The sequence below is a fragment of the Streptosporangiales bacterium genome (assembly GCA_009379825.1).
GTDB lineage: Bacteria > Actinomycetota > Actinomycetes > Streptosporangiales > WHST01 > WHST01.
On the sequence record WHTA01000036.1, the window covers coordinates 1 to 54,270 of the forward strand.

General features: G+C 70.0%; 45 protein-coding genes and 9 pseudogenes. 22 read left to right on the forward strand and 32 right to left on the reverse strand.

Annotation, left to right across the window (positions count from 1 at the left end):
- Positions 1-242 precede the first annotated feature (242 nt).
- A pseudogene (locus GEV07_17475) lies at positions 243-473 on the reverse strand (transposase).
- A 592-nt stretch (positions 474-1,065) separates the two neighbouring features.
- Positions 1,066-1,512 (reverse strand): DUF4440 domain-containing protein, encoded by a 447-nt coding sequence (locus tag GEV07_17480; protein MQA04432.1) that lies wholly within the window; start codon positions 1,510-1,512, stop codon positions 1,066-1,068.
- 111 nt (positions 1,513-1,623) lie between these two features.
- Here GEV07_17480 and GEV07_17485 point away from each other — a divergent pair, with 111 nt between their 5' ends.
- The 8 genes from GEV07_17485 (at position 1,624) to GEV07_17520 (ending at position 8,828) form a co-directional block, all read left to right on the forward strand.
- On the forward strand, positions 1,624-2,634 hold the full coding sequence (locus GEV07_17485; protein ID MQA04433.1) for an aldo/keto reductase: 1,011 nt from the start codon (positions 1,624-1,626) through the stop codon (positions 2,632-2,634).
- Positions 2,635-2,657: 23 nt separating this feature from the next.
- Complete coding sequence (locus GEV07_17490) at positions 2,658-3,113, forward strand: MerR family transcriptional regulator (protein ID MQA04434.1); 456 nt, start codon at positions 2,658-2,660, stop codon at positions 3,111-3,113.
- Between the two features lie 108 nt (positions 3,114-3,221).
- A complete protein-coding gene (locus GEV07_17495; GenBank protein ID MQA04435.1) occupies positions 3,222-3,842 on the forward strand; it encodes a LysE family translocator in 621 nt (206 codons plus the stop codon).
- A gap of 55 nt (positions 3,843-3,897) precedes the next feature.
- Positions 3,898-4,386 carry a DUF1203 domain-containing protein gene (locus GEV07_17500; protein ID MQA04436.1) on the forward strand — a complete coding sequence of 163 codons (489 nt, stop codon included), beginning with the start codon at positions 3,898-3,900 and terminating at the stop codon, positions 4,384-4,386.
- 96 nt (positions 4,387-4,482) lie between these two features.
- Entirely contained in the window at positions 4,483-5,334 is an 852-nt protein-coding gene (locus GEV07_17505; GenBank protein MQA04437.1) for a hypothetical protein, read from the forward strand.
- Positions 5,335-5,368: 34 nt separating this feature from the next.
- On the forward strand, positions 5,369-6,601 hold the full coding sequence (locus GEV07_17510) for a two-component sensor histidine kinase (protein MQA04438.1): 1,233 nt from the start codon (positions 5,369-5,371) through the stop codon (positions 6,599-6,601).
- Positions 6,598-7,251 (forward strand): response regulator, encoded by a 654-nt coding sequence (locus GEV07_17515; protein ID MQA04439.1) that lies wholly within the window; start codon positions 6,598-6,600, stop codon positions 7,249-7,251. Before GEV07_17510 ends, GEV07_17515 begins: the two co-directional genes overlap by 4 nt.
- A gap of 269 nt (positions 7,252-7,520) precedes the next feature.
- On the forward strand, positions 7,521-8,828 hold the full coding sequence (locus GEV07_17520; GenBank protein MQA04440.1) for a hypothetical protein: 1,308 nt from the start codon (positions 7,521-7,523) through the stop codon (positions 8,826-8,828).
- Here GEV07_17520 and GEV07_17525 read toward each other — a convergent pair.
- Entirely contained in the window at positions 8,825-9,223 is a 399-nt protein-coding gene (locus tag GEV07_17525; protein MQA04441.1) for a MerR family transcriptional regulator, read from the reverse strand. The genes GEV07_17520 and GEV07_17525 overlap by 4 nt on opposite strands.
- A gap of 111 nt (positions 9,224-9,334) precedes the next feature.
- Between GEV07_17525 and GEV07_17530 the strand changes: the two are divergent.
- Positions 9,335-11,641: pseudogene (locus tag GEV07_17530) on the forward strand (heavy metal translocating P-type ATPase).
- Here GEV07_17530 and GEV07_17535 read toward each other — a convergent pair.
- Positions 11,610-12,836: an MFS transporter gene (locus GEV07_17535; protein MQA04442.1), complete on the reverse strand. Its 1,227-nt coding sequence runs from the start codon at positions 12,834-12,836 to the stop codon at positions 11,610-11,612. The pseudogene GEV07_17530 and the gene GEV07_17535 sit on opposite strands and share 32 nt — an antisense overlap.
- 74 nt (positions 12,837-12,910) lie before the next feature.
- Between GEV07_17535 and GEV07_17540 the strand changes: the two genes are divergently transcribed.
- Together GEV07_17540 and GEV07_17545 are read left to right on the forward strand one after the other, a co-directional pair.
- Positions 12,911-13,924, forward strand: a complete 1,014-nt coding sequence (locus GEV07_17540) for a DUF3179 domain-containing protein (GenBank protein ID MQA04443.1) — start codon at positions 12,911-12,913, stop codon at positions 13,922-13,924.
- Complete coding sequence (locus tag GEV07_17545) at positions 13,921-14,592, forward strand: hypothetical protein (GenBank protein ID MQA04444.1); 672 nt, start codon at positions 13,921-13,923, stop codon at positions 14,590-14,592. The genes GEV07_17540 and GEV07_17545 overlap by 4 nt, the downstream gene beginning before the upstream one ends.
- Here the strand turns inward: GEV07_17545 and GEV07_17550 are convergent.
- A pseudogene (locus tag GEV07_17550) lies at positions 14,519-15,407 on the reverse strand (TIGR03619 family F420-dependent LLM class oxidoreductase). The gene GEV07_17545 and the pseudogene GEV07_17550 overlap by 74 nt on opposite strands.
- Positions 15,408-15,524: 117 nt before the next feature.
- Here GEV07_17550 and GEV07_17555 point away from each other — a divergent pair.
- The 3 genes and pseudogenes from GEV07_17555 (at position 15,525) to GEV07_17565 (ending at position 16,665) form a co-directional block, all read left to right on the forward strand.
- Positions 15,525-15,890 (forward strand): hypothetical protein, encoded by a 366-nt coding sequence (locus GEV07_17555; GenBank protein MQA04445.1) that lies wholly within the window; start codon positions 15,525-15,527, stop codon positions 15,888-15,890.
- Positions 15,887-16,276 (forward strand): annotated as a pseudogene (locus GEV07_17560) (RNA polymerase sigma factor). The gene GEV07_17555 and the pseudogene GEV07_17560 overlap by 4 nt, the downstream one beginning before the upstream one ends.
- Complete coding sequence (locus GEV07_17565) at positions 16,231-16,665, forward strand: ATPase (GenBank protein MQA04446.1); 435 nt, start codon at positions 16,231-16,233, stop codon at positions 16,663-16,665. The pseudogene GEV07_17560 and the gene GEV07_17565 overlap by 46 nt, the downstream one beginning before the upstream one ends.
- Positions 16,666-16,667: 2 nt before the next feature.
- Here the strand turns inward: GEV07_17565 and GEV07_17570 are convergent, their stop codons facing one another.
- A complete protein-coding gene (locus tag GEV07_17570; protein ID MQA04447.1) occupies positions 16,668-17,414 on the reverse strand; it encodes an SDR family oxidoreductase in 747 nt (248 codons plus the stop codon).
- Positions 17,407-18,642: an aminotransferase DegT gene (locus GEV07_17575; protein ID MQA04448.1), complete on the reverse strand. Its 1,236-nt coding sequence runs from the start codon at positions 18,640-18,642 to the stop codon at positions 17,407-17,409. The genes GEV07_17570 and GEV07_17575 overlap by 8 nt, the downstream gene beginning before the upstream one ends.
- Positions 18,643-18,695: 53 nt before the next feature.
- Here GEV07_17575 and GEV07_17580 point away from each other — a divergent pair, with 53 nt between their 5' ends.
- The gene (locus GEV07_17580; GenBank protein ID MQA04449.1) at positions 18,696-19,802 is read left to right on the forward strand and encodes a substrate-binding domain-containing protein; all 1,107 of its coding nucleotides are present in this window, start codon (positions 18,696-18,698) and stop codon (positions 19,800-19,802) included.
- Positions 19,803-19,845: 43 nt separating this feature from the next.
- Here the strand turns inward: GEV07_17580 and GEV07_17585 are convergent, their stop codons facing one another.
- The 7 genes from GEV07_17585 to GEV07_17615 all read right to left on the reverse strand — a co-directional run bounded on the left by GEV07_17585 (position 19,846) and on the right by GEV07_17615 (position 29,492).
- The gene (locus GEV07_17585) at positions 19,846-20,862 is read right to left on the reverse strand and encodes an LLM class flavin-dependent oxidoreductase (protein MQA04450.1); all 1,017 of its coding nucleotides are present in this window, start codon (positions 20,860-20,862) and stop codon (positions 19,846-19,848) included.
- A 125-nt stretch (positions 20,863-20,987) separates the two neighbouring features.
- Positions 20,988-22,367 carry an MmgE/PrpD family protein gene (locus GEV07_17590; GenBank protein MQA04451.1) on the reverse strand — a complete coding sequence of 460 codons (1,380 nt, stop codon included), beginning with the start codon at positions 22,365-22,367 and terminating at the stop codon, positions 20,988-20,990.
- A gap of 37 nt (positions 22,368-22,404) precedes the next feature.
- Positions 22,405-23,613, reverse strand: a complete 1,209-nt coding sequence (locus GEV07_17595) for a CoA transferase (protein MQA04452.1) — start codon at positions 23,611-23,613, stop codon at positions 22,405-22,407.
- A complete protein-coding gene (locus tag GEV07_17600; protein MQA04453.1) occupies positions 23,606-24,268 on the reverse strand; it encodes an FCD domain-containing protein in 663 nt (220 codons plus the stop codon). The genes GEV07_17595 and GEV07_17600 overlap by 8 nt, the downstream gene beginning before the upstream one ends.
- A complete protein-coding gene (locus GEV07_17605) occupies positions 24,265-25,800 on the reverse strand; it encodes a sodium:solute symporter family protein (protein ID MQA04454.1) in 1,536 nt (511 codons plus the stop codon). Before GEV07_17605 ends, GEV07_17600 begins: the two co-directional genes overlap by 4 nt.
- Entirely contained in the window at positions 25,797-26,096 is a 300-nt protein-coding gene (locus GEV07_17610; GenBank protein ID MQA04455.1) for a hypothetical protein, read from the reverse strand. The genes GEV07_17605 and GEV07_17610 overlap by 4 nt, the downstream gene beginning before the upstream one ends.
- 327 nt (positions 26,097-26,423) lie before the next feature.
- The gene (locus GEV07_17615) at positions 26,424-29,492 is read right to left on the reverse strand and encodes an AAA family ATPase (GenBank protein MQA04456.1); all 3,069 of its coding nucleotides are present in this window, start codon (positions 29,490-29,492) and stop codon (positions 26,424-26,426) included.
- Positions 29,493-29,782: 290 nt separating this feature from the next.
- On the opposite strand from GEV07_17615, the gene GEV07_17620 reads away from it, so the two are divergent.
- Positions 29,783-31,162, forward strand: a complete 1,380-nt coding sequence (locus GEV07_17620; protein ID MQA04457.1) for a beta-glucosidase — start codon at positions 29,783-29,785, stop codon at positions 31,160-31,162.
- Positions 31,163-31,183: 21 nt separating this feature from the next.
- Here the strand turns inward: GEV07_17620 and GEV07_17625 are convergent, their stop codons facing one another.
- Entirely contained in the window at positions 31,184-31,771 is a 588-nt protein-coding gene (locus GEV07_17625; GenBank protein ID MQA04458.1) for an amino acid synthesis family protein, read from the reverse strand.
- A gap of 131 nt (positions 31,772-31,902) precedes the next feature.
- Between GEV07_17625 and GEV07_17630 the strand changes: the two are divergent.
- The 4 genes and pseudogenes from GEV07_17630 (at position 31,903) to GEV07_17645 (ending at position 34,950) form a co-directional block, all read left to right on the forward strand.
- Positions 31,903-33,511, forward strand: a pseudogene (locus GEV07_17630) (AMP-binding protein).
- Positions 33,378-34,091 (forward strand): SDR family NAD(P)-dependent oxidoreductase, encoded by a 714-nt coding sequence (locus GEV07_17635; protein ID MQA04459.1) that lies wholly within the window; start codon positions 33,378-33,380, stop codon positions 34,089-34,091. Before GEV07_17630 ends, GEV07_17635 begins: the two are co-directional and overlap by 134 nt.
- Positions 34,057-34,212, forward strand: a complete 156-nt coding sequence (locus GEV07_17640) for a hypothetical protein (protein MQA04460.1) — start codon at positions 34,057-34,059, stop codon at positions 34,210-34,212. Before GEV07_17635 ends, GEV07_17640 begins: the two co-directional genes overlap by 35 nt.
- A 261-nt stretch (positions 34,213-34,473) precedes the next feature.
- Positions 34,474-34,950 (forward strand): hypothetical protein, encoded by a 477-nt coding sequence (locus tag GEV07_17645; GenBank protein MQA04461.1) that lies wholly within the window; start codon positions 34,474-34,476, stop codon positions 34,948-34,950.
- 18 nt (positions 34,951-34,968) lie between these two features.
- On the opposite strand, the gene GEV07_17650 is transcribed toward GEV07_17645, so the two are convergent.
- The 15 genes and pseudogenes from GEV07_17650 to GEV07_17720 form a co-directional block, all read right to left on the reverse strand.
- On the reverse strand, positions 34,969-35,958 hold the full coding sequence (locus GEV07_17650) for an alcohol dehydrogenase catalytic domain-containing protein (protein MQA04462.1): 990 nt from the start codon (positions 35,956-35,958) through the stop codon (positions 34,969-34,971).
- Entirely contained in the window at positions 35,955-36,656 is a 702-nt protein-coding gene (locus tag GEV07_17655) for a zinc-binding dehydrogenase (protein ID MQA04463.1), read from the reverse strand. Before GEV07_17655 ends, GEV07_17650 begins: the two co-directional genes overlap by 4 nt.
- Positions 36,425-36,997, reverse strand: a complete 573-nt coding sequence (locus tag GEV07_17660) for an alcohol dehydrogenase catalytic domain-containing protein (GenBank protein ID MQA04464.1) — start codon at positions 36,995-36,997, stop codon at positions 36,425-36,427. The genes GEV07_17655 and GEV07_17660 overlap by 232 nt, the downstream gene beginning before the upstream one ends.
- On the reverse strand, positions 36,975-37,712 hold the full coding sequence (locus tag GEV07_17665; protein ID MQA04465.1) for an SDR family oxidoreductase: 738 nt from the start codon (positions 37,710-37,712) through the stop codon (positions 36,975-36,977). Before GEV07_17665 ends, GEV07_17660 begins: the two co-directional genes overlap by 23 nt.
- A gap of 1 nt (position 37,713) precedes the next feature.
- Positions 37,714-38,643: an alcohol dehydrogenase catalytic domain-containing protein gene (locus GEV07_17670; protein MQA04466.1), complete on the reverse strand. Its 930-nt coding sequence runs from the start codon at positions 38,641-38,643 to the stop codon at positions 37,714-37,716.
- 91 nt (positions 38,644-38,734) lie between these two features.
- Positions 38,735-39,439, reverse strand: a complete 705-nt coding sequence (locus GEV07_17675) for an ATP-binding cassette domain-containing protein (GenBank protein ID MQA04467.1) — start codon at positions 39,437-39,439, stop codon at positions 38,735-38,737.
- Positions 39,432-40,165 (reverse strand): annotated as a pseudogene (locus GEV07_17680) (ATP-binding cassette domain-containing protein). The gene GEV07_17675 and the pseudogene GEV07_17680 overlap by 8 nt, the downstream one beginning before the upstream one ends.
- Positions 40,162-41,186: pseudogene (locus GEV07_17685) on the reverse strand (branched-chain amino acid ABC transporter permease). Before GEV07_17685 ends, GEV07_17680 begins: the two co-directional pseudogenes overlap by 4 nt.
- Positions 41,183-42,070 (reverse strand): branched-chain amino acid ABC transporter permease, encoded by an 888-nt coding sequence (locus GEV07_17690; GenBank protein ID MQA04468.1) that lies wholly within the window; start codon positions 42,068-42,070, stop codon positions 41,183-41,185. Before GEV07_17690 ends, GEV07_17685 begins: the two are co-directional and overlap by 4 nt.
- A 28-nt stretch (positions 42,071-42,098) precedes the next feature.
- Positions 42,099-43,397, reverse strand: a complete 1,299-nt coding sequence (locus tag GEV07_17695) for an ABC transporter substrate-binding protein (GenBank protein MQA04469.1) — start codon at positions 43,395-43,397, stop codon at positions 42,099-42,101.
- Positions 43,390-44,142 (reverse strand): SDR family oxidoreductase, encoded by a 753-nt coding sequence (locus tag GEV07_17700; GenBank protein ID MQA04470.1) that lies wholly within the window; start codon positions 44,140-44,142, stop codon positions 43,390-43,392. Before GEV07_17700 ends, GEV07_17695 begins: the two co-directional genes overlap by 8 nt.
- A gap of 16 nt (positions 44,143-44,158) precedes the next feature.
- Positions 44,159-45,625 (reverse strand): aldehyde dehydrogenase family protein, encoded by a 1,467-nt coding sequence (locus GEV07_17705; protein MQA04471.1) that lies wholly within the window; start codon positions 45,623-45,625, stop codon positions 44,159-44,161.
- On the reverse strand, positions 45,625-46,800 hold the full coding sequence (locus GEV07_17710) for an iron-containing alcohol dehydrogenase (GenBank protein ID MQA04472.1): 1,176 nt from the start codon (positions 46,798-46,800) through the stop codon (positions 45,625-45,627). Before GEV07_17710 ends, GEV07_17705 begins: the two co-directional genes overlap by 1 nt.
- Positions 46,801-47,044: 244 nt before the next feature.
- On the reverse strand, positions 47,045-47,746 hold the full coding sequence (locus GEV07_17715) for an FCD domain-containing protein (protein MQA04473.1): 702 nt from the start codon (positions 47,744-47,746) through the stop codon (positions 47,045-47,047).
- Positions 47,747-47,827: 81 nt separating this feature from the next.
- Positions 47,828-48,352 (reverse strand): VOC family protein, encoded by a 525-nt coding sequence (locus GEV07_17720; GenBank protein MQA04474.1) that lies wholly within the window; start codon positions 48,350-48,352, stop codon positions 47,828-47,830.
- A gap of 137 nt (positions 48,353-48,489) precedes the next feature.
- On the opposite strand from GEV07_17720, the pseudogene GEV07_17725 reads away from it, so the two are divergent.
- A pseudogene (locus GEV07_17725) lies at positions 48,490-50,677 on the forward strand (MFS transporter).
- A pseudogene (locus tag GEV07_17730) lies at positions 50,677-51,856 on the forward strand (pyruvate dehydrogenase complex dihydrolipoamide acetyltransferase). The pseudogenes GEV07_17725 and GEV07_17730 overlap by 1 nt, the downstream one beginning before the upstream one ends.
- 21 nt (positions 51,857-51,877) lie before the next feature.
- Here GEV07_17730 and GEV07_17735 read toward each other — a convergent pair.
- Together GEV07_17735 and ureB are read right to left on the reverse strand one after the other, a co-directional pair.
- The gene (locus tag GEV07_17735) at positions 51,878-53,542 is read right to left on the reverse strand and encodes an urease subunit alpha (protein ID MQA04475.1); all 1,665 of its coding nucleotides are present in this window, start codon (positions 53,540-53,542) and stop codon (positions 51,878-51,880) included.
- Positions 53,539-54,141: an urease subunit beta gene (gene ureB, locus GEV07_17740; protein ID MQA04476.1), complete on the reverse strand. Its 603-nt coding sequence runs from the start codon at positions 54,139-54,141 to the stop codon at positions 53,539-53,541. The genes GEV07_17735 and ureB overlap by 4 nt, the downstream gene beginning before the upstream one ends.
- Between the last annotated feature and the right edge of the window lie 129 nt (positions 54,142-54,270).

The following is a 54,270-nucleotide window of genomic DNA, read 5'->3' on the forward strand; positions in this document are numbered from 1 at the left end:
CGGCGGCTCAACCGGGTGCTCAACACCATCGTGCTCACCAGGATGCGCACCGACCCCGCCACCCGGGCCTACATCGACCGGCGCCTGGCCGAAGGCAAGACGACCAGAGAGATCCGCCGCTGCCTCAAGCGCTACACCAGCAGCCAGATCTTCCGCACCCTGGCAGCCGCACACCGTGCACCCGAACTCGCCGCGTCAGCGGCTTGACACGACATAGAAGCATCCCAGGTTCTCTGCCGCTCTCATACGGGTTGCGGCTCGGGGTTGAGGGCAGCGTAGTGGGCGTCCTCGAACTCCACGGGAGTCATCATGCCAAGCGACCCGTGGAGCCTGCGTTCGTTGTACCAATCGACCCAGCCGGCGGTGGCGTACTCGACGTCGGCGAGGGTCTTGTAGGGCCCGTCGTGGAAGACCGTGGAGCGGACGCACTCGGCCTTGTAGAGCCCGTTGATTGTCTCCATGAGGGTGTCATCTCCAGAACGGCCAGCCACTCAGCGATCGTCAGGTGGCTCAGGCCATAAAACTCATCCGGGAGGCACGAAGTCTCGGGTTCCGTACGACTGCACAGATCTAGTCTCCTGACTCCGAGGTTGCAGACCGCTGCCTGTGTCTAGGCGGGTAGTATCGCAAAGGCGGAGGCACAACTTCTTGCTGGATGTACTCGGGGCTCCGTCGACAGCACTGTACGCAACACTGGGCAACGTGTTCAGGTCTCACCGCGATCTCCTCGTGAACGCCGAATCAGCTCACCATCGCCACAGCGCCGAGGAGCGCGGCGAGTGTCGTGACCACGAACACCCGCCGCTGTCCGCCAGCGCGAATGCGACGTCCACGCCAGTAGGCGTCGTACCGACGCGGACCATGGCTTCTCACTATCCAACCTGAAGGCGAGCTGCGCCCCGGCACGAACGCACTGTGCAAGATCTGTTCAACCTGCCGCACGGTTGCCACGTCGGCGCCGCACTACCTCAACCGTCGCGGACACGACCAGCTCGATGGAACGGTCGGCGATGTGCAGATGCTGGACGAGCCGCGTTGGGGGCACACAGCACCTGCGCGCGTCTGCTACGCAGAAGGGTGGCGGGCGGCGCCTGCCAGCGGTGTGGTGTCGACGTACCGGGGCTCGTAGACGCGCTCCGCGAACTTCCAGCCGTCCGGGGTGCGTTGGTAGCGGTCGTGGTAGATGCCGTAGTTCAGGTGTGAGCTGCCGTTGCGCATAAGGCCGAACTCGGTCAGGTATGCGCGACCGGACGCGGTGTCGCCGGCGAGCTGGATCGTGCCTGGGTGCACGGTTTGCACGAAGTACTCCCACAGACCCTGCAGCCGCTCGACGCCGGCGCGGATCCCCTCGCGGCCGACGGTCTCGGCGTCGACTTCGGGGATCCGCACAACGCCGTCCTCGGTGAACAGCGAGGCGACGCGGTCGTAGTCGCGCACCATCACTGCGTCGGTGAACTCGCCACGCAGCGCCTCGATCTCGACACGGTCGGCGATGGCCTGGAGTTCGCTCATCGGTCTCCTCCTCGCTCTGCCGACGCAGCCCGTCGGGATGTGAGGTCGGGTTGACTTCGAGTGCACTCGAAGCTGTTCCATCTCCGTGACGGGAACGGCAAAGGAGCAGACATGGAACAGCGACGGCTCGGGGCCACCGGTCCGATGGTGTCGAGGTTCGCGCTCGGCGCGATGATGTTCGGCGGCGCCGCGGACGAGAAGGCCAGCCGGGAGATGCTCGACACCTACATGGGCGCCGGTGGCACGTTCATCGACACCGCGGACAACTACAACCAGGGCACCTCGGAGCGCTGGATCGGGCAGTGGGTGAAGGACCGCCCCGGCGTACGCGACCGCGTCGTGCTGGCCACCAAGGGCCGGTTCATGGTCGACGGCCAGCCAGGCGCCAGCCTCAGCCCGGCGTACCTGCGTACCGCGCTCGAAGCGAGCCTGCGCCGGCTCGACGTCGACCACGTCGACCTGTACCAGCTGCACGGACCGGACGCCGACCACCCGCTCGAGGACGTGGTGGAGTTCCTCGCCGCCGCCGCGGGTGCCGGGCAGATCGGCTACGTCGGGGTGAGCAACTTCCCCGGCTGGCAGGTCGCCAAGCTGGCCCGGCTGCTCGCCGAGCACGGCGGGCCGCCGCTGGTGTCGCACCAGATCCAGTACAGCCTGCTGGTCCGCGAGGTCGAGTGGGAGATCCTGCCCGCGGCCATCGACGCGGGCGTCGGCACCACCTGCTGGGGCGCGCTCGGCCAGGGTTACCTCACCGGCAAGTACCACCGCGACCGTCGTCCCGCTGCCGGCACCCGCGTCGGCGAGAGCCCGGACGACGTCCTCGAGGCGTGGACCCGCCGCAACACCGACGAGGTCTGGGCCATCGTGGACGGCCTGCGCGAGGTCGCCGAAGGGCACGGCGTGACGCCGGCGCAGGCGGCGCTGGCCTGGGTGTCGGACCGGCCGGGCATCGGCGCACCGATCGTCGGCGCCAGGCACGCCGGCCAGCTGCGCGAGACGCTCCCGGCCGCCGACCTGCACCTCGACGACAGCGCGCGGGCACGCCTGGACGAGCTCACCGCGCCACGGGCGGCGGACTACCCGTACCCGTTCCTCGCCCAGATCAGCCATTGGCACAACTGAGGAACTCGGCAATGATGGACAGAATGAGCAGCGCAACACCGGACGACGACCTCGACGGCGTCGGCACCTGTGCGATCGGCGAGGACCTCGCCGCCACGCCGATCACCCACCCGCTGACGGTGAGCGAGGTCGCGAACCGGATCGGGCTGTCCGCCCACACGCTGCGCTGGTACGAACGCATCGGACTGCTCGACCACGTCGAACGGGACAGCTCAGGCCACCGCCGCTACACGGCGACCGACGTGGAGTGGCTGCTGTTGCTGATCCGGCTACGGGCCACCGGGATGCCGGTGAAGGACATGCAACGGTACGCCGAGATGGTCCGTGCAGGCGAGCACACCGAGACAGAACGCCGGGTGCTGCTCGAAGCACACCGCGAACGGGTGGCGGCGCACATCGCCGAGCTCCAGCGCCACCTCGCCGTCATCGACCACAAGGTGAGCATCTACCGCCGCAACGACCACCTCGCCGCCAGCTGACGGCCCACCCGGCCAGCGTCGCCGGGTCGGGTACGGTGCTCGGTTGGAAGGCGTGGGTGAGACGTGTTGGGCGTGGTGGATCCGCGGTTGTTGGTCGCGTTCGTCGCGATGTCGGCGTTGCTGTCCGTGGTGCCGGGGCCGAGTGTGCTGTTCGTGGTCGGGCGGGCGCTCGCGCACGGGCGGGCGACCGCGGTGTACTCGGTGCTCGGCAACGCGCTCGGCGGGTACCTGCTGGTGATCGCGGTGGCTTGCGGGCTCGGCGCGATCGTGACGCAGTCGGTGGCGGTCTTCACGGCGATCAAGCTGGCCGGTGCGGCCTACCTCGTATACCTCGGCGTCTCTGCGATGCTCGCCGCCCGCAGGCGCGGGCCTACGGCGCCGATGGATGCGGGTGAGCCCGCTGGCGTGCTGCACGGCGGCCGGGTGCGCCGACTGTGGGAGGGCCTGACCGTCGGCGTCACGAACCCGAAGAGCATCGTGTTCCTGGTGGCGATGCTGCCGCAGTTCATCGACCGCGAGGCCGGCCACGTGGTGCTGCAGATGCTGATCATCGGGTTGGTCGGCGCGCTCATCCAGGCGGGTACGGACGGCGTCTGGGCGATGACGGCCGCGGCGGCGCGGAGCTGGTTCGCACGCAGTCCCCGCCGCATGCAGGCGATGCAGGTCTCCGGTGGCGCGGCCATGGTCGGGCTCGGCGTCAAGGTCGCCGTGTCGGGACGCCCCGACTGAGCTCGGCGTCGCCTACCTGCCAGCAGCACCCGTACGCGCGGGCAAGAATCGGCCCATGACCACGACAACGCAGACTAGGTTCCGCCTCCACGCCATCGCCCCGGAGAGTCTCCAACAGGTACGCACCACAGGTCTCGACGTGTCCGGACAACCGGTGGAGCACGTCGACGGGGAGGGCCTACCGCTGCGCCGCTGCCTCCGCAACTCCACGGCGGGCGAGAAGCTCATGCTCTTCGGGTACGAGCCTGCCCTGCCGCCCAGTCCGTACCGCGAGATCGGCGCGGTCTACGCACACGCAGAACCGTGCCAGGGGCCGGACCACACCGACCGCTACCCGAGCGACTGGCACGGCCGACCACAGGTGTTCCGCGCGTACGACGACCGCGGCTGGATCCACCACCAGGCGACACGGGTCCATGACGGTACGAACCCTGAGCAGCAGATCGTGGAGATCTTCGCCCATCCCGAGGTGACCCAGATCCACACCCGCAACGTCGCCGCGGGCTGCTACATGCTCCGCATCACACGTCCCGACCGCGGGTGAGGGAGCTCCCTCGCGGGAGGGAAGGCGCGCCGACGGGTTCGCCAGAACACTGGTGGCATGGGGCCACACAGGGGTCTGGTACGCGATCTGGTCGCCTTGTCACGACCGCGGTTCTGGCTGCTCTCCGCGGTGGCGCTGCAGCTGGGCTTCGTGTTGGCGACGCACCGGCTGCTGCCCCGCGGACCCGAGATCGTCGCCATGGCGCACGCAGCCGTGGTCGCCGGCCCGCTGCTTTGGCTGGCCGTGCTCTCCGTCAACGACGCCCGCGACCTGGCCGGTGACCGGCTCAACCCGCGCAAGGCCGACACGCCACTCGTCCGGGGACGCATCACGCCGCGTGCGGCCGTCCGTATCGGCGCCGTGGCAAGCGTCGCCGCCGTACTCGCAGCTGTGCCGCTCGGCGCTCCGTTCGCGCTCGGCACGGCCGTCGCCGTGCTCCTCGGGTGGGCGTACAGCATGCCGCCGCTACGGCTGAAGGCCAGGGTCGGCGCGGACGTGTTGGTGAACTCCTGCGCCGTCGGCCTCCTCGGGCCGCTGGGCGGCTGGGTCGCCGTGACGGGGACGGTTGCGGGGTTCCCGTGGCCGATGGGGGTCGTCGGGGTGCTTGCGGTGGCCGGGCTCTACCTGCCGACGACGCTCGTGGACCACGGCGCGGACCGCCGGGTAGGAGTGCGGACGACCGCTGTGGTCCTCGGCCGGCGCGCGACGTTCGAGCTCGGCTTCGCGCTCTGGACGGCCAGCGCCGTCGTGACCTTCGTGCTGGCCGCGGGCGACGTGGTCATCGACCGTTCGCTACTCCCCGCCCACCTGGTGCTGACGCCGATGCTGCTCGTGCTGTACCGGATGGTGTTGCGCGGGCGGCCGTCGTTCCCCGCGGTCATGGCCGTCGCCGGCGCGTACCTGCTGCCCTGCGCGATGTTCGTCGCGACCTACGTCGAGTCGATCTGACGTGTCGAGCCATCAGTTGGCAGAATCCGTTGGCATGGCCGTCCGTGCGCTGTTCGCCCCGCTGGTGAGCGGGTCGACGTACCGGCGGGCGGTGCACCTGTTGCTCGGCGGGGTGGTGCTTCTGCCGTATCTACTGCTCGGCTACATGTTCGCGACGTTGCTGTCCACCGACCCGCAACCGTTGATCACGGCCCTGCTGCTCGCGGTGGCGGCAGTGATCGCAGCAGCGCCGGCGTTCCTCCGCGGAACCCGGACGCTGTCGACGGTGGCCGCCCGCTCGTTGCTCGACGTCGACCTGCCGCACCTGCCGAATGGCCGCCTGGCGTTGGAGGCACGGCTGCGCAGTGCGCTGTGGTTCGCCACGCACCTGCTCGTCGGCGGGGTCGTGGCGGCCGCACTCATCATCATCGTGCCGATGGCCCTCATGTTCCTCACCGCCCAGCTCGGTCCCGCCGGCGAGTCGTTCAGGTTCGGCCCGTTCGATGCCGACGACCAGGCGGTTCTCTCGCTGCTCGGCTTCCTCGCCCTCGTCGGGCTCACCTACGCCGTCGCGGGTCTCGGCCGGCTCGCCGCCGTCATGGCCCCGGTGCTGCTCGGCCCCACGCCCGAGGAGCGGATCGCCGCGCTCGAGGCCGAAGCCGGTGAACTGGCGGAGCGGAACCGATTGGCGCGGGAGCTGCACGACTCGGTCGGGCATGCGCTGACGGTGGCCACGCTGCAGGCGGCGGCGGCGCGCGAGGTACTGAGCGCCGACCCGGAGTTCGCCAGGCGGGCGCTGGCGGCCATCGAGGACACCGGTCGTGCGGCGATGGCCGACCTCGACCACGTGCTCGGGCTGCTGCGCGACGGCCAGCCGTCCGACCAGGTGCCTGCCCGAACACTGGCCAACCTCACCGAGCTGCTGGCCGCGGCACGTAGCGCCGGCACCGAGATCACCGTGGACATCGCCGGCGAGCCGACCGAGGTGCCTGGGATCGTCTCCCGCGAGGCGTACCGCGTCGTGCAGGAGTGCCTCACCAACGCGACCAGGCACGCCCACGGCGAACCGGTGACCCTGCAGATCACGGTGACCGAAAGCACCGTCGGCATCACGGCGACCAACCCGGTACGCGGGGAGCAGGCCAGCCGCGCCGGTGGTCGCGGCATCACCGGCATGCGGGAACGCGTGCGGCTGCTTGGTGGCAAGATGACTGCCGGGCGCGAGGAGGGCAGGTGGCGGGTCAACGTACGGCTGCCGCTCGGCGGCAAGAGATGGGGGCCGACATGACCATCGACGTCCTGCTCGTCGATGACGAGGAGCTGGTCCGTACGGGTCTGCGCGCCATCATCGACGCGCAACCCGACCTCAACGTCATCGGTGAGGCGACCGACGGCGCGGACGTGCTGCCGCTCGCCCGGCGCCTGCACCCGGACGTCGTGCTCATGGACATCAGGATGCCCGCCATCGACGGCATCCAGGCGACCCGGCATCTCCGGGCGAACATGTCCGAGCCACCGCAGGTCTTGGTGGTGACCACGTTCGAGAACGACGACTACGTGTACCAGGCGCTCCTCGCCGGCGCTGCCGGGTTCCTGCTCAAGCGCGCCCGCCCCACCGAGGTCGTCGAGGCGGTCCGGGTGGTCGCCAATGGCGAGTCGGTGCTCTTCCCGGCCGCACTCCAGCGCCTGGTCGCGACGTACGGCAGCTACCCCGACAGAAGCGCGCTCGGCACCGCACGGCTGACCGACCGCGAGCAGGAGATCCTCCGGCTGATGGCCGCCGGCCTGTCCAACACGGAGATCGCCGACCAGCTCGTGGTCGGGCTGGAGACGGTCAAGACGCACGTCGGCAACGTGCTGGCGAAGCTCGACGCGAGGGACCGGACGCAGGCAGTCATCGCCGCCTACGAGTCCGGCTTCGTCACGCCGTCGAGGTAACGGTTACCAGGCGCGGCCAACCCGTCACGGTCCGGCAACGACGTCACTGGCCGACGGTGCCCATTGCCGCGCGGCGGCGCCCTGCCTACTATCAGCGGGTTTCCTGTTTCGTCCCGAAAGGGAAGACCGTGCGTCCCTGTGTCTTCCCACCGGCCGGGGGGCCATTCCGGCTGCCCTCTCATCCCCGTGCAGCCGCCACCGGGCGGCTCGGGACGTCCTCCACGCCGTGAGATCGCATCAAGTCAGCTCTCGGCCCGAGGAGGGACCACATGCGACGTACAACCACCGTGGCCCTGGTCGCGGGTGCGATCATGGGCCTGGCCGCGGTCGCGCCGGCGGCATCGGCTGCGCCCGCCCCACCGTTCAACTCGTTCACCTACACGGACAACATGCATCCGCAGGGCTTCTCCGAGCGCGGGAACACCGCGAGCCCGTTCACCGCGAACTCCGATCTCGCGTTCTGGGGGAAGACCGCGTACCACGGCAACTACGACGGGTTCCGGATCCTCGACGTGACCGAGCCCGACAACCCGGTAGAAGTCAACGACTACCAGGAGTGCGCGGGCAACCAGGGCGACGTGATCATCTGGGGCTCGGTACTCGTCCGGTCCTGGAACTCGCCCGCCCCCGAAGGTGCCACCTGTGACGGCGAGCCGGTACCCGAGGGCTGGGAGGGCGTACACGTCTTCGACGTCAGCGACCCCGCCGATCCGGACCTGCTGGCCTCGGTCGAGACCGAGTGCGGCTCGCATACCGCGACGGGCGTGCCAGACCAGGCGAACGACCGGCTGTTGGGGTACAACAGCGCGTCGAACAGCGACTGCCCGGGCCTGGACGTCATCGAGGTGCCGCTTGACGACCCGGATGGCGCGAACCTGATCCACGACTACCTCGACGTCGTGGCTCTCCGGCCGTGCCACGACACCGGCGTCATCTTGGGTGACGCGCTGAAGGCCGCGTGTGCGGGCGGCAACGGCTTCACCGTCTTCAGCATGGACCCGGCGGACGGCGGCTCGCTGGCACGTCCAGCGTTCCAGTACACGGTCGCAGTGCCGGGCGTCACGATCGGCCACTCGGCGGCGTTCAGCTGGGACGGCGGGACGATCATCTTCGGGCACGAGCCCGGTGGTGGCGGTCAGGCCCGGTGCCAGGAGTCGAGCGACACCGTGGACAAGACGCTGTTCTTCTTCGACACGGCAACCGGGGCCGAGGTCGGGTCGTTCGTCAACCCGAGACCCCAGACCGCCACGGAGAACTGCACCTGGCACAACTACAACGTGGTGCCCACCAGCAAGGGCGACGTGCTGGTCTCCGCGCAGTACCAGGCCGGCATCAGCGTCGTCGACTTCTCCGACCCCGCACAGGCGAAGGAGATCGCGTACGCCGACCCCGCCCCGCTGTCGGAGACGGAGCTGATCCTCGGCGGCGACTGGTCCGACTACTGGTACAACGGCCGGATCTACGAGTCCGACATCACCCGCGGCCTGTTGACCTGGCGGCTCAGCGACCGGGCCGTGGCCGGCGCGATGCGACTCCCCCACCTCAACCCGCAGACCCAGGAGTTCACGATCGGCTAACCGAGCTCGATGATCCTGCACGTCCCTACGGTGTCGTCGCTCGGGTTTCGCTCGGCCGCCGCACGGGTGCCGACGAGCGCGTGCCGTAGCTGACGCAGCTCGGCGATGGAGCGGTCGACCTCGTCGATGCGTTCGTCGAGCAGCTGGACGACGTGGCGGCACGGCACCGTGCCGCCACGTCTGAGCTCGAGGATGTGCCGGATCTCGGCGAGCGAGAGCCCGCGGGCCTCCGCCTGCCGGACGAACCGCAACACCGTGATGTGGTCCTCGGTGTAGGTGCGGTAGCCGGCACTGTTGCGTGCCACCGGCGGGACGAGGCCCTTGGTCTCGTAGAGGCGGACGGCCTTGGCCGACAGGCCCGCGGCCTGCGCCGCCATGCCCACGGTCATCGTCATGCTGGTCACCTCCTGCCCGTTCACGCTACCTGTGTTGACCCTTTCCCCGGGGCAAGGTCGTACGGTGCGACCGTGGCAGAGCAAGCGCGTATTCGCGCGCGGATCGCGGGGCTGCACTGCTCGCTGTGCACGGGCACGATCGAGAAGGCGCTGGGTCGCCTGCCCGGCGTCGACCAGGTCGCGGTGAGCCTCACGCACGAGCAGGCGCTGGTGACTACGACCCGGACGTCATCGCCCCGGAACGGATCCGCGCCACGCTGCGTGCCATCGGCTACCAGCTGTACGACCCGCGCAAGCTGCGGCCGTTCGACGAGGAAGAGGCCCAGCTGGTACGCGAGGGCCTGCGGTTGCTGGCCGCGATCGGCGCCGGCCTCGGCGCGGTCGGGTTGGTCGCAACGGTTACGGGGATCTGGTCGGTGCTCGTACCGGCCTCGGTGGTCGCATTACTCGTGCCCGTCGCGTACCTGATCCTGCGGCCCGCGGGCAGGGTGAGAGCGTTGCTCGGCGCGACCGGCATCGTCGCCCCAGGCGTGGCTGCGTTGGCGCTGCGTGCGACGGAGGTGCTGCGCGAGCCGCTGATCGGTTGGCTGGCCGGCGCACTGGCGGTCGCGATCGTGGGCGGTGTGGCGCCGCACATCCTGCGCATGGCGTACCAGGCGGTACACCGCCGGATACTCAACCAGCACGTGCTGTTGGAGGTCGGCGCGTTCGCCGGGCTGGTCGGCGGCGGCATCGGCCTGACCGGTGTGCTGCCGGGGTACCCGACGGCAGCGTTCTTCGCGGTCTCGGTGCTGGTGACGACGTACCACCTGTTCTCCGAGTGGCTGTCGCTGCTGGTCAAGACCCGCTCCAGTCAGGCGGTAAAGAAGCTGCTCGACCTGCAGCCCGACCTGGCGTCGGTGGTTCGTGGCGGCACCGAGACCGAGGTGCCGGTGGACGATGTTCGCGTCGGCGACCTGCTACGAATCCGGCCAGGCGAGCGCATCCCCGTGGACGGGCGCGTGGTCGACGGCCACTCCACGGTCGACCTGTCGCTGGTCACCGGCGAACCCATCCCATGGAGAAGGGCCATGCCGACACGGTGGTCTCCGGCGTGCTCAACGGCGCGGGCGCGCTGCTGGTGGAGACGACCACCGTCGCGGCGGAGAGCTTCCTCGCCCAGGTCGTACAGCACGTCGAGGACGCCCGTGCGCTCAAGCCGGGCATCCTGCACCTCGTCGACCGGATCATGCGGGTGTACACGCCCACCGTGCTGTCGATCGCAGCGCTCGCCCTGCTCGGCTGGCTGTTCGGCAGCTGGGTACTCACCGCCGACGCGGACGTACAGCGGGCGGTGTTCGCGGCGCTGACCGTGCTGGTGATGGGCTACCCGTGCGCGGTGGGGATCGCGGCGCCGCTGGCGATCGTCCGCGGCGCGTCCGCGGCCGCGGACGAGGGCATCGTGATGCGCACCGGCGAGGCGTTCCAGACGCTGCGCAACGTCAGCCACGTGCTGCTGGACAAGACCGGCACCCTCACCGTGGGCCGGCCCGTCGTGCAGCGCGCCGAGCCGGTGCCCGGCATGACGGCGGACGAGCTGCTCGCCCTGGCGGCCGCGGCCGAGGCACGGTCGGAGCATCCACTGGCCCACGCCGTCACCGCCGCCGCGCAGCAGCGGCGACTGCCCGTGCCGGCCCTGGACCCGGACGGGTTCCAGGCCACCGCCGGGTTCGGCGTGACCGCGTGGGTCGAAGGACAGCGGGTGCTCGTCGGTCGACCGGCCTTCCTCGCCGACGCCGGCATCGACCTCGGTGAGCTGGCCGGCGCGATCACCGCGCTCGAGAGCGAGGGGCACACCGTGGCCGCCGTCGCCCGCGGGACGCGTCCCGTGGGGTTGCTCGCACTGGCCGACGCCCTGCGCCCCGAGGCGCCCGCGACGGTGGCCGCCCTGCGGGCGGCGGGGCTGACCCCCGTCTTGGTCACCGGCGACAACCCACGTACCGCCAGCCACGTCGCCCGCCGCGTGGGCATCGACGACGTCCACGCCGAGGTCCGACCAGAGGGCAAGGCAGAGCTCGTCGGCCGGCTCCAGGCCGCCGGGTACGAGTCGCCATGGTCGGCGACGGGATCAACGACGCCCCCGCGTTGATGCGGGCCGACGTCGGGGTGGCGATGGGCGGCGGCACCGACATCGCCACCGAGTCCGCGGACGTCATCGCCGTCCGCGACGACCTCACCCTCGTACACACCGCCCGCGACATCAGCCGTCGCTCCTACCGGCGGGTGCGGCAGAACGTCGCGCTGGCGTTCACGTTCAACGGCATCGGCATCCCGTTGGCGACCACCGGCCTGATCCATCCGGTGTGGGCGATGGTTGCCATGGCCGCCTCCGTGACCAGCCTGTTCGTCAACTCTCTCGGTGGCCGTCCCAGCGTGCTTGCGCAGGCATCAGCAGCGTCGGGCGATGAGCGCGACCACCGACGCCAGTCCGACCACAGGCAGCAGGTACCCCGGGCCGAGCACGACGGAGTAGGCACCGATCACCACGCCGCGGTCGGCGGCGAACAGACCGGAGACCTCGGCCAGCTAGGTCAGCGCGGCCGGCGCGAACCCGGCCTCGAGGAAGATGCCGACCATCACTACAGGACCGGCGAACCCCCAGGACGCACCGTGGTTGGCCGCGATCAGTCCCCCGGACGCGACGACGGCACCGCCGAGGGTGACCAGCAGCACCGGCTTCGTCGGCAGCCGGCCCACAAGGAACGCCCACCCGACGACGCACAGGCCGAACAGCAGGACGTAGCCGCCGAGGATCAGCGACAGCCGGCCCTCGTGGCCCGCCAGCGCCCCGACGAACCGCTGCCCGGGTACCCGCCGTTCGCTGGTGAGCAGGAACGTGATCTGCGCCGCGACCCAGGTGCCGAGGATCGCGTTGACCACCACCCACGCCGGCAGGAACAGCACGAGCCGCCGGTCGGAGAGCACCTCGAGCCACCGCCGAAGCGACCGCCTGGCGGGGACCTCCGTACGGGCCGGTTCCCGGACGAAACACCGCCACCAGTGTGCCCGCCACGAGGTACGCACCGGCGATGGCAGCGAACGCCCACAGCCCCAGCCCCGCCCACAGCAGGGGTCCCGCCGCGGCTCCTACCGCGATCCCGCAGGCGGACGCCAGCTCGTAGAAGCTCATCTGCCGGCCGCGCCGCGGCCGGTCGGCGTCCGTCGCGTCCGCGAGCAGCCCGAGCGTCGCGGGCACGGCCATCGCCGCTCCCGCGCCGTCGACCAACCGTGCGACCGCAACGACCACGAGGACCAAGGCGAGCGGTGGCACGGCGTCGAGCAGCGACCCGGTCGGCGTCAGCAGCACCCCCACCGCGGCGAGGAACGGCGCCAGGACGAGGAACACGCGCCGGCCACGCCGGTCGCTGCTCGACCCCGCGAGCGGCGCGAACACCAGCTCCGCGAGGTACGTCAGCCCGGACAGCACGCCCAACGCGAGCGCCGTCACCGGCACACCACGGGCCCGCAGCTCGACGAAGTAGCTACCCACGACGAGCGCGCCCGCAGCGGCGCCGACCCGCAGCAGCAGCTGGCTGACGATGACGGCCGGCAACCCACGCATGCCAGCCATCATGAGGGACGCACCCCCTGGTGGAAGTGTGAGCGCGCTCACCGAGTCGGGCCGGTCCTCTTCGTTACCGTCGGCGCATGGACGGCCAGCCGGCTTCCGGGTCGAGCAGCCGACGCCAGTTCCTGAAGGGCGCGGCCGTGCTGGCGGGTGCCGCCGGCCTGGCCGGTGCGGGCGTGTGGCGCTTCGCCGGCGGCCGGGAGCCGGCTGCGACAGCGCCGACCGCGACAGCGCAGCCGTGGCTGGACCGGCTCGCGGACAACATCGTCTCCGGCGGACCGGGCAAGGACGGCATCCCGGCGATCGACGAACCGCGGTTCGTCCCCGCGCGGCGGACGGAGCTGCTTGGTGCCGACCCGGTGTTCGGGCTGGCGTATCGCGGGGTCGTACGCGCGTACCCACAACTCGTGCTGGTGTGGCACGAGATCGTCAACGACCGGATCGGCGCGCAGCGCCTCTCGGTGACGTACTGCCCGCTGACCGGCTCGGCGTTCGCTGTGCAGGGCGAGGCCGGGACCCGGCCGCTGACCTTCGGTACCACCGGGCAGCTGGTCAACTCGAACCTGTTGATGTACGACCGGGAGACCGAGTCGCAGTGGCCGCAGCTCGCCGGTACGGCCATCCGCGGCCGGCTGCGCGGCCACCGGTTGACCACCGTGCCGCTGCTCTGGACCACCTGGAGACACTGGCGCGAGACGCACCCCGACACGGTGGTGCTCTCCACCGACACCGGACACGTGCGGAACTACGGAGACGACCCGTACGGCACCTACACGCCACCGGGCGGCTACTACACCGGCGACGCCTTGCTGTTCCCCGTACTGCAGGAGAGCCAACGGTTCCGCCCCAAGGAGGTGGTCGTGGCGGTTCGGCTGGGCGACCATACTGCCGCGGTGCGGAAGCAGGCGATCGTGCGGCGCCGCAGGATCGAGTTCACCCTCGCCGACGTGCCCCTGGAGGCCGGCTGGGACGACCGGCTCGCCACGGCGAGGATCCGGCGCATCGACGGCGGCAGCGCGTCGGCCGTGGACTTCTTCGACGTGATGTGGTTCGCCTGGTACGCGTTCCACCCGGACACCGAGGTGATCGGGTGACCTCACCTGTACGCCGGGTCGGCGACCTCGCCGACGCGACCGTCGCCGCCGTCCGGCTGACGCCGGCCCGGGTGGGCCGGGCGTGGGCCGGCCGGCGGCACCGCAGGCTCGGCCTCCTGACCGGCGTCGTCGTGCTGCTGCTCTACCTGCTCGCGATCGGCGACGTCACCGTCGCACCGCACGCGACGGGACGCCCGGCGGTCACCGTGCCCGCGGACTGGCTGGCCAAGCTGACGGCGACGCGCGCGCCGTACCTCTTCGAGCCGGTGGCGGCCGTACGCGTGCCGTGGCTGGTCGTGTTCGTCAGCCCCGCGAACCTGTTGCTCGGCGGGCTGCTCGCGACCCTGCTCGCGGTCAACGTCGCGGTCGCGTCCCACCTGGTACACACCCGCCCCTCGTGCCGCGCGACGGCGTTCGGCCGGCTGGTCGCCGTGCTGCCGGCCTTCGGCGTCGGCCTGGCCTGCTGCGCGCCGACACTGCTGCTTGTGGTCGGTACCGGCTTCGCCGCGGCCCTCGCCCCTGTCGTCCTCCCGTTGCGCAGCTGGCTGTTCCCGCTGTCGGTGGCCCTGCTGCTGGCCAACCTGCTGTGGACGGTCACCCGCCCAGCTTCTCCGCCAGCGCGGCCAACAGGTCCGCCTGGCGCCCCGGTTCGACGGACGCGAGGTTGAGCGTGACGTGCATCTCGTCACCGCCGGCCGACTGCACCCGTTCGAGGTCGGCGAGTACCGCGTCGGTGAACATCGACGCGGTGCGCGGCGGGCCGTCCGGATAGAACTGCAGCGAGTTCACGATGACCGTGCCCGCACCGCCCGCGTCGCGGTACCAGCGGATCTTGTCGCGGGTCTCGTCCCAGTCGAGCGCGACGGTGATGCCCCCGTCCGCCAGGCGCGCGGCGCGCTCGATGGTGGTGCGGTTCATCGCGCCGAAGAGCAGCGGGATGGTGCCGCCCCACGGCTTCGGCCCGACCACCGCACGCGGGATCCGGCAGTACGCACCGTCGAACTCCACCGGGTCGGGCGCCCAGCAGGCACGCATGGCGGCGACGTGCTCCACGAAGCCGGCACCGCGGCGGCCGAGCGGTACGCCGGCCGCGGTGAACTCCTCGGGGATCAGCCACGACGCCTCCGCCACCCTGCCCGATGCCGACGTCCAGCCGGCCACCGGACAGCCGGTCGAGCGTGGCGAGCCGCTTGGCCAGCACGATCGGCGGCTGGAAGACCGAGTTCACCACCCCGGTCGTCAGGCGCACCCTGCTGGTGTGCGCGGCCGCCCACGTCAGCGCCTCGATCGGGTCCCACACGTGCGACTGCGGCAGCCCTTCCTTCAGCTCCGCCTCCGGCCGCACCGGCAACAACAGCCGTTCGGTGACGGAGACCGCGTGGTAGCCGAGCTCGTCGGCAGCTCGGGCGACGGTGGCGATGGCCTCCGGGCCGGCGTACGGGCCGAAGTGCGGCAGGCTCACACCGAGGCGTGGGACGTTCATCGTGCTCCTTCGTCGATCGGTTACCGAGTGAGTCGTTGCCACTTGCCAGGTCTTGTCAATACCGGGCCGGCGGCGACGACTCACCGGTGAGAGACCATGAGGAACGAGGAGGAGAACGTGAAGTTCTTGCTGATCATGCACATGAACCCGAAGATCTGGGACACGCTCACCGAGGAGGAGCGCAACGAGGTGATGAGCGGCCACGGGGCCTTCATGGACACCGTCAGGGAGTCCGGCGAGATGCTCGGCACGACCGCACTCGCCGACCCGTCGGAGAGCGCGGTCGTCCGTGACGGTGCTCCGGTGGTGACCGACGGTCCGTACCTGGAGGCCAAGGAGTACCTCGGCGGCTACTACCTGGTCGACTGCGAGAACCGGGAGCGCGCGCTCGAACTCGCCGGGCTGATCCCGGACGCCAAGGTCGACGGGCTCGGCATAGAGGTGCGCCCGGTCGTTTTCTCCGGTGACCCCGACGAAGCGTGACGACCACGGAGCTCGAGGACCTGTTGCGCGAGTTGGCGCCGCAGGTCCTCGGCACGCTGCTCCGCCGGTACGACGGGTTCGACGCGTGCAAGGACGCCGTGCAGGAGGCGCTGCTCGCCGCGGCGACGCAGTGGCCCGCCGACGGTGTGCCGGCCAGCCCGCGGGGCTGGCTGGTCACCGTCGCGTCCCGCCGGCTCGTCGACCAGGTACGCGGTGAGCAGGCGCGTCGGCGGCGCGAGGAGGCCGTAGCCACCCGGCAGGCTGCCGACGCCGACCAGGTGGCGGCCCCGGGCGAGCCAGGGCCCGCCGCTACCGACGACGCGTTGACGCTGCTGTTCCTCTGCTGCCACCCGGCGCTGACGCCGGGGTCTCAGGTCGCCCTCACCCCTCCGCGCTCGTCAGGCGCTGGTGGGCGGGCCACCGGGGTACGGTCACGTCGGTGCGGATCGACCTGCGCGTCGGCGGCAGCTGGCGGTACGCGATGGACGCCGGCGGCACGGAGATCGTCTTCCGCGGGGAGTACCGCGAGATCGTGCCCGGCGAGCGGATCGTCTTCACCGAGATCTACGAGGCCGGCCCGGGAGCGACGAACGAAGGCCCGGGCGTGCTGTGCGCGTATACCCTCACCCCGCACGCCGGCGGCAGCACGCTCACCATGCTGGTCGACGCGCCGGACCAGGCCACCAGGGACGCGATCGTGGAGTCCGGCATGGAGGCCGGCGTCCAGGAGGGCATGGACATCGCCGAGGAGCTGGCCGTCGAGCTCGCCGGCTGACGTCAGGTGACTGTGCGGCCGCCGTTGACGGGGATGCGCTGGCCGGTGACGAACGCCGCGCGGTCGGAGGCGAGGTAGGCGACGGCTTCCGCGACGTCCTGGGCGACGCCGAAGTGGCCGGCTGGTACGTCGGCGAGGTACCGGTCCGCCGCCGCGGGCGGGACGTCGCCGTGGCGTTCTGTGGGGATCCAGCCCGGGTTCACCTGGTTGACGGTGATGCCGTCCGCCGCGAGCTCCCGCGCCCACGACCGGGTGAGGCCGAGCTGGGCGCCCTTCGCCGCGACGTACGCACTCGCCCCCGGCACGCCGAGCTCGAACACCTCGGAGCCGATCTGCACGATCCGGCCGCGCCCCTGCCGCCGCATCGCGGGCACGACGGCGCAGGCGAGCAGGAGCGGGCTCTTCACGAAGAACTCCAGCTGGTCGAGCATGTCGCGCCACCGCAGGTCCGACAGTGCGATGTCCGGCTGCGGGCCGGTCGCGTTCAGCACGAGCACGTCCACCTCGCCGAGCGTCTCCACCACGTCCGCGTGCAGCCGTTCGACGGCGGCGTCGTCGGTGACGTCGGCCCGGAACAGCTCGGCCCGGCCGCCCGCGGTCAGCACCTCGTCGCGTACGCGCGCGGCGGCCTGCTCCGACGCGGCGTAGTTCACCGCGACGGCGAACCCGTCCCTGGCGAGGGTACGGGCGATCGCCGCACCGAGCCCGCGGGACGCACCCGTCACCAGGGCGACTGGATGCTCACCCACGACGGCTCCCCAGCGTCTTCACCGCACGGCGCACTGCGCCGATCATGTGGTCGACCTGCTCGGCGGTGAGGTGCGGGTAGATGGGCAGCTGCACCTGGTGGTCGAAGTAGACGCGTTCCGCAACCGGGCACTCGCCGTACCCGTGGCCGAGTGCACGGAACTCCGCGAGCAGGTGGATCGGGAAGTAGCGCAGCACGATCTCGATGCCCTCGACCTCCTGCAGGTGCCGGATGAAGTCGTCCTTGTCGGCACCGACGACGTGCGGGTCGTAGAACAGCGTGTACAGGTGGTAGATGTGCGGCGCGTGCGGACGTTCGGTCTGTACGCCGATTCCGGGCACGCCGGCCAGCCCTTCGTCCAGACGCCGCGCGATGGCGCGTCTCGCGTCGTTCAGCTCGTCCAGCCGGCCGAGCTGCGCCACCCCGAGCGCTGCGCTGAGCTCGCTCATCCGGTAGTTGTTGCCGACCAGGTAGTTTCCGTCGACGTAGTCGCGGGTGTACGACGTGCGCACGTGTGCGTCCCGGTAGTACGCCGGCTGCCCGTAAGGGCCGATGCGCGGGTCGGCACGCTCCTCGGTCCGACCCCAGACGTGGATGGTCCCGAGGTCGCGGGCCATCTCCGCGTAGGTGTCGTCGGACGTGACGAACGCGCCGCCCTCGCCTGTGGTCATGTTCTTCACCGAGTGGAAGCTGAAGCAGCCGATGTCGCCGATCGTGCCGAGCTCGCGGCCCTTGTACGTCGCGCCCGGCACGTGCGCGCAGTCCTCGACGACGGTGAGCCCGTACCTGCGGGCGAGCTCCATCACCGGGTCCATCTCCACGGCTTGGCCGCCGTAGTGCACGACCCAGATCGAGCGCGTCCGCTCGGTGATCAGCGGCTCGATGGTGCTTGGGTCGATGTTGAGGGTGTCCGGGTCGATGTCGGCGAACCGGATCGTGCAGCCGCGGGCCTGCAACGGCCAGGTGGTCACCCAGAACGTCTGCGGGGTGGTGATCACCTCGTCGCCAGGCCCCAGCTGCAGCACCTGGGCGGCCAGGAACAACGCCGTCGTGCACGAGCTGGTCGCCTGCACGTGCCTGGCACCGAGCAGCTCGCCGAAGCGCCCCTCGAACTCGGCGTTGTGTGGCCCCATCGCCAGCGTGTCCTGGGCGAGCGCATCAAGGACCGCACGCGCCTCCGCCTCGCCCATCCGGTTCGAGATCCCGCTGTAGGGAACGACGTATGCCATGACATCCACGATATCTGAAGCGCTTCAGAAAAGGTAGGGCATAGACTCTGGGCATGCCCGCCGAGCGGTACCGCCGACCCACCCTGGACGACATCGCGGAAGCGGCCGGCGTCTCGCGTACGACGGTCTCCAACGCGTACAACCGGCCCGACCAGCTGTCCGCGGACCTGCGCGCCGAGGTGCTACGTACGGCGAAGCGGGTGGGTTACGCGGGACCCAACCCGGTGGCGCGCAGCCTCGCCAGGCGCCGTTCCGGTGCGGTCGCCGTACTACTCGACACCAACCTGTCGGACGCGTTCTCCGACCCTGCCCTGTCGCTGACGCTCGACGCATTCGCCACCGTGCTGGCGCCGGACGGGCACGCGATGGTGCTCCTGCCCGGCCGCTCAGGCGAGGCGGTCGCGGACGGCGACGGCAACGGCGGCCCCGACGCGGAGCAGACCCGCGGTGTGCAGGCCGACCTCGCGATCGGCTGTTCCCTCGCGGACGAGGCTTCCGCGCTCGGCATCGTCCGCGACCGGCGGCTGCCCCTGGTCACCATCGACGGCCCGAAGCGGCGCGGCGCGTTGCTCGTGGGCACCGACGACAGAGCCGGCGCGGCGGCCGCTGCACGGCACCTGGTCGAGCTCGGGCACCGCAGGATCGGCATCCTCGCCAACCGGGGCGCGACCGGCACCCCGGGCGGGCGGGCCGATCTCGACCTGGCGGCACGCAGCCCGTACCGGGTGGACCGCGAGCGCGCGGCCGGCTACCTGGACGTACTGACCGCGGCGGGGATCCCGCCGGCCGACGTCCCGCTCCAGGAGGCGTCAGGCACGTCGCGGATCGACGCCGCCGCCGACGCCGAGGCGTTGCTGTCCGCCGAGCCGCAGCTCACCGGCCTGCTGTGCATGTCGGACGAGCTCGCGCTCGGCGCCGTCCACGCCGCGCAGCGGCTCGGCCGCAGCGTTCCGCGTGACCTGTCGATCGTCGGGTACGACGACACCCCGGCGGCACGCTTCACCGAGCCCGCGCTCACCACCGTCCGCCAGGACCTCGCCGCGAAGGGCCGGCTGGCCGGCGAGCTGGCGCTGCGCCGGCTGGCCGGCACCCGCACCGCCCAGCCGGCCACCCTCGGCGTCGAGCTGGTCGTGCGCGGCAGCACCGGCCCAGCCGGCTAGCGCCGGTCCCTGCGCTCCGGCGACACGGACCGAGCCTGGTGGCTCAGGCCGCCCTGAGGGTGGGGACGACCTCGCGGGCGAGTAGGTCGACGGAGTCGAGGGCGTGCTCTACCGGCATGCCGGGCCACTGGGTTCGTAGCAGGAAGTGGTCGACGCCGAGGGTGTCGCGCCACTTGAGCAGCGCTTCCAGGCAGTCATCAGGCGAGCCGACGATGAAGCGCTGCCGCGCCAGGTCCTCGTACGGGCGCTCGAACGAGCCCTCGCCGGTGATGACCTTGTCCTGACCCCACTGCGCGTAGACCTCGTACTTGCGTTCCAACCACGGCCGCGCCAGCTCTTCCGCGGCGCTACGGGTGGGCGCGCAGAAGACCTCACGCATCAACGGCAGCTCGGTGACCTCGCCCTTGCCCTCGGCCGCGCGGGTCTCGCGGAACAACCCGAGCTGCCGCTCGATGGTCTCGACGGTCGCGTGCGGGTTGATCATCCAGGTGTCCGCGAGCTTGGCGGCACGGGCGACGGCGGGGTCGCTGTTCGCCGCCATCCACAGCGGCGGTCGCGGCCGCTGCACCGGCAACACGTTCAGCCGCACGCCGTCGAGACGGCACCACGGCAGGTCGGCCGACACCTCGTCGCCGGTCCACAGCTCCTGGACGAGACGCAGGTTCTCCTGGAACCTGCGCACCTTCTCCCCGCCGTCGATGCCGAACGCGTCGTACTCGACCTTCCTGTACCCGAGGCCGACGCCGAACACCAGCCGGCCGCCGGTGATGATGTCCAGGCTCGCGTACGACTCCGCGACGTCCACCGGGTTCTGCAGGGCGAGCAGGTTGATGCCGATACCCACCTGCATGTCGCCGGTCTCGGCGGCGAGCCTGGCGAGGTACGGCAGCGGCTGGATGTGCGAAAGCGACTCGCTCAGATAGTGGTGCCCGGCGAACACCGAGTCCCACCCGTGGTCGCGGCCGGCCCGCGCGAGCCGCAACTGGTCGTGCAGCCCACGCACGAGGTCGCTGCCCGGCTGGTTCTGGTTGGTCAGGAAGAGCCCGACGCGCACTGTCATGAGGAGACCTTCCGGGTGAGCCTCGTAGCGAGCATGGAGCGGGTGGGCGGCGGGTCGACCGTACGTGAGCGAGGAGCGGAGCCCGGAAGGTCGACGGGGAGCACTGTCATATGAGGACTCCTCGCTCAGCCGCGGACGATGTCGGCGAAGGTTGCGGCGTCGTCGCAGTCGTCGAGTGTCTCGACCGCGTCGAGCACGCGGTCGGCAACCTCGCCGGCCGACACCAGTGCCATGTTGTCGCGGAACTTCGTGACGACGTCGTCCTTGGTCAACGGCCGGTCGGCGCTGCCGCGGTTGATCTGCTCCCGGTGCCGCAGCGTGCGGCCGTCGGTGGTCTCGATGATCACCTCACCGGAGTAGTGCCGCGGGAAGCCGCTGTCCGGGTCGGTCGCGTAGTCGACCCGGCTGGCGAGGTCGAGCACCTCCCGGTCGGCGAGCACGTCGTCCTCGAGCTCGGCGAGCGTGAACTGCCCGTGCGTCAACGCGGCGGCCACGCAGAACTGCACGCTGAACTTCGCGTCGTAGTCCGAGCGCGGGGCCAGCTTGTTCTGCACCGGCTCACACACCGTCTTGACCTCGCCCTCGGAGATCAGGCACCGCACCGACTTGATGTCGTCGGGACGCAGCCCGTGCTCGGACCCGAGCGTCAACGCGGCGTCGATGAACGCGTGGTTGAAGTGGCAGCATGGGAACGGCTTGACGGCGACCTCGAGCGTCGCCCAGTCCTTGCCGAGGCCGGCGGTCGCGAGCGCGAGGTCGCGTTCCGCGTCCGGCAGCAGGTGCGTTGCGAACAGCCCGAACCGGCCCTCGTACACCTTGTCAGGCGCGGCGAAACCCTGCCGCGAGTACGCCGCCGCGGTGATGCCGCTCACCCCGGCCCAGCCCGGGTGCATCCGCTTGGTCCACGCGCCGTCCTCGAGGAACTCGAGCAGTCCGGTCGCCATGCTGCCGACCAGACCCTGGGCCCCGGCGATGCCGTCGGCGGACTGGCCGTCCAGGCGGGCCGCGAGCGCCGCGCTGCCGAACGCACCGATCAGGCCGGTCGGGTGGAAGCCGATCTGGTGGAAGCCGCCACCTGCCACCCGGCCGAGCCGGGCCGCGACCTCGATGCCGAGCACGTGGCCGAGCAACAGGTCCCGGCCGGACAGGTGCCTGTGCGCACTCAGCCCCAGCGCCGTCGGGAACGCGCTCGCCGAGGTGTGTACGACGCTCGGCACGTGCGTCTCGTCGAAGTCGAGCCCGTGCACGAGGATCCCGTCGACGAGCACGGCGTCGCGCAGCCCGAACCGTTGCGGGTGCGCGATCACCGGTACGTCGCCCGTGCCGAGCGACGTCGCCGCGGCGACAGCGCGCTTGGCGAACTCGTAGCGGCTGGACGCGAACGCGACCCCGATGGAGTCGAGCGCGAGCAGCTTCGCGCGGTCGACGACGTCCGCGGGGAGGTCGTCGAACCTCAGGTCTGCCGCGAACTCACCGATGGTCCTTGCGATTGACGTGCTCGTCATCCGACGACTCCTCCCGTGGTGTGATGGTTCTACGCGCTCAGATCGTGCCGGCGGCTACCAGCGCCTTGCGTTCCTCCTCGCCGATGCCGAGCAGCCCCTGGTACACGTCGTCGTTGTGCTCGCCCAGGTCAGGGCCGAGCCACCGCAGCTTTCCGGGGCTGCCGGACAGCTTGGGCACGACGTTCTGCATGGAGAACTCGCCCAGCTTGCGGTGGGTCAGCGTGGCGATCGCTTCGCGGGCGGCGAAGTGCGGGTCGGCGAGCATGTCCTCGGCGGTGTAGATCAGGCCGGCGGGGACACCGGCGGCGTGCAGCCGGTCGAGCGCCTCAGACGCCGTCAGCTGCCTGGTCCACGCGGCGATCAGCTCGTCGAGCTCGTCCTGGTGGTCACCGCGACCGCGATGCGTGACGAACGTGCCCTCGGTGCCGAGCTCCGGACGCCCCATCGCCTCGCAAAACCGCACGAACACCGTGTCGCGGTTGGCGCCGATGATGATCTGAGCGCCGTCGGCGGTCGGGTACACGTTGCTCGGCGCGATGCCGGGCAGGATGGAGCCGGTACGTTCCCGCCGGACGCCGGCATGCTGCCACTCCGGCACGAGCGCCTCCATCAGCGCGAACACCGCCTCGTAGATGGCCGTGTCGACGACCTGCCCCCGTCCGGTGCGCTCGCGCTCGAGCAGTGCCATGACCGCACCGTACGCAGAGAACGCGCCGGCGAGCGAGTCCCCGAGCGACATGCCGATCCTGGACGGGCGCCGGTCGGGCTCGCCGGTGAGGTAGCGGACGCCGCCCATCGCCTCGCCCACCGACCCGAAGCCCGCCCGGTCGGAGTACGGCCCGGTCTGCCCGTAACCGGTCACCCGGACGACGACGAGCCCCGGGTTGGTCTTCGCGAGCTCGTCGTACCCCAGTCCCCAGCGTTCGAGCGTTCCTGGACGGAAGTTCTCCACCAGCACGTCGGCGGTGCCGATCAGCCGACGAATCAGGTCCTGACCTTCCGCCGCCCGCAGGTTGCAGGTGACCGACTTCTTGTTCCGCGCGATGACCGGCCATGCCAGCGACACGCCGTCCGGGCTGCTGCTGCCCCAGTCGCGCATCGGGTCACCGTGCTGCGGATCCTCGACCTTGATGACCTCGGCACCGAAGTCCCCGAGGAGCTGGCCGCAGAACGGCCCCGCGATCAACGACCCTGCCTCGATGACGCGGAACCCGTCCAGCGGCCCGGTCCGATCCTCGTCACTCACCTGCTGCAATCCTCCTTGGTGTTCGTGCTACCGAGTCGACGGTGCGTCGTGCCGCGCGCAGGTGCGACACCATCACCGCTTCCGCCCACGTGCCGTCGTGTGCGGTGATCGCCCGGACGAGCTCGCGGTGCTGCGTGAAGCTGCGGGCCAGCTCCTGCTCGTCGTAGTGGTGGAACGTGTGGCGTACCAACGAGATCGCGATGACGCTCTCCAGCAGCCGTGGCAGCAGCATGCTGCCGGAGGCCTGGTGGACCGCCGTGTGGAACTCCATGTTGAGGTCGGTGATCTCGTTGCTCGCGTCGACCCGCTTGGCGGCGACCGCCTCCATCGCTTCGCACAGCGACGTGAGGTGTGCGACGTCCGTGTCGTCGCTCGCGGCGGCCTTCCGTGCGGCGAACCCCTCGAGCAGCGCCCGCAGCTCGAAGATGTCCGCCACGTCGGAGCGTGCGAGCCCGGTGACCTGTGCCCCGCGGTTCGGGGACAGCTCCACGAGACCGTCGCCGTGCAACCGCCTGAGCGCGTCCCGTACGGGAGTGCGACTGGTGCCGAGGGCGGTGGCCAGCCTCGCCTCGCGCAGCCACTCGCCGTCCGCGAACTCTCCGGTGAGGATCTGCTCGCGCAGTTGCTCGTAGACGCTCCTGATCGCCTGGTTCACCGTTGGACTTCCTCCAGGGGTGGCGTGTCCAACGCCTCTGCGGTGACGTACTTCCGGGTGTCGCTGTCCTCCACCTCGCGGTGCGGCAGCACGAACGACCCGACCACGCTGATGACGATGTTCAGCCCGAGACCGATCAGACCACCGGGAATGCCGTGCCAGTCCTCCGCACCGGCGAGCGTGAGACCACCGGCGAGGAGCGCACCGACGAGCATCCCGGTGAACACCGGCCACGCCGACAGCCGACGCCAGTACATGCCGAGGATGAACCCGGGCGCGAGCTGGACGATCAACTCGAACTTGAGCACGAAGATCTCGTACAGCGTGCTCGGTGGGTTCCAGGCGATCACCAACAGCAGGCCGATCCCCACGATCCCGGCGACCTTGCCTACCAGCACCTGTTTGCGCTCTGGCGCGTTGGGGTTCACGTGCCTGGTGTAGATGTCCTTCGAGATCATCGAGGAGAAGCTGAGCAGAGCCGAGTCCGCGGTCGACACGATGGCGGCCACGACGCCGCCGAAGAACAGGATCATGATCACGTAGAAGAAGAGGTTGATCCCTGCGACCTGGTTCGCGATCCGGCCGACGAGCTGTTCCGACTCCGCCTCGGACAGACCCGGCATCAGCTGGATGCCGATGATGCCGATGACGAACACGACGCCCGTCGTGACGAACGGCATCCACGCCATCCCCGCGAGCGACCGCTTCAGCGTGCGCTCGCTCTTGGCGGCGTAGATCCGCTGGATCGCCTGCGGGTACATGGCGGCACCGAAGCCGATCATCACGATCATGGAGAGCCAGTTGATCGAGACGTCGAGGTTCGGCACACCGATCTTCTCCGGCTGCGTCTGCCTGAGGTGCTCCGTGACGCTGCCCAGGTCACCGCCGACGAGATAGAAGGCGCCGAAGAGCAGCGTGCAGATACCCACCAGCAGCGCGATGCCCTGCATCACGTCGGTGAGAGCCACCGCGCGCATGCCACCCACCCAGGAGTACGCCAGCATGACTACGACGAACCCGACCACGCCGATCTGGTACGGCACCGTGTCACCGGTGAGACCGGAGACTGCGTGCCCCATGGCGACGAGCTGCTCGAGCAGGTAGTTGCCCAGGCCCCACAGCATCAGCAGGGTCGCGAGGATGGCCGTGGCGGACGACCGGAAGCGGTGGCGGATCCAGTCCGTGGGCGTCACGAAGCCCTCGCGCTTGGCGATGACGTAGAGCCGCGGCGCGAACAGCAGGTACACGGCGATGATGCCGATCATGAACGGCACCGACTGCCACCACGAGAAGCCGGCCCGGTAGGCGGCTGGCGCATAACCGACGACCGCGTTGCCGCTGTACTGCGTCGCGTAGAGCGTGAAGAACAGCGCGACGAAGCCGAGCCCGCCGCCGGCCAGGTAGTAGCCCTTCATGGTCTTACGGGCGCCCGGGCGGTACCGGCCGGCGAAGTAGCCGATGACCAGCATGAGTACCGCGTAGGTAATGAGTACCGCGATGCCGCTGGCGCCTGCGAACGCGAGTTCCATCAGGACTCACCGCCCTCGGTCGCCGACTTGTCGGCAGCCTCGGCCGCCGTCTCGCGCGGCTCGGCCACCGACCACCACCGCAGGCAGGCCAGGCATACGGTCGCGGACAGGACCACGGCCGCGATCCCGGCGATGATCAGCCAGAACGGCACGCCGAACCAGAGCGGGTCGATGGTGCCTTCGCGCAGGTACAGCGGCACGCCCACGACGACGCTGAGAACGATCACCACCCAGAGCCAGGGACGCCGTATCGGTTCGCGTGTCGCCTCGTCCGGCGGCCGACGTGTGGGAGCGGACATGGGTGCCTCCTTGCATCCCCCGCGGACGACAGTGTGAGCCAGGCCACCGCAGATCGTACACAATCCGAGGCACGTCGTACAGACCTCACCGTCGCCCGAGGACAGGACGAGATCGCGATACTCCCATAGAAATATCGGCTCTGGCCCGGTTAGGGCAGGTGTCGCGCCACCAGTCGCCATCCCTCAGGGGGACATATTGAACACAATTCTGCGTCCGCCTGACCTGCGGTCTGGCGAGCCAAACGCACCGTGATCACATCGCGATCCGCGCCACGGACGCCTCAACGGCCGGCGGCGCTCCCGGCACGCCGACTGGGTGGCGGAGCTTCACTTCCTGACCCGTGCCGCCACCCGGTCGACGGCAGCGTCCGGCTCGAGGTACGCCTCCCAGCCGGGAACGCGCACGACCGGACGTCCCATCGCCTTCACCCGGGCGTCTCTCCACGCGAGCTGACGAACGACGCGCACCGGGTCGTGGCCGGGAGCGAGCTCGGTCACCTCGACGTCCAGCATGGTCCCCTGCGGTCCGCGGATCGTCAGCGTCGTCGCATAGCCCTCCACCGAGCCACCGACCTTGGCCGCGATCCCCCGATCCGCCAACGCCGCCACCGCCGCCACCGCAGGTGTGGGCTCTGCGGCGGGCGCCACTCCGTCACCGTCGGCCGCATTCGCCAGGGCGACCAAGGTCGTCGCACCCAGGCGCTGCAGCTCGACCCGGTCGCCGAACACGACGAGATGCCGTTGCGCCCGACTCACGGCGACGTTGACCAGGTTGCGCTCCTTCTCCAACCAGCCGACCGTCCCCGCGGACGCCTCCTTCGACAGCACCGCGGAGAACAGCATGGTGTGGCGAGCCGCTCCCTGGAAAGTGTGCGCAGTTCCTATCTTCACCTTTTCGAACCGACCGTCCGGTGCAGCACGGCGCAACCCGCGCCCGATCTGGCCCGCCTGGGCCCGGAACGGCGTGACCACGCCGATGGCTTCCGGCGGCACCTCGGCTCGGCGGATCCAGTCGACGATCGCAGCGGCTTCCGCCTCGTTCACCGAGCTCTGCCCGGCGGGTCCTGGCGCCGTCGTCCCGATGACGTCCCGCCATTCCAGACCACGAGGAGATCGGTCCTCGACGTCGACCTCGGTCAGTACCCGCAGCCGGCCCTCGTAGAACTGCTCGTTACAGAACCCGATGATCTCTGGATGGCACCGGTAGTGCTCGTCCAGCAAATAGGGACCGCCGGGCACCCGAGCAGCGAACGCGGTGAAGGCGGAGTCCTCGCCGTGGGTCTGGTGCACCTCGACCAGCGCCTCATGGGTCGTGCCGTGCTGCGCGGCGATCCGATGTAGCTGCGCGCTAGCTGTGGTGACGACGGGCGCGACCTGGTGTGGGTCGCCGATGACGACCAACCGCTTCGCCCGGTAGGCCAGCGGCAGTACCTGGGCCAGGTTGCACTGGCTCGCCTCGTCGATGACCACGAGGTCGATGCTGCCCGCCCGGCAGTCGAAGTTCCCGCGTACCGACAGGGCGGACGTAGCCCACCCCTTGACGGCCCGCATCACCTCCCCCATTGCCGACCGGTTGGAGCTGTCGTCACCCAGGACATCCACCAACCGCTGGAGCGCTTCCCGCCCGGCCGCGTATCCCTGGACGAGCCGACCCACGACCACGTCTCTCGACACGTCCTGCCAGGCCGCCTCCGCCGCCGTCAGGTCCGCACACATCCGCTCGACGTCTACCTCGCGCAGCTTCACCTCGGCGGCAGCCTGGTACCGCTCCTCGGCCGCTGCCCAGCCGGTCAGGTCCGCGATCGGCACTGCGCTGTCAGCCAGTCCGACGCTGCGGAGGCACCTGCGTGCTCGCCACCCGGCGAGCCGGCGCCACCGCGTACCAAGCGCGCGTTCCGCCCGCCGCCGCAGCGCGGTGTACTGGATGTCCGCCGGGGACTGCCCGTCCGGCCAGACCAACCGCCTCGCCCGGTCTCGGGCCGTCGCCGCGTCGAGCAGGCGCTGGGCACCCTGCAGGTACGACCGCAGCTCCCTCCGCAACTGGTCGAGCTCCATCCGCGGCGGCTGCAGGTCGCCTGGGTCGCCCGACGGTGCCTCGCCCACACCCTCGGCGAGGAGGGTCTCGAGCTGAGACCTGAGGCGCGTCTGCTTCTCCTTGTTGCCGGTCCGCAGCAGCAGAGCGGGATGGACGGCCTTCGCCTTGTCCTCGATGACGTCGTCGACCGGGGCATTGTTGGTCGAGGCGAGCAGGACCGACTCCTCCCTCAGCCAGGCCTCCGCCACGATGCCCGCAACGATCTGGCTCTTCCCCGTGCCCGGTGGACCGGTGATCACCGTCAACGGCGCCGTCGCGGCCGAGGCGAGTGCCTGTTGCTGCGCGTCGTTCAGGGTGATCGCGCAGGACTCGGCCACGCCCGTGCACTCTGGTGGCTGCTCGAACAGGAACCTTGCGGCACTCCGGTCGACGTCGGTCGCCTCGGCCATCCAGTTCAGGTCCTTGATGAGGTTACGGGCCGGGGCGTCCATCAAGCCACGGCAGGCCATGGCGAGGTTGAAGATGCCGGGCACCTGTGGTCGAAAAAGCTCACCAGTCGACGTACGGTTGAGCAGCGCAGTCGGGTCAAGCCCTCCGACCGGAAAGCCGAAAGCGGCAGCGAGCGTCTCGGCCAAGGCAGTCAGTGCGACAGCCTTCCCGAAGTCGAGCACAGCATCGGGGATCGCCGCCTCGATGGCCTCCCGATTCTCCGCCCGCCACCACCTGCGGTCGAGGAGCTTGGTGTTGATCTGGGGCACCACACTGGCGAGCGGTACACCGGCGCCGCCCGGTTCGTCGAGCTGGCGCAGGAAGAGCGGAGCGACGTACGGGACGCCACCGCCATCGGTCACGACGACGACCGGCCAGCCGTAGTACACGGCCTCGAATTCGCCAAGTTCCTCGAACAGCGGTGTGAGCTCGGGCGAGGCCGGCAGCAGCTGGTCGTTTCCGCTGAGGACGCTCTCGATCCACAGGTCAAGCGGCGTCCACAGGTGCTGGTCCCGCTGCCGGACGGGATCGGGCAAGCTCTCCCACTCCACACATGCAGTGAGGTAGCGCACCAGGGTGGACCAGTGCCGTGACGGCTTCGGCCGCGGCGCTGCCCCACCGGCCGAGGTCGACCGTGGTGCGGAACGGGCAGCGCCCGTCGCCGCCCGCCCGACCCGGTCCTCTGGGCGCACACCGCCGCTCACCGTGCCGCACGGGTCACAGACGATGTGCCAGCGGCCACCGTCCAGGGGCTTCCCCAGCACCATCGTCTCGACCGGCAGGAACACGTCGCACTGCGCGCACCGGTTGTTCCGCTTGCTCCGAAACCGCCGGTGTTCCTCGAAGCCCGGGCGGCGAACCACACTGGCCATCTCCGACCCCCATACCGTGACGTCCTGCCGCGATGACACGTCGTAGTCGATCGACTACGGAGACACCGTAGGAGTGATCCCTCCGCAGCACGCCAGAAAACGGCGTGGAGCCGCCGATGGCCACCGTGCGTAATGCTCGGTGAAGCGACTCGCCAGCCGGTACCGGTGAACCCGGGGAGGGCCTGCCGCAGGTACGACGCTCGCGAACGTGGCGCGTAAGGTCGTGGTCGCCACCGGCTGTCTCCCTTCGGTGTTGCGGTGTCCGGCCGCACCGAGAAGAAGGACCGACCATGCCCAGCCCGGATCTGCCCACCTTTCCCGCCGGCTTCGCGTGGGGCGCCGCCACGGCCGCGTACCAGATCGAAGGGGCGGTCGACGCGGACGGGCGCGGGCCGTCGATCTGGGACACGTTCAGCCACACCCCGGGCAAGGTGGCGAACGGCGACACCGGCAACATCGCCTGCGACCACTACCACCGGTACCGCGAGGACGTCGCGCTGCTGGCAGGGCTGGGCGTCGACGCGTACCGGTTCTCGGTGGCGTGGCCGCGGATCCAGCCGCCCGGCAAGGGACCGGCGAACCAGGCCGGCCTGGACTTCTACCGACGACTCGTGGACGAGCTGCTGGCGACGGGGATCCGTCCCTGCGCGACGCTCTACCACTGGGACCTGCCGCAGGCGCTGGAGGACACCGGCGGCTGGCGGGTGCGGGAGACGGCGGAACGGTTCGCCGAGTACGCGGCCCTCGTACACGCGGCGCTCGGCGACCGGGTATCGCAGTGGATCACGCTCAACGAGCCGTTCTGCAGCGCGTTCACCGGCTACGCGATGGGGCGCCACGCGCCCGGCGCGCGCGAGGGTCACGGGGCGCTGGCCGCAGCGCACCACCTGCTCGTAGCGCACGGCCTCGCCGTCGACGCCATGCGTGCCGACGGGCACGGCGCGGAGCTCGGCATCACGCTGAACCTCAACCACGTCACCCCGGCGACCGACACACCCGCGGACGTCGCCGCGGCGACCCGCGCCGACCTGCTCGCCAACCGCGTCTTCACCGAGCCGCTGCTCGCCGGCCGGTACCCGGAGGACGAAGCGGACGTGTGGGGTCCGATCACCGACTTCGGTTTCCGCCGCGACGGCGACCTCGCGGTGGTCGGCGCACCGGTCGACTTCCTCGGCGTGAACAACTACTTCCCCGGCTACGCCAAGCACGTCCCCGACGTCGAACCCGACCCGGCGAGACGCACCGCCGACGACATCGGCGTGCTGGAGAACCCGCCGGCCGAGCTGTCCCGTACGGCAATGGGTTGGCCGGTGGAGGCCGACGGGCTACGCCGGTTGCTGACCTGGCTCACCACCAGGTACGAGAACGTGCCGCCGGTCTACGTCACGGAGAACGGCGTCGCGTACCCCGACACGGTCGTCGACGGCGCTGTGCACGACGCCGACCGCATCGCCTACCTGGACAGCCACCTGCGTGCCGTGCATGCCGCGATCACCGAAGGGGTCGACGTGCGCGGGTACTTCTGCTGGTCGCTGCTGGACAACTTCGAATGGTCGTTCGGCTACGCGAAGCGGTTCGGTCTGGTGCACGTCGACTACCCGACCGGTCGCCGACTGCCGAAGGCGAGCTACCACTGGTACCGCGAGGCGATCGCCTCGGCACGTCGTTGAGCCGAGCCGCGGGGGGAACCTCTACTCCGTGAACGACGCGAGAAGCGCGTCCACCTCGGCCTGTGACGGGCCCTCGGCGCGCGCGTTGGGACGCGGACCGGTTGCGTAGCCGACGAACACGACCAGCTCGTCGGGGCGCGGCGCGTCGGGGACGGTGACCGGAAGGCTGTCCATCGCGTCGAGATCCCAGCCCTCGTCGAGCGGGCCGAAGACGAGGTCGATGGGTGTGCCGGCAGCACCGACCTTCGCGTTGCCCGGGATCAGCACCTTGCCGCGCCGCAACGTAGCCCGCATAGCCATACCGAGCTTGGGGTGGATCAACGCCGCACCGTGCTCGAGATCGCCGTTCACGCCGATGAGCGCTGCTTTGCCGTACGCACGGAGGGTGGCCGCGTCACCCAGGCGCGCCAAGGCACGTTGGGTGAGAGCCTCGCCGAGCGCGACCGACAGCTCCACGAGCGGCGCGATGTCGGTCGACGCCTGACCTGCCAGGGGGTTACGAGCGACGGCACCCACCACCACCCGGGTGAGCACAGGGGTCACCGAGCGACCGTGCTCTTGGTGCACCTCCTCCTCGAACTGCACGTACTTACGGATCTCCGTCTGCATCGCGATACCTTCCGCCGTGGTTCCGGACGAGCTCGAGCAGGCAAGACGGTACGTGATCGCCGGGGCGCTGAACAGCGCCCCTTATGGAGTGACGGGCGATCTCGCCCTAGGGTGCTGCAGGAGGTGAGCGGATGAACGAGAACTTGCCCCCCGATCACTGGGAGGTCTGGCACGCCTCCCTGTCCCCACTGCGATTCCTGCTGAGGAGTGCCGGCGTCTGGGCGACCCGCACCGCGGTGGTCGACGGCGAGCGCAGCTGGACCTACGCACAACACCTCGACCGCATCGAACGAGCTGTTGGCCTGCTCGCGCAGCGGTACGGCGTCCATAGCGGCGCCCGGGTGGCGACGCTGCTGCCCAACACGGCTGCCCACCTGGAGCTGCACTACGCGGTGCCGGGCGCCGGAGCGGTGCTCGTACCGATGAACACCCGCCTGGGTCCGGCCGAGTACGCCGACATACTCGAGCACAGCGGGAGCCGTGTACTCGTCGCCGACAGGGCGTACGAAGACCGCCTGTCGAAGGCGCTGGAATCGGCGGATGCACCCGAGGTCCTGTGGGTGGAAGCCGATCGCGGAGACCACTCCTACGACGCACTCGTCGCGACCGCCGAACGCGCCGCACTACAGGTGCCAGCGGACGAGGACACGCTGCTCTCGCTGAACTACACGTCGGGAACCACCGGTCGACCCAAGGGCGCGATGACGACCCACCGCGGCGCCTACCTGCACACCCTGGGCGTCGTCGCCGAAGCACGACTCGACCCGTCCAGCGCCTACCTGTGGTCGCTGCCCATGTTCCACTGCAACGGTTGGGCCTACCCGTGGGCGGTGACCGCTGCCGGCGGCCGCCACATCTGCCTGCGGCAGGTCACCGGGCAGGACATGTGGGAGGCGATCCCGACACAGGGTGACTCACCTGTGTGCCGCACCGACGGTGCTCGTGACACTACTCAACGCCGACGCCGCCGAACCGGTCGACGACGGCCTCCAGGTCTTCGTCGGTGGTGCACCGCCAGCACCCAGTCTCATCGCCCGCGCCGAGGCCCTCGGCGTCGCTGTAACGCACCTGTACGGGCTGACCGAGACATACGGTCCGCTGGCGGTCTGTGCGTGGAACCCCGACTGGAACTCGCTGGACGACCAGGCGAAGACGCAGCTGCGTGCGCGCCAAGGTGTCGCGACCGTCGTGACCGAACCGCTGCGCGTCGTGGACGAGGACATGGCAGACGTACCGGCCGACGGCGAAACGGTGGGCGAACTCGTGATGCGCGGCAACAATGTCATGGCCGGCTACTACCGTGATCCGGAGGCGACGCGCGCAGCCTTCGCCGGTGGCTGGTTCCACTCAGGCGATCTGGCCGTGATGCACCCTGATGGTTACGTGGAGATCCGCGATCGGCTCAAGGACGTCATCATCTCGGGAGGCGAGAACATCTCGAGCGTGGAGGTCGAGCGGGTGATCCTCGAGTACCCGGACGTCGACGAGGTAGCCGTGGTGGCGGTACCCGACGACCACTGGGGCGAGGTTCCCGTCGCCTACCTCACCAGCCGGAGCACCACCGAGCTGGATATCGGGGCACTGCGGGATTTCCTGCGTGCACGCATTGCACACTTCAAGGTGCCGAAGGAGTTCCGCCTGGTGCAAGAGCTACCGAAGACAGGGACGGGGAAGATCCAGAAGTACGTCCTCCGTTCCCGCGCCAGTGCCGATCGCGAAGATCCTACGGAGGTCGGATGAGCAACCGGATCGTCGTCGTCACCGGCTCGGCCGGCGGTATCGGCAGCAAGCTCGTCGACGCGTTCACCGCGCTCTCCGACACCGTGACGGGCCTGGACTACGTAGACGGTTCGACGTCGCCGACCCGGCCGGCTGCCGCAAGGCAGTCGCCGAGATCCTCGCCCGGCACGGCCGCGTCGACGTGCTGTGCAACAACGCCGGTGTCGGCGCCGCGGGTGACGCCGTCGAGGCAACCGCAGAGGACTGGCAGCGAGTCTTCGCCGTCAACGTGTACGGCGCGGCCCACATGACCGCCGCGGTGCTCCCTGCCATGCGGGAAGCCGGTCGGGGTGTCATCGTGAACACCTGCTCGGTCGCCGCGACAGTCGGCCTGCCCGATCGGGTGGTGTACTCAGCATCGAAGGGCGCATTGCTCGCACTGACCCGGGCCGTCGCCGCAGACGAGATACACCACGGCATCCGGGTGAACGCCGTGTCACCGGGAACCCGTCGACGGCCCATGGGTGCGGCGCAACGCCGAGGCGGCGGACGACGCCGAGTGGTTCATGGCCGCGATGCGCCAGCGGCAGCCCACCGGTGAGCTCATCTCGGCCGCAGCAGTGGCCCGTGCGGTCACCTACCTCGCCGACCCTGCCGTCGACCTCACCGGTGTCGACCTAGCGGTCGATGGCGGCCTCACCAACCTGCACATACCGTCCTGATCGGCCGCGGCAGGGCGCAGCCATCGACTAGGTGCTACGAATCGGCCCGACTCGTAGCGGCATGTGCACGGGCGGCCACTCATCCTGCAGGTCTCGAATTGATAACGACGAACCCGGCTATGGTCGTCCGGGAACGCAGAGCCGTCCTCTCCGCCCCAGGAGGATGCCCTCATGCCCCGCCGTACTGCAGCTGGCCGCCATGCGAAGAGCCCGCCCTCGTCGCACGCCGGACGGCGTGGGCTCCCCGTACCGGCCCGGCGCATGCTGGTCGGCGGGCTGGTCCTGCTCGCCTTCGCCGCCGTGTACCTGGGGTGGAGCAGCCGCCCCATAGTGGACGCAGGGCGGTCGCCGAGCGCAGCTGTGACGACCCCGAGCACCACCATCGAGACCACACGCAGTGACCGGCCCGATCGATCCACCCAACGGCCGGCTGCACCGACGACCAGCGCGACGTCGGCGACTCCCGACGAACCGCGCACCCCACGCACGAGCCCCACGCGTGCCCACAAGACTCCCGACGAACGCAGCGACGACCGGCAGCCCAAGCGCGCACCGACGCCGCAGCAGAGCACCCGCGCGAAGCTGGAGCGGTCACCGAACTCCGCCGGGGAGTCCACGGCGTCCACACCGACGAGCACCTCGTCCTCCTCGCCGACGCACACGCCGGAGGTGTGTAAGACACCGGACTCGCTCGAGGACCTGCTGCGGCGGCTGACCTGCCCGACCGGGAAGGACTAGGCAGCGGCCGACGCGGCGTCAGTGCTGCGGGTCCAGGGCAACCTTGATCGTCTCCGGCGAGCCGACCAGAGCAAATGCGCGCCGCCATTCGGTGAGCGGCACGAGGTCGCTGACCAGTCCGTCCAGCCGTACCGAACCGGCGGCGACGAGGTCCATCGCCCGGCGCCAGGACGCCGGCGTGCTGCCGAACCCGGAGGACACCTCGAGCTCCTTGTACAGGATGAGGTCCCACGGCACCTCGAGGTCCGAGCCCCGGATCCCTACCTGGACGATCCGGGCCCTGCGCCGGGCGGCCCGCAGAGCCGCGGCGATGCCTCCGGCAGCGCCGGAGCACTCGACGACCACGTCGAAGGTTTCCTCGTCCGGAGGGTCCGTCGTCACCTGGGCGCCGAGGTCAGCGGACACGTCCAAGCGCCGCCGGTCGGCAGGCAGGCCGGCGCAGGTGACCCGCGCTCCCTGTGCGGCTGCCAGCTGCACGGCGAGCAGCCCGAGGGCGCCGGGGCCGATCACCAGGACCCGGTCGCCCGCCGCGATCCTGGACGGGTCGAGCAGACAGTTGCACAGGCACGCCAGCGGCTCGCACAGGACGCCCAGCACCGGCTCGAGCCCCGGTGGCAACACGTGCAGGTTGAGTGCGGGCAGCACCACCTCGGGCGCGAAGCCGCCATCCTCGAACGACCCGAGCGAACGCCGTGACCGGCACAGGTTCCGTCGACCGTCGCGGCATTCCCGGCAGGTCTCGCATGCGGAGAAGTAGGTCTCGCACGCGACCTGGCGACCGATCCACGTGGGCGAGACACCGGAGCCGACCTCGGTCACGATCCCGGTGATCTCGTGGCCCATGGTCACCGGCGGCTCGCAGGGATACTCGTCCGCGGCGAGGTGCAGGTCGGTGCCACAGACACCTGTCGCGGTCACTTCGAGCCTGACGAGTCCCGCGTCGAGGGCACGTGCCGGCCGGTCGACCAGGTCGATGGCCGCGGGCCCCAGCTTGGTCAGTGCTCTCACGGCGCACCGTGGAAGTCGAGGAGCACCTTGCCTCGCTTGCCGCTGCCGGCCATGTGATCGAACGCGGCATGCACGTCCGCGGCACGGAAGGTGCGGTCCACCACGGGACTGATCCGTCCGGCCGACAGATGTGGCACCACCTCGCGCTCGAACGCGCGGACGGCCGCTGCCTTCTCCTCGACCGGGCGCGCCCGCAGTACCGTGCCGACGAGGTGGGCGCGACGCACCATCAAGGTACGCAGGTCGATCTCGGTGACTCGGCCGGCACCGACGCCGACAACCGCGATCCGGCCGCGCGTCGCAAGCAGCTCGAGGTTGCGCTCGAGGTTCACCGCGCCGACCAGTTCGAGCACCACGTCCGCTCCGCGCCCTCCGGAGACGTCGGCGACCCGGGCGGCCACCTCGTCGGCAGCGGCGGGGACCGCACCGAGTCGGGTCAACAGCTCGCGCCCGGCGTCGCCGCGCGTCACCCCGACAACGGTCGCACCGGAGACGACGGCGATCTGTACCGCGGCAGTACCGACACCGCCGGTCGCGCCGTTGACCACGAGCACCTCGCCGGGCGCGAGCGCGGCCTGACTACGGATCGCGTCGTGTGCGGTGACAAAGGCCTCGGGGACGGCCGCAGCGTGCACCTCGTCGAGCACTTGGGGCACCCGGGTGACACAACGCTCGTGCACGACCACCCGGTCCGCCAGCCGCCGCCGGACACGAGACCCATCACCCGGTCACCGGGCTGGACACCGAGGACCCTTTCGCCCACCGCGGTCACCGTGCCGGCAACCTCGAGGCCCGGGATGTCACGAGGTGCACCTGGCGACGGTGGGTAGTTCCCGTCCCGCTGCTGCCGGTCGGCCGGGTTGATCCCGGCGTAGGTCACGGCGACCAGTACCTCTTCGCCCACCGGTGCGGATCGTCGCGTTCCACCAGCGAGACGACCTCGTTGCCTCCGGCACCGGTGTACACCACAGCGCGCATGGCTCTCCTCTTTCCTCCTGGCTGGACCGGACGACTGCTCAGGCCATGTGCAGGCCGCCATTGACGTGGATCACCTCGCCGGTGACGAATGCCGCGTCCTCGCTGCACAGGAACGCCACCACCGCGGCGACCTCCTGGGGGCGGCCGAACCGGCCCAACGGTGTGCTGCGCAACAGGTGGTCACCCTGCGCGCTGCGCAAGCCATCCGTCATCGTTGTCTCGATGATCCCCGGGGCCACCGCGTTTGCCCGCACCTGCGGACCCAGCTCCCACGCGAGACTGCGCACGAACGAGAGCAGCGCGCCCTTGGACGCCGCGTAGTGGGCATGGTTGCGGCTGCCGCGGTGCCCGGCCATCGAGGTCAGTGCCACCACGGAGCCGCCGGGACGCAGGTGCGGGATCGCCGACCTGACCAAGTAGAACGCGCCGTCGAGGTTCACCGACAGGCACTCGCACCACTGCTCGTCGGTCATCTCGGTCACCGCGACCTCTGGATAACGGCCGACCCCGACCACGACGTGGTCGAACCCGCCGTAACGCGCCACCGCAGCCGCTACCGCGTCATCGTTGCTCGCCCGCGACGCGGCGTCCAGCTGCACCGGCAGCACGCGCTCCCGGCTTCCGGACGGCTCGAGTGCGGCCGCCAGTTCGTCGACGGCGGCCCGGTCTAGGTCGGCGAGCACCACACGCGCCCCACGTCCGTGCAACCGGTGTGCGATCGCACTGCCGATACCGCCGGCCGCGCCGGAGAGCAGGACCGTCTGCTGGGATGTCACGTCAGGTCCCCACAGTCGCAGTGTTCGGGATCAGTACGGCCTTGCCGACCGCGCCGTCGGCGGTTGCCTCGAGCGCCGTAACGGCGTCCGCGAGCGGGTAGGTCGTGACGAGCGCACGGAGATCGGTCGCATCCGTGAGGTCGCGCACGGCATCCTCGTAGTCGGCGCGCAGGGATGCGTACGAGCCGACGACACGCACCTCGCGTCGCACCAGCAGACTCGCGTCGAACCGTGGCGGCTCGGCGAACAGTGCCACCACCATCACCGTGCCGCGCAGGGCGACCTCCTCGATCGCCTGTTGCAGAGCGGCGGCACTGCCCGAGGCCTCGACCCAGACTTCGGGGACGAACGGCAACCGCCCCGCGCCCGCGGTCACAGCTGTCAAACCCAACCGGCGGGCGAGCGGCAACCGTACCGCCTCGTCACGGCCGGCTCCTGTGACGACGACCTCGACACCGCGGCGCCGCAACAGCCAGGCCGACAGCAGGCCGATCGGTCCTGGCCCCGACACGACGGCGCGGGTGCCACCGCGGAGGCCGCCGAGCTGGCTGACGGCGCGCGTCGCGACCGAGGTCGGCTCGAGCAGGACCGCCAGCTCGGTGGGCAGGTCGTCAGGGACGACGACGAGTCGTCCGGCCGGCACCACGAGCTGTTCTGCGGCACCGCCATCCCTGGAGAGGCCGACGACGGATCTGGCGGGGCACAGGTGGCACGCACCGCGCGCACAGACACTGCATGTCCCGCACCCATCGATGCTGATCGGGACCGCGCGCCGCCCGACCAGACCGGGATCGACGCCGGCACCGACCTCGCGCACGACGCCGACCACCTCGTGGCCGAGTACCACCGGCGTACGCACCCATTCGTACCCGCGATCCTGGCGCCACGCGTGCACGTCGCTGCCGCAAAGACCACAGGCCTCGACCGTCATGGCCACCTCGCCGGAGGCGGACGCCGGCCGGCCGATAGTGGAGACCCCCGTATCCGCCGGCTCGGTTCCCGCCTTGACCAGAGCCTGCTGCTCAGACGCCAAGGTAGGCCTCTTTGACGACAGGGTCGTCACGCAGGTCGCTCGCCGTGCCGCTGCGCGTCGTCACGCCCTTGTCGATGATCGTGGCGTGGTCTGCCACCAACAGCGCATGTTGCACCTGTTGTTCCACGATCAGCACCGAGACGTCCTCGGCCGCGACCTGCCGTACGAACTCGAACATCGACTTCACGACGACCGGCGCCAGACCGAGCGACATCTCGTCGATCAGCAGCAGTCGGGGCTGTGCCATCAGGCCGCGCCCGACCGCACACATCTGTTGCTCGCCTCCGGACAGTGAGCCGGCTGGCTGGTCCCGCCGCTCGGCCAGTCTCGGGAACAGGTCGTAGACGCGGTCCAGGGTCTTCCGGTACGACGTGCTCTTGCGCCGCTGGTACCCACCGACCAGCAGGTTCTCCTCGACGGTGAGCGTGCCGAACAGCTTGCGCCCTTCGGGGACGTGCACGATGCCACGGCGAACCCGTTCCTCCGGGGAGCACCCGGCAAGGTCGGAGCCGTCGGACCTGACCCGACCCGACCGCAGCGGGAGCACGCCGCTGATGACGCGTAGCGTCGTCGTCTTGCCGGCCGCGTTGGCCCCGATCAACGCGGTGATCCCGCGGTCTGGCAACGTCAAGCTGACGTCCTCGAGGGCCAGGAACTGGCCGTAGTACACCCTGGCGTTCTCGACCTCAAGCATCGGCCTTCTCCTCACCCAGGTACGCACTCACGACCGCCGGGTCGCTGAGGACTGCACCGGGCGATCCCGTGGCGATCACCGCACCCCGGTCGAGCACCGTCACCCGGTCACTGACCGAGGTCAAGGCGTCGACCAGGTGCTCGATCATCAGGATCGTCACCCCTCGCTTCCTGACCTCCTCGACGAACGGCAGCACCTCCACGACCTCTCGGCTGTTCAGCCCAGCGAGAACCTCGTCGAGCAGGAGCAGCTTCGGTTGCGTGGCGAGCGCCCGAGCCACCTCGACCCGCTTGCGTTGGGCCAGCGTCAACGAGCCGACGTCACGATCGGCGAGGTGGCCGATGCTCAGCTCGTCGAGGAGCGCAGTGACCGTCCGCCTGGCTGCGGCCGTCCCTTGGTCCTGACCAGGACGGGGACCATCACGTTCTCCGCCACCGTCATGTTCGTGAACGGGCGCACCACTTGGAAGGTCCGGCCGATGCCCTTGCGGCAACGGTCGACTACGCCGGACCACGTGATGTCGTCGCCGGCGAGGGTGATACGCCCGCTGTCCACCTTCACCAGGCCGGTGATCAGGTTGAACAGTGAAGTCTTGCCCGCCCCATTCGGGCCGATGATGCCCAGGATCTCGCCCTCGTCGACGTGCAGCGAGACCCCGGCCACCGCCTGCACACCGCCGAACCGTTTCGAGACGTCGTGCACGTCGAGCATCGTCGTTGCGGTCATGACGAGGCCACCTCCTGCCGGTGCGGCCGGTTCTCGTCCTGATCGCCGGCACCGGTACGGCTGCGGGCAGCGCGGACCCGGCGCACCAACCCACCGATCGCGGCCACCAAGCCGCCTGGCATGGTCCGGACCACGATGATCAGGGCTACGCCGTAGATCAGGAAGTTGAGGCCCTGGTGCTCGGCGAACGAGCTGCGCAGATACTCGCCGATCGGAGTCATCAACACGGCACCGATGATCGGGCCGAGTACGGTGCCCATGCCTCCGATGATCCCGTTGAGGGCCGGCTGCAGGGCGTACTGCGTGAACGAGAAGCTCGTCTCCGGGTCGATGATGAAGAAGTACTGCGCAGCGAACGCGCCGAAAGCACCGGTGAGGACGGAGCTCAGCACCAGCGCGAACACCTTGAGCGGACCCGACCGCACACCGAGTGCCCGCACGGCTTCGTCGTCGCTGCCGGAAGCGCGCAACTGGTAACCGATCCACGAGTAGTACACGAGCACGGAGGCCAGCACCACGATTGCCGTCATGGCTAGCACGATCCAGTAGTAGGGCTGCCGGTCGAAGAACGACATGTACAGCCATCCGGGCCGCGACGGCACCTTCAGGCCCTCCGAGCCACCGGTCAGGTCACGGGCGTACACCGCGAGCAGCCGGAGCACCTCGACGAACGCCAGCGACGCCAAGGTGAAGAACGGGCCGCGCAGCCGCAGCAGCGGAATCGCCAGCAGCAGACCGCCGAGGCCGGCCACGACCGCGGCAGCCAGCATGCCCAGCCACGGGTTCACGTGTACTCGAGCAGTAGCAGCACCGACGCGTACGACCCCAGACCGAAGAACGCAGCGTGCCCGAGCGACAGCGCACCGCCGAAGGCGGCGATGTTCCATGCCACGGTCAGACCGACGAACATCACCACCAGGATCATGGTGTGCAGGAAGTACTGGTCGGTGACCACGAGCGGCAACGCGGCAAGCGCCGCGAGCACGCCGATCCCGACGAGTACCCAGAGCCGTCGACTCATTTCAGCCCCACCTCTTCGGATCCGGCACCGGCGCCGAACAGGCCCTGTGGACGCAACAACACGACGACGATGAACAGCACGAAGAGCACCACCTGCTGCAGTGCGGGGGCGATGTACGTTCCGGCCAGCGTCTCCACGCCGCCGAGCAAGATGCCGCCCACCACCGCACCGACCATGTTCCCCATCCCCCCGATGACGACCACGATGAACGCGATCAACGTCATGTGCACGCCGAACAGCGGGAACACCGACGTGAACGGGGTGAGGAGGCTGCCTGCCACGCCGGCGAGCACGGCGGTGAGCCCGGTCGCCGCGAGGTAGAACCGCTTCACCGGAACGCCCATCAGTACCGCGGTGGAACGGTCCTCTGCGATCGAACGCAACACCTTGCCGGTGAGCGTCCGGTTCATCAGGTGGAACAGTGCGGCGACGAGCAGCAAGGCACCGCCGAACGCGATGAGCCGGGGCACCGAGATGGCGATCTCCGCCACCTGCAGCACCGCACCGGAGGTCGCGGAGTTGACCGACCGGTGCTCACCGTCCCAGAGATAGAGCGCCAGGTTCTGCAGCACGATGGACACCCCGACGGTCATGAAGATCTTCATGACCGCCGAGGAACCCTGGATCGGTTGGATAACGACACGCTGGAGTACCAGCCCGACCAGGAACATCACGGGCGTCACGATCAGCAGCGAGACGTACGGATCCACACCCCACAACGCCCAGAGCCAGAAGGTGAGGTACATCCCCGCCATCACGAGCTCGCCGTGCGCGAAGTTGATGATCCGCACCACGCCGAACATCAGGTTGAGACCGACGCTGACCAGAGCGTAGACGCCGCCGAGCAGCACCCCAGCCACCAGGGTCTGGATCAAGGTCTGCATGAGGTTCCCAATCGCAGCCGGTGGCCGATCACTTCGCCAGTACGGGTTCCTTGGTCGCGACGCGTTTCGGCCAGACGGTCTCGAGTGTGCCGTCACGCCACTGCATGACGTAGGGGTTGGCCAACGAGTTCTGGCCGTTCTCGTCGAAGTCGACGCCCCATCCGGTGGCCGTGGTCCCGGCCTTCTTGGTGTACTCGCCTGCGGCCTTGCCGAATGCACCCGTGCTCGTGTCACCGCCGGTCTGCTCGAGGATGTTGAAGACGGCGTTGGCACCCATGTAGTTGGTGAGTGAGTGGCCGCTGGCCGGCTCCTCGCCGTACTCCTCCCGATAGGCCTTGACGAACTTGTCGAGGCCAGGCGTCGCCTCCCGCTTCACCGCGTACTGGGTGAAGTCCACGTTGAAGATACCTTCCGCGGCGTCCCCAACGGTCTTGCCGAAGCTCTTCAGGGTGTGCCCACCACCGGTGCCGATGAACGCGGGCACGACGACATTGTTCTGCTTCATCTGCCTGGCCAACAGAATGGCATCCGACGCGTACGACACTGCGATGACGATGTCGGGCTTCGCCTTCTTCAGCCGCAGTACGACCGAGGACAGGTCGGACGCCTCGGCGTTGTACGGCGCGAACGAGATGTCGGTGATACCCGCGTCCTTGGCCTCCGTTCTCGCGGAGCGAGCCACCGAGGAGCCGTACGACGAGTCCTCGTGCACGAGTGCGACCTTCAGATCGGACACGTCCTTGTCGACTGCACCGGCGACCCAGTCGGTGATGAAGTCCACCTGAGTGGACGCGAACCTGTCTGCCGGCGGGTTGGTGCGCCACACGCTGTCGTAGTCCCGGGTGCTGTAGTCGGTGGTGATCGCGCCCAGCTCGGCGTAGGTTCCGCGGCCCCTGGCGTACACCTCGGACGCGGCAAGCGCCAGTGAGGAGGAGTAGGTACCGATCGCCAGGTCGAGGCGCTCCTTGGTGAGCAACCGCCGGGCCTCCGACGTCGCCGCGTTCACGTCGGGGACGTCTGCCTTGACCAGTTTGACGTCCCTGCCGTCGATCCCACCGTCGGCGTTGCGCAGCTTCGCCGCGATCTTGGCACCGCGCCAGCTCTCCTCACCGAGCAGCGCCAGCGGGCCGCTCGTCGGGTAGAGTGCGGCGATCTCAACCGGTCCGTCGTCGCCCGAACCCTGGCCGCCTCCGCAGGCGGACCATCGCGGCGGCGCTGGCCAGCGCGGCGAGCCGTCTGACGGATGGCACCGGGCGGGCTGTGGATGACATCGTTGACTCCTTACTCCTGTTTGCCGGCGCTGCGAGAACGCGCTCGGGTCAGGCAGCTGTCCAGCCGCCGTCGACCGTGAGCAGTTGCCCCGTCACATAACTGGAGGCGGCCGAGACCAGGAACACAACGGGGCCGCACAGGTCCGTCGGCTGGCCGAACCGCTGCATCGGGACCCGCTGCGAGAGACGTGCCCGCGCCTCGTCGTCGCGGAACAAGTCTTCGGTCAGCTGGGTGCGGAAGTAGCCAGGGGCGACCGCGTTGACCCGGATGCCGTACACCGCCCATTCGACAGCGAGAGTGCGCACCACGCCCATCACGCCGCTCTTGGTCGCCGCGTAAGCGGCGACGTTGGGCAGCCCGAGCTGCGAGGTCAGCGAGGCGACGAAGACGTGCGAGCCCGGCAGCTCGGCGGCCAGCTGGCGCCGGCCGACCTCCTGGCTGAGCGCGAACGGTGCCGTGAGGTTGGTCGCGACCACCCGGTCCCACTCCGCGGCCGCGAACTCCACCGCGGGCGAACGATGCTGGACGCCGGCGGCGTGCACGACGCCGTCGAGCACCCCACCGAGCAGCTCCTCGCCGCGGTCCACCAGGCGCGGGAGACCGTCTCGATCCGACACATCGACGGCCAGCTGGTGCAGGTCTCCCTCGCTGCCTTCGTCGGCACCCCTGGCAACGGCGAGGACGCGGGCACCTGCTGCAACGAGGCCCTCGGCCATCGCCTTGCCAAGCCCCCTGCTGCCGCCGGTCACCAGGAACCGGCGGCCGTCGAGGGCGAACTCGTCAGGCCGGAAGCTCGTCATCGTATGCTCCTCGTCGTCACAAGAACCACTGTGCGACGGTCTTGGTGCGCGTGTAGAACTGGAGCGCGTCCAGGCCCTGCTCCTTGAACGGCGACCCCGAGTCGCGGAACCCACCGAACGGATGGTGTACGTCCCACCCCGTGGTGGGTTGGTTCACCGACACCTGACCGGTCTCGACGCCCTCCACGAACCGCTCGGCAGCACCGAGGTCGTTGGTGAAGACCGAGCTGGACAGGCCGTACGACGAGTCGTTGACCGCTTGCAGTGCCTCCTGCTCGTCGGCGACCTCGTACACCGCCAGCACCGGGCCGAACACCTCGTCCTGCCAGATCCGCTGGCCGGGTTCCGCCCGCAGTACGGTTGGCGCGACGAACGCTCCGTACTCAGGGGCGCCCGCAGGCGCCGCCGAGCCACCGGTGAGGACGTGGGCCCGCTCGGCCACGGCACGTTCGACGTGTTCGACGACCTGGTCACGATGTTCCCGGCTCACCACCGGGCCCATCGTCACGCCCTCGGCCAGACCGCTGCCGACCCGGATTTCTCCGGCCAGTTCGACCAGCCCGGCCACGAGCCCGTCAGCGACGTCGCGCACCGCGACGCGTGCGGTAGCAGTGCACCGCTGACCCGCTTGGGCGAACGCCCCGGCGGCGATCGCCCGGGCAGCGGCGTCCAGATCGGCCGTGGCGAGGACCGCCGTGGCGTTCTTGCCACCCATCTCGGTCTGCATCCGAATCTGCCTACCGGCCAGCTGCCGCTGCAGATGCAGGCCTACCGGGGTGGAACCGGTGAAACTCACCGCGCGAAGGGACGGATGGTCGAGCAGGCTGTCGCCGATCTCCGCGCCGCGGCCGGTAACGGTGTTCAGTACTCCGTCGGGCAGTCCGGCCGCCTGCAGGATCCTGGCCAGCTCGAGCACGATCAAGGGCGTGTTCGTCGCGGGTTTGACCACGTCCGCGTTACCGGCGGCCAGGGCCGGCGCGAGCTTGCGCGCGGGGGTGAGCAGCGGGTCGTTCCACGGGGTGATGAGCAGGACCACGCCCAGCGGTTCGTGCCGGACCGACGCAAGGGTGCCCGGGCGGGCGTCCGGGAGCAGCTGACCGAACGGGAGCCGGCACAACCCGGCGTAGTACTCGAAGAAGTCGGCCGCCTTGACCACCTCGACGGCCGCCTCGGCGCGAGTCTTACCCATCTCGCGCACCACCAGCTCGGTGAGCCGACCGGCGTCGGCACGCAGCCGGTTCGCAGTCTCCCTGAGCACCTCACCGCGCGCGATGTGGCCCGCGCTGCGCCAGCTCGGCGCCGCGCGCTCGGCGGCGTCGAACACCCGCTGCAGCTCGGCCGGTCCCATAGCCGGCACCCGGCCAACCACGCGCCTCAGATCGGCCGGGTCGAGTACCTCGATGGGGTCACTGGAGCCGTCGACTACCAGCTCACCTGCGACGAGGGTGCCGGTCGTCTCGACGGATGCGGCTGGCGTGCTCATCAGGGGGCTGCCGGTGCGGTCACGGTGAACGCCTGCGCAAGGTCACCGCTGCGCATGGCACCCAGCAGCCGGCCGACCCGCGTACGGTCGATCGGCTCGGGGTTGGTGGGCCGCGGGTAGAGGTCGACCGTGCGCGCGGCCATCTCCTCCTCCCGCCCGACGGGGATGCCGACTTCGTCGAGGCTGGTCGGCTGGCCCACCCTGACCGCGAGGGCGACCACCCGTTCTGCGGCGTCCCACAGGCGGTCGCTCTCCCCCGACGTGAGCGCGAGCGCCAGCCGCTTCGCGCGACCGGGGTCCAGGTTCTGGTTGTAGGCAAGGCAGTACGGGAGCGCGAGCGCGCACGTGGTGCCGTGCGGCAGCGGTTGCTCGTGGTTGATCGCGTAGGCGAGGCTGTGGCCGAGCACGGCGCCGGCATTCAGTGCGAGACCACCGTGGTACGCCGCATGCAGGACCCGGCCCGCCGCTTCGCCGTCCCCGTCGTACGCGGCCGGCAGGTCGGCGGTGATGATCCTGATCGCCTCGTACGCGTGCAGCTCGGTGAGCGAGCTGCTCGCCGACGACAACAGCGACTCGACGGCGTGGGCGAGCGTGTCCATGCCGGTAGAGCCCTTGACCGCAGGCGGCAGGCTCGCCACAAGGGCGGGGTCGAGCACGGCCAGGTCGGGGAGCAGACGCGTACTGGACACGGCCCGCTTCTCACCCCCGCTGGTGACCATCGCGATCCTGGTCGCCTCAGCGCCGGTACCGATCGTCGTGGGTACGAGCACGAGTGGAGCGCAGCTGTGCGGCTCGACGGCACCGAGCCAGTCACTGCACTCTCCGGTGTTGACGGCGAGCAGGGCGATCATCTTGGCCGCGTCGAGCACGCTCCCGCCGCCGACGCCGAGCACGGCGACGATGTCGCTCGCGCGGGCCCGCGCCGCCGCCCGGTCGACCTGCTCCGCGGTCAGTTCGGGCCCGAACTCGCTGACGACCACAGGAACGAACCCGGCGCTGTCCAGCGAAGCCAGCACCGAGCGAAACGCAGCGGTGTCCGCCACCGCGGCGTCCACGGCGACGAGTATCCGACCAGCCGCCGCCGGCAGTGCCGCACCGAACCAATCGCCGATCGAGGTGGCCGCGCCGGTGCCGGCACGGGTCACCCGGGGGGCCAAGAAGTCGACAGCGGCCAGGCTTGGGAGTCCGCTCCGGACATCGGTGTCCTTCCGCCGCGGTCACAGACCTCACCGCCGGCTTCGATTTGGATCCAGTTTCAGGGAAGTGTGAATGACACTCGCCAGCTACGTCAACACTTGTTCCAGCCTTTATAAGGCAATCCATCGCCTCGGCTGGCTGGATGGCGCGACGAGATGGCAACTATTGGATCCACATAGGCCTCTTCGTCCGGGTCGAACGGTGCCCGCCCAGCACGGCGGCTCAGCTCCCCGCCGCCGGCGGAAGGCTCCGGTTGAAGATCTCCGGATGCCGGTCGAGGGCGATGCGGGTCCGCGCGATGTGGGTCCCGATGATCCGTCCAGCCAGCTCCGCATTGCGGGTGCTGATGGCATGCAGGAGCAGCCGGTGCTCGGCATTGGTCACCTCGCGCCAGTCCTCACCGGTCAAGGTGACGAACGCACGCCGGTAGTGCTGGGTGGAGTTCCACAGGCGCTCGACGATCGACCGCAGATGTACGCTGTGGCAGCCGGCATAGCTGAGCAAGTGGAACTCGCGGTCGAGCACCAGGAACTCCACGGTATCTACGCCGGCCTCGATCTGGTCGAGGATCGCCTCCGCTCGGTCGAGGTGCTCAGCGGTGAGGTTCGGGACGCTGTCAGCCAACACGATCGGTTCGATCGCCGCCCTGGCGTCGTAGAGGACTCGCAGCTCCTCGGCGTCGAGGTGGGTGACCCTTGCGCCCTTGTTCGGCTCGAGACTCACCAGCCCCTCACCCTCAAGCGTTCGCAGCGCTTCGCGCACCGGGAGCCGACTCGCACCGAGACGCGCGGCGAGTGACTCCTGCCGGATCGGCTCACCGACCCCGAACTCACCCTCCAGGATCGCGGCGCGCAGGTAGTCGGCGACCCGGCGGCTCGCTCCCGCGTTCGCCCGCTCGGTGTCGGCCTCGGCCGCCTCACTCATGCGTTCCACCCTTCAGCTTGGCCGTCGGTGACCCGGAACATCATGTCCACTGCGCGGCGGACACGACCGCCCTCGGTCCGGTCATTCGGCCGGCCTGGCCGGATGCCACAGGATCGTCGCAGCGTCTGCCTCGTACCGCTTACCTGCGGGGTAGCTGACCAGCTCGAGCTGCATCCCCCAGGGCGTGAGGAAGTACACCCAACGCTGCCCGGTGCTCGCGCCGCTGCTCGCGGTCGGCTCGCCGAGCACCCGAACACCTCGTTCGCGCAGGTAGGCCACCGCGGCGTCGAGGTCGTCGACGTAGAAGGCGAGGTGGTGACCACCGACATCGCTGTTCGACGGCGGAGCTGCCGACTGGTCGGCTGCCTCGTACTGGAAGATCTCGAAGTTCACCCCGGTGGCGCAACGGAAGAACCGCAGATCACGCATCACCGTACGTGGGTGCACGTTGAGGTGTTCACACATCCAGTCATCATCGGACGCGAACGGTCCGAGCGAGTACACCCGCTCGCAGCCGATCACGTCCACGAAGAACCGTTCCGCCTCGTCGAGATCGGGCACGGTGAAGCCGATGTGCTCGGTTCCGGCCAACCCTGAAAGCGCCATCACCAGAACCTCCTTTGGATCCTATCTTGCGCCAGCTTCGGCACGAACTCCAAGCAGTCGCCCGAGAGGGATTGAATATGTATCCAATCTGGCGGTTTACTGACCCCAGTCGCCGTACCAAGGAAGGACGGACTCCCATGCCTCGTCGGACGAAGCTCGAGCCCGGCCCCGACTGGGTGGAGTTGCGCACCACAGCACAAGACTGGGACGACGCCGATCCTGCTCTGCTGGCCACCATGCTGACCCAGCTGCACCTGATCCGCGCCTTCGAGGAGACCGTGCTGGACCTGGCCGGCGAGAGCCTGGTCCACGGTCCGGCGCACTCCAGCATCGGCCAGGAGGGCGGGGCGGTCGGTTCGATGGCACGACTGTTGCGCAGCACCGACAGCGTGAACGGTTCACACCGGGCACACCACCAGTTCCTGGCGAAGGCTCTCGACCACGTCGCCGGGTCGCTCGATCCGACCGCGCCGATCGGCGGCGACGTCCAGGGCCTACTCCAACGGACTCTCGCCGAGATCCTCGGCCTCAGCCAGGGGTTCTGCGGCGGGCGCGGCGGATCCATGCACCTGCAGTGGCGAGAAGCCGGTGCACTCGGCACGAACGCGATCGTCGGTGGTGGCGTACCGCAGGCCGTCGGGAACGCATGGGCGCAACGGCACGCGGGCACCAACGACGTCACCATCACCTACTTCGGTGACGGCGCGATGAACATCGGCTCCACGCTGGAGAGCATGAACCTCGCCGCCGCCTGGCGACTACCGGTGTGCTTCTTCGTCGAGAACAACCTCTACGCGGTGTCCACGCACGTCGACGAGGCCACCGGAGAGACGCGGTTGTCCGCCAGGGGGCCCGGTTTCAACATCCCCGCCTGGCGGGTCGACGGCATGGACCCGCTCGCCGTGCACCTCGCCACACAGGAGGCGGTCGAACACATGCGCACCGGCGGTCGACCGACCCTTGTGGAAGCGGAGGTCTACCGCTACCTCCACCAGAACGGCCCCTACCCAGGCAGCGCCTTCGGCTACCGGAGCAAGGACGAGGAGCAAGCTTGGCGTGACCGCGACCCGGTCGTGCGGGTCGGCCGCGAGCTGGTCAGGCGCGGGCTGCTCGACGAACCCGCCGTCGAGGGTGTGCGCAAGGCTGCGCAGGCGGCGATGAGCGCGGCGGTCGATGCGCTCGTGGAACCCGCACCGGACGACGCACCAGGCGGTGGCCGCCGCATTCGCCCTGATCTGTGGCCCGATCCACACTTCGTCGACGTCGGTGTCCGCGGCGATCTCACCGAACTGAGCGGCGCACGCACGCTCGAACACGACACCTACCACGGCGAGGTCACCGAACGCAGCTTCGTCGAGGCGATCGCCGCCGTTCTCGACCGCCGGATGACGACCGACGAACGGATAGTCGTGCTCGGTGAGGACATCCACCGCCTCCGCGGCGGCACCAACGGCGCGACGAAAGGGCTGGCCGCGAAGTACCCCGACCGCGTGCTCGGCACCCCGATCAGAGAACGCGTTCACCGGAGCGGCGGGCGGTATCGCACTCGACGGCCGGTTCCGCCCGATCGTGGAACTCATGTACGCCGACTTCCTCTGGGTCGCCGGCGACCAGCTGTTCAACCAGATCGGCAAGGCCAGGCACATGTTCGGCGGCACCGAGCCGGTGCCGCTGGTGCTGCGCGCGAAGGTCGCGATGGGCAACGGATACGGCTCCCAGCACTCGATGGACCCCGCCGGCGTCTTCGCCACCTGCCCCGGCTGGCGGATCGTCGCACCGTCGACCCCGTTCGACTACGTAGGGCTGATGAACACGGCGCTGAGCCTGGACGACCCGGTGCTCGTGCTCGAACACGTCGATCTCTACAGCACCCCTGGCGAGGTGCCTGCCGATGATCTCGACTACCAGTTGCCGTTCGGTGCAGCCGGGGTACGTCGGCAGAGTTCCGACGTGACCGTGCTCACCTACCTCTCGATGACCTCCGCTGTGCTCAAGGCGGTCGAACAGGCAGGGATCGACGCGGAGGTCGTCGACCTGCGCTGGCTGGACAAGGCGAGCCTGGACTGGGCAACGATCGAGGCCTCGGTACGCAAGACGAACGCGGTGCTCATCGTGGAGCAGGGGGCTTCCGGGACGTCGTACGGCGGCTGGCTGGCCGACGAGATCCAACGTCGACTGTTCGACTGGCTGGACCAGCCGGTGCAGCGGGTCACCGGCAGCGAGTCCGCGCCGAGCATCTCGAAGGTGCTCGAGCGCGCCGCGATCGCCGGGACCGACGGCGTGGTGGACGGGCTCGGTCGGGTGCGCGAGGGGATGGGACGCTGATGGCCGTCGTCATCCGGATGCCCGAAGTGCTGGCCGGCGCCAGCGAGGCGACGATCTCGACCTGGCTGGTCAGCAAGGGCGCAACCGCTGCCGCCGGGGAGAAGCTGGCCGAGATCGAGACCGAGAAGGCAGTCGTCGAGCTGCCGCTTGAGCACTCCGGTGTGATCGGTGAGCTCCTGGTGGACGAAGGTGCCAGCGTGGCGGTCGGTACACCGATCGCCGTCATCCTCGACTCCGCGGACGAGCAGGTCGACGGGGCGGAAGTGCCACCCGGCCCACCGCCTGCCCCGGACCCAGCTGCCGACCGGGAACCACAACCGACATCCGACGCCACCCGGCTGTTCGCCAGCCCACTGGTACGCCGGCTGTCGAACGAGCACGGGGTCGACCTCGCCATGCTGAACGGTACCGGGCCGCACGGGCGGATCGTCCGCCGCGACCTGGAGGCACACCTGGCCGCGCGGGAACGCGCCATAGCCCCGGCTGCCGTGCAGCCGGGGCTATGGCGTCCAGGTGCCGCACACTCCGATGCGGCGCGCGATCGCCCGCCGGCTCACCGAGTCGCAGGCGGCGGTGCCGCATTTCTACCTGCGTGGACGGTGCCGGGTCGACGACCTGCTCGCCCTGCGGGCGCAGATCAACGAAGCCCAGCCCACCAAGGTCAGCGTGACCGACCTCGTCGTCCGTGCGGTCGCCGTCGCCCACCGCGCAGTGCCGGCGGCCAACGCGATCTGGACCGAAGAAGCGACGGTCCGGTTCGACACTATCGACGTGGCGGTGGCGGTCTCGACCGACACCGGCTTGCTCACCCCCGTCGTACGGGACGTCGCCGCGAAGTCGGTGTCCGCGCTGGCAACGGAGATCGCCGACCTGGCCGGCCGCGCCCGAGGTGGTGGGCTGCGGCAGCACGAGCTCGAGGGCGGCAGCTTCACGGTGTCGAATCTGGGCATGTACGACGTCGAGGAGTTCGCCGCGATCATCAACCCGCCGCACGCCGGGATCCTCGCCGTCAGCGCCGCACGCCCCGAACCGGTGGTGGCGGACGGAGATGTCGTGGTCCGCACCATGATGGCGGTGACGCTGTCCGTCGACCACCGGGTGCTCGACGGCGCCGTCGCCGCCAACTGGCTCCGCGCGTTCGTCGAGGCGATCGAGAACCCACTCGCACTGCTGGTCTGACTCCGCGACGGCGGCCGCGCCTCACAGGTAGTACCGGCGCGAGAGCGCGACCTGCTCGGCCGGTTCGCTGGTCAGCAGGTAGCCGTCGAGCGACACGGCGGCGGAGGCGGCGTCGACCTCGACGGTGCCGAGGCGGCCGTGGTGGATCATGCTGGTCAGGTCGACCGCGCGGGTGTTCTCGACGGCCACGCGCATCCGGCGGGTGGGCAGTCGGTCGTGTCCGTCGGCGACAGCGGCGGCGCTCACGTACGCCACCGACAGGTCGGCGGCGGCGCCGCCGTGCCCGCCGAGGTGGCGGCCGAGCACCAGCGGCTCGGACTGTTCGATCGACGCGTTGGGGTCACCGGTGACGCCCCAGGCGGGGAAGCCGGACTTCAGGACCAGCTCGGGGGTGGTGCCGAACCTGGCGGCGTCCCACAGCACCAGGTCTGCGCGCCGGCCGACCTGCACGGTGCCGACGTCGTGGCTCAGCCCGTGCGCGACCGCCGGGTTGATCGTCAGTTTCGCCAGATAGCGCATTACCCGGGCGTTGTCGTGCCGGTCGTGCTCCGGGCCGCGCTCGGCCTTCATCTTCCCGGCGAGTGCGAACGTGCGCCGCACCGTCTCACCGGCGCGGCCCATGCCTTGGGCGTCCGACGACGTGATCGGGATGACACCCAGATCGTGGAGCACGTCCTCGGCCGCCATGGTGCTGCCCCGCACCCGCTCAGCCGCCCGCTGCTCACTCGCCTCGCGGTCGATCGCGCATCCATGGACGGCCATGATCATCGGTAGGTGCTCCGCGACCGCGTCCCGCCCGTACGGCAGCGTCGGGTTCGTGGACGAACCAATGACGTTGCGTACTCCGGCCATCTGCAACACGTCGGGGACGTGCCCACCGCCGCACCCCTCGATGTGGAAGGCATGCACGACGCGGCCACCGATCACCACCAGCGTGTCGGCGACCGACCCGGACTCGTTCAACCCATCGGTGTGCAGCGCGACCTGCACGTCGTACTCGTCCGCCACCGTCAGCGCCGTGTCCAGCGCCCGCGGATGCGCCCCCAGGTCCTCGTGCACCTTGAACCCGCACGCCCCACCGGCGACCAGTGCCTCCACGAGCGGTTCCGGACGCGACGACGCACCACGGCCCAGGAAGCCGACGTTGACCGGCCAGTCGTCGAACCCCGCCATCGCCGTCCGCAGCGCCCACGGCGAGTTCACGCCCACTCCCCACACCGGCCCGAACTCCTGACCGATGACCGTGGTCACCCCACTCGCCAACGCCTCCGCCAACACCGGCGGACTGATCAGATGCACATGCGTATCGATGACGCCCGGCGTCACCAGCAGCCCGTCAGCGTCGACGATCGTCGTGCCGGTGCCGACCACGACGTCGACCCCGTCCACGGTGTCCGGGTTCCCGGCCCGGCCGATCGCAGCGATCCGCCCTTCCCTGACCCCGATCGAGGTGCGCACCACGCCGAGCAGCGGGTCCAGCACCAGGCCATTGACGACGGCGATGTCACAGGTCTCGGTGGCGGCGGCGGCCTTGAGGTGCAGCCCATCGCGCGCAGTCTGCGCGAAGCCGACGCTGAACTCGTCGCCGGGCCGCTCCGCGTCCGCCTCCACCTCGACGACCAGGCCGGAGTCGCCGAGCACGACCCGGTCGCCCTGGTAGAACCGCGCCGCACCCGTCGTGCTCATGCCTCCCCCTCGCTCATCAGCCCGGCCTCGCGGGCCCGCCGGAACGCCGCCTGCCGCACCGCCTCGTCATCCAGCGGCCCGTCCACCAGACCGGAGAACCCGACCGCGACACGCTCGCCACCAATCGACACCAGCTCCACCGACCGCCGCTCCCCTGGCGCGAACCGGACCGTGGCACCACCAGGCAGCGCGAGCCTGCGCCCGTAAGCGGCGGCCCGGTCGAACCGCAGCCGCGGGTTCACCTCGAAGAAGTGGAAGTGCGACGTGATGCTGATCGGCACCTCCCCGGTGTTCATGACGTCCACGCTCACCAGGCCCGACCGTTCCCGCGCGGCGTCGTACGGCCGGCGCTGCGCGGCGGCCGAGGACAGCACGGTGCCGGGAGGCAGCTGTCCGGCCGCGACCGCGTCGAGCTCATCACCGGCCGCCGGACCCGGGGCCGGACCGAACGGGTCGGTCACCACGACCAGACGCGACCCGTCGTCGAACACCGCCTCGACGCTGACGTGACGAAGCCGGAGACCATGCTGGCCACCGCGCCGACGGCGTTGCCGCGCCGCCAGAAGATGCCGAGCATCAGCGTCGGCGCTAGTGGGCATCTCCGGAAGTTCGTCGGGGGCTCAGGTCCAGGCGGTCGGGTCGGCGAGGTAGAGACCGCAGGCTGTGTCGAGGGCCTCCTCGGCGGTACCGCCCATGGAGCCGGTGGGTAGGTATGAGTCTTCGTAGTC

Bases quoted from the DNA above. Each gene is read 5' to 3' on its own strand.
- GEV07_17480 (MQA04432.1), bottom strand. From the start codon at position 1,512: ATGAGCGAACTCCAGGCCATCGCCGACCGTGTCGAGATCGAGGCGCTG.
- GEV07_17485 (MQA04433.1), top strand. From the start codon at position 1,624: ATGGAACAGCGACGGCTCGGGGCCACCGGTCCGATGGTGTCGAGGTTC.
- GEV07_17490 (MQA04434.1), top strand. From the start codon at position 2,658: ATGAGCAGCGCAACACCGGACGACGACCTCGACGGCGTCGGCACCTGT.
- GEV07_17495 (MQA04435.1), top strand. From the start codon at position 3,222: ATGTCGGCGTTGCTGTCCGTGGTGCCGGGGCCGAGTGTGCTGTTCGTG.
- GEV07_17500 (MQA04436.1), top strand. From the start codon at position 3,898: ATGACCACGACAACGCAGACTAGGTTCCGCCTCCACGCCATCGCCCCG.
- GEV07_17510 (MQA04438.1), top strand. From the start codon at position 5,369: ATGGCCGTCCGTGCGCTGTTCGCCCCGCTGGTGAGCGGGTCGACGTAC.
- GEV07_17515 (MQA04439.1), top strand. From the start codon at position 6,598: ATGACCATCGACGTCCTGCTCGTCGATGACGAGGAGCTGGTCCGTACG.
- GEV07_17520 (MQA04440.1), top strand. From the start codon at position 7,521: ATGCGACGTACAACCACCGTGGCCCTGGTCGCGGGTGCGATCATGGGC.
- GEV07_17525 (MQA04441.1), bottom strand. From the start codon at position 9,223: ATGACGATGACCGTGGGCATGGCGGCGCAGGCCGCGGGCCTGTCGGCC.
- GEV07_17535 (MQA04442.1), bottom strand. From the start codon at position 12,836: ATGATGGCTGGCATGCGTGGGTTGCCGGCCGTCATCGTCAGCCAGCTG.
- GEV07_17540 (MQA04443.1), top strand. From the start codon at position 12,911: ATGGACGGCCAGCCGGCTTCCGGGTCGAGCAGCCGACGCCAGTTCCTG.
- GEV07_17575 (MQA04448.1), bottom strand. From the start codon at position 18,642: ATGGCATACGTCGTTCCCTACAGCGGGATCTCGAACCGGATGGGCGAG.
- GEV07_17580 (MQA04449.1), top strand. From the start codon at position 18,696: ATGCCCGCCGAGCGGTACCGCCGACCCACCCTGGACGACATCGCGGAA.
- GEV07_17585 (MQA04450.1), bottom strand. From the start codon at position 20,862: ATGACAGTGCGCGTCGGGCTCTTCCTGACCAACCAGAACCAGCCGGGC.
- GEV07_17590 (MQA04451.1), bottom strand. From the start codon at position 22,367: ATGACGAGCACGTCAATCGCAAGGACCATCGGTGAGTTCGCGGCAGAC.
- GEV07_17610 (MQA04455.1), bottom strand. From the start codon at position 26,096: ATGTCCGCTCCCACACGTCGGCCGCCGGACGAGGCGACACGCGAACCG.
- GEV07_17615 (MQA04456.1), bottom strand. From the start codon at position 29,492: ATGGCCAGTGTGGTTCGCCGCCCGGGCTTCGAGGAACACCGGCGGTTT.
- GEV07_17620 (MQA04457.1), top strand. From the start codon at position 29,783: ATGCCCAGCCCGGATCTGCCCACCTTTCCCGCCGGCTTCGCGTGGGGC.
- GEV07_17625 (MQA04458.1), bottom strand. From the start codon at position 31,771: ATGCAGACGGAGATCCGTAAGTACGTGCAGTTCGAGGAGGAGGTGCAC.
- GEV07_17640 (MQA04460.1), top strand. From the start codon at position 34,057: ATGGCCGCGATGCGCCAGCGGCAGCCCACCGGTGAGCTCATCTCGGCC.
- GEV07_17645 (MQA04461.1), top strand. From the start codon at position 34,474: ATGCTGGTCGGCGGGCTGGTCCTGCTCGCCTTCGCCGCCGTGTACCTG.
- GEV07_17660 (MQA04464.1), bottom strand. From the start codon at position 36,997: ATGGCGGCCTGCACATGGCCTGAGCAGTCGTCCGGTCCAGCCAGGAGG.
- GEV07_17670 (MQA04466.1), bottom strand. From the start codon at position 38,643: ATGACGGTCGAGGCCTGTGGTCTTTGCGGCAGCGACGTGCACGCGTGG.
- GEV07_17675 (MQA04467.1), bottom strand. From the start codon at position 39,439: ATGCTTGAGGTCGAGAACGCCAGGGTGTACTACGGCCAGTTCCTGGCC.
- GEV07_17690 (MQA04468.1), bottom strand. From the start codon at position 42,070: ATGCAGACCTTGATCCAGACCCTGGTGGCTGGGGTGCTGCTCGGCGGC.
- GEV07_17700 (MQA04470.1), bottom strand. From the start codon at position 44,142: ATGACGAGCTTCCGGCCTGACGAGTTCGCCCTCGACGGCCGCCGGTTC.
- GEV07_17705 (MQA04471.1), bottom strand. From the start codon at position 45,625: ATGAGCACGCCAGCCGCATCCGTCGAGACGACCGGCACCCTCGTCGCA.
- GEV07_17715 (MQA04473.1), bottom strand. From the start codon at position 47,746: ATGAGTGAGGCGGCCGAGGCCGACACCGAGCGGGCGAACGCGGGAGCG.
- GEV07_17720 (MQA04474.1), bottom strand. From the start codon at position 48,352: ATGGCGCTTTCAGGGTTGGCCGGAACCGAGCACATCGGCTTCACCGTG.
- GEV07_17735 (MQA04475.1), bottom strand. From the start codon at position 53,542: ATGAGCACGACGGGTGCGGCGCGGTTCTACCAGGGCGACCGGGTCGTG.
- ureB (MQA04476.1), bottom strand. From the start codon at position 54,141: ATGCCCACTAGCGCCGACGCTGATGCTCGGCATCTTCTGGCGGCGCGG.